Genomic DNA, 55,558 nt, shown 5'->3' on the forward strand with positions numbered 1-55,558 from the left:
TGCACGGGGCTGATCATCGTCGCAGTGGCCGATAGCATCTGGATATACGTTCTGGCCCAATCGAATTCGACCAGTCCGGTGGCTGTCGTCGGCTGGGCCGCGGGCTTGGTGTTGTTCAGTGCCGGCGGGCTGATCGATGCGCGCAAACCGCCGTCGGCGACGGGGCGGAAACGGCAGGCCCTGGCCGATCCATTGCTCTGGCTCCCCTATTCGCCGATGGTGGCCGCAGTGGTCGTCGGGCTCATCGACCTCTGGCCGGTGACCAACGACAAGCCGGTACTGATCGCCGCGTCGGTACTCGTGATGACGGCACTGGTCCGGCAGCTGATCGTGCTGATCCAGAATCGGCGGCTGTTGTTCGACCTCGCCGACCAGACCCGGCGCGATCCGTTGACGGGGCTGGGCAACCGGCTGATGTTCAACGACCACCTCGATGCGGCCATCCGGTCACGTGGAGACGACCGGGTTCCCATCGCCGTGCTCGCACTCGACCTCGACGACTTCAAGATGGTGAACGACAACCTCGGGCACCCGAGCGGCGACGAGCTGTTGATCGACGTCGCGAGTCGGCTCAAGAACACGGTGCCGGCCGAGCACACCGTGGCCCGGCTCGGCGGCGACGAATTCGCCGTTCTCATCCGGTCGGCACCGAATGCGGCAACCACCATCGCCGAGCGGATCATCGAGGCCTTCGACGCACCGTTCTCGCTCAACAGCGAGAAGGTCTTCATCCACCCGAGTGTCGGGTTGGCGATCACCCCCGCCGACGAACCAGACGTCACCGCTGACGATCTGATGCAGCAGGCCGACATCGCGCTGTACGCCGCCAAGCGGACCGGCATCGGCGGCGTACAGACCTTCTCCGCGGACATGCGCCAGGTCTCGCGGCTGGACCTGCCGCAGCGGTGGAGCGACAGCGGTCGGATCCAGCCGCCCGCCCAAGCCGGTGTGCAACTGCTCGGGCAACTGCGCCGTGCCATCGGCGACTCCGAGTTGAAGTTGGTGTATCAGCCCAAAGTGCTGCTGGCCACCGGCGAAATCGTCGGTGTGGAGGCGTTGCTCCGCTGGCCCCATCCCGAGCTCGGCCTGCTGACCCCGTCCGAGTTTCTGCCGTTGATCCGGCGTAACGGCCTGATCGGCTCGGTTACCGACACGGTGCTCAAGCAAGCGGTCCTGGACGCCTCGACCTGGTTCGGGACGGGATATCGCAATGTGCCGGTCGCCATCAACCTCTTCGCGCAGTCGCTGACCGACGTCGATCTGGCCGATCGCATAGGGACCATCCTCGCCGAGCACTCACTGCCACCGAGCGCCCTCACCGTGGAGATCACCGAGCAGATGCTGCTGTCGAACATGAGCCGGACGGAGGTGGTCATCGATCGGCTCCGGAAGTCGGGTCTGCGGGTGTCGATCGACGACTTCGGGTCCGGCTACTCGACCACGAGTTACCTGCGCGACCTGCCGGTCGATGAACTCAAACTCGACCGCGAGTTCGTGCTGCCGATGACGCACAATCCCCGCGCCGCCGCCATCGTTCGATCGGTGATCAACCTGACCCACGCCCTGAACATCGCGAGCGTCGCCGAAGGAGTCGAAGACGCCGCGACCGCCGAGCAGCTCTCGGCGTACGGGTGCGATATCGGCCAGGGCTACTACTTCGCCAAACCGATGTTCGCCGAATCGCTGCGGCCCCTGATCGAATCGCGGAATCCGCTGCGGCGCTGAGCCGGTCAGAAGTCGCCGGCGGTGCGGCGCAGGGTCTCGATCGCATCGACCAGCGCCGCGGACTGTTCGTCGGACATCCCGACGTCAGCGAACACCTCCTTGTTGAGGGTCACCGTGGCGTCCTCGACCGTCGAGCGGCCCACCTCGGTCAACCGCACCAGGGTGGTCCGCCCGTCGGTGGGGTGCGGCACCCGCTCGACGAGACCATCGGCCTCGAGCCGCCGGATGGCATGGGTGACGCTCGTGACGTGCACCTGCAGCCGGTCGGACGCCTTGGTGATCGGCAGCGCGCCACTACCGCTGAACGCCAGCAGCCGCAGCAATTCGTAGCGGGAAAAGCTCAGGTCATAGGGCCGCAGCGCAGTCTCCACGCGCGCCAGCAGAATCTGGTGGGCCCGCATCACCGACGTCACCGCGACCATGCCGTCGGCGACGTCGCCCCAGCCGGCCCGCTCCCAGTTGGCCCGGGCCCGGGCGATGGGGTCACTGCTCACCGCTCATTCATACCGCACCGGACCCCTCGGCCGATGCAGTCAGGCCCCGACGCCCGTCCCGTCCACCGCCTTACGGATGGCCGCCAGCACCGCGCGCGACGACCTGCGGTCCCCGACGGTGATCCGGACGCCGCCGTCGGCGTAGCTGCGCACCCGCGGGCCGTCGTCGCCGAACTCCCAGGCCCGCGCCCCGCTCGGCAGATAGACGAAGTTGGCGTGACTGTCGGTGCAGTACACGCCCATCGAGCGCAGCCGTGCCCGCAGAAACGCCCCTTCCGAGGCGATCATCCGGATACGTTGCCGCAGTTGATCTTCCGCATCGTAGGACGCGGCGACGGCCACCAGGCCGGTGATCCCGATCCCGAACGGCAGCTGCATACCCCACAGGTCGCGGGCGAGCGACGGCGCACACACGCCGTAGCCGATGCGCAGGCCGGCCAGTCCGTAGGCCTTCGAAAAGGTGCGCACCACAACCAGATTGGGATACCGCACCACGAGCGACGGGATGTCCAGGCACAGCTCGGGGGCCAGGAATTCGACGTACGCCTCGTCCAGCAGGACGACGGTGCCCGACGGCACCCGGTCCAGGAACCGGTACAGGTCGGCGGCCGACTCGACCGTCCCGGTCGGGTTGTGCGGACGGCAGATCACCACCACGCGGGCCCGCGCCGCGGCCGCCGCCATGGCGTCGAGGTCATGGTGACCGTGCCGGTCCAGCGGCACGGTCACCGACCGCAGTCGCGCCATCTGCGCGAAGATCGGGTAGCCGTCGAAGGTCGGTGACGCCGTCACCAGCACATCGCCGGGGTGCGTGACGGCCTGCAGCACCTGCAGGATGACGCCCGTGGCGCCCGCTCCGACGAGCACCTGGTCATCGGCGACGCCGACGTGTCCGGCGATCAGCGACCGCAGCCGCTGCGGCAGGAACTCCGGATACCGGTTCACCACACCGATCGACGCGGTGAGCGCGGCCCGCACCGCAGGCAGTGGCGGGAACGGATTCTCGTTGAGCGCCAACGCCAGCGGGTCGTCCGCGGCGGGTAGCGAACCGACCGCATCGGCCAACGCGCACGTGGGCGTCATCGCTGTCCGCCCCAGCGCACGGCGGCCGCACCGGCGAAGTCACCGGCGTGCGCGAAGGCCGCCATCATCACGACGTCACCCTCGCCGACCTGTCCGTCGGTGATCGCCCGGTCCAGGTTGACGGGCACGCCGGCGGCGAACAGGTTGCCGCACTCGTCGAACGTGTCGCGGTGCTTCGACTCGGGCAGTTCCAGGGCCTCGCGCCAGTTCCGCAGGAACACGCGGTTCGGCTGATTGGTGACCAGCAGGCCGATGTCCTTGGGCGCCAGCCCGATCCGGTCGCACACCGCGTACGCCACCTCGGGCACCTGACGGTTGCCCCGGGCCAGCACTTTGGTGATCTTGCTCTCGGTGAAGCCGATGCAGCCCTCGCCGGGCCCGGCCTGCCACCATTTGCGCGGCGGGTCGACCGACATCGTCATGTCACCGGCGTATTCGCCGTAGGTGCGGCATTCGACGTCGAGGATCGGCGAAACATCAGAGGCCGCAACGAGTCCCACCGCGGCACCGTCACCGGGTACCGACGCCTGCGCCTTGGGTCGAATGGTGACCTGGTCGAAGACCTGGCCCGCCGCGTTCTGCGCCACCGCCACCAACGCGGTACGCCCCTCCCCGGAGGCGATCAACTGCTTGGCCAGCTTGAGGCCCAGGATGAAGGCCGCGCACCCGCCGTTGTGCAGGTCGATCACCCAGTTCGGCTTCATGCCAAGCCGATTGGCCATACCGCCACCGCCGCCGTAGAACGGCATGTCGGGCAACTGGGTGTGGGTGATCAGGATGTCGACGTCGGCGAGGGCGTCGGAGCCGTGCCGGTCGACGAGGCCCGCCGCCGCCCGCTCGACCATGTCGATGGCCGTCTCGTCGGGTGCCACGTGGTGGCGGAACTTCGGCGCCCGGAACATCAGGTTGTCCCGCAGGTCGTCGGAATCGGCGAACTGCGCGTAGTAGTCGGCGCTGATCGGCTCGCCCGGAAGATAGGTCGAAACGTCGAGCAGGCTCACAACTGGTTGGCTCATGCGTGACTCACTTCATCCAGGCCGGGGTGATCGGCAGACCGTTGCGGTGCCGGTATTCGGCAATCGCCTTGAGGTTGTCCAGTTCCAGGCGGTGGCCCGCCCCGAACATGTCCCAGAAGTCCCCGACCCACACGGGTCGCTGTGCGGGCGCGGTCTCCGGGTAGGGGTTGTTGTCGTAGAACGGGTGGTGGCAGTTGGTCCACAGCACCACCGAACCCGGCTTGTTGAGCACGACCTGGGCGTCGACGACGCGCATCAGGTAGATCATCCAGAGGTGCCGGCCCTGGTCCCAGGCACAGTGGTAGTCGACGGTCATCGCCTCGCGGTTCGCCACTGTGCGCGTGTAGATTTCGGTCTCCGAGCCCAGCCGGTCGTAGGCCAGCCAGAGGCCCGGTTCCTCGGTCTCGGTGAATCCGCGCAGACTGTAGGTCCACTCCTCGAGGCTGCGGGTGTCCGCCAGGTACTCGAACAGTTCCTCCGGCGGGCAGTCGATGTAGTCGTTGACGGTGCAGTAGCCACCGAAGACGACGTCGTGCGGGTATACCGACCGCATCATCTCCATGATGATGGGCGTGGCCTTTTCCCGCGGCGCGTTCTCGATGCGGGTCACGCCGTCGATGGGTAGGGCGATGTCTTCAAGCGCGGGCAGCGACATGCTGGGAGCTCTCTTTCTGCGTCTGTTGTGTGGCGGTATCGAGAAATGGTGCGAACGTGGGGATTTCGTCGGCGGAGCATTCGACGCTGACGACCGATGGCCCGTGCCGGCTGAGCGCTTCGCTCAGCGCGCCGGCCAGCTGCGGCAGCTCGGTGACGTCCGTCGCGTGCAGGCCGGGGAACATCGCGGCCAGGCCGGCGCCCAGCCGGGCCGGGGTGAAGCGGTTGTAGCTGTAGCGGTCGCCGTAGAACAACTGTTCGCGGGTGACGCACATGGCGTGGGCGTTGTTGTTGAACAACACGAAGGTGATCGGGAGCCGGTACTCCAACGCCGTGTGCAGCTCCATGCCGTGCATGAAGAACGAGCCGTCGCCGGCCACCACCACGGTCCGGTATTGCGGCCCAGCGGTTTTCGCCCGCGCGAAGCACATGCCGATGCCGGCGCCGAAGCTGTATCCCATGCCGCCCATCCCGAGCGCCACCACGAAGCGGCCGGACCGGCGCACCGGCAGCCCGTGCACCGTCGAGGCACCGGTGTTGCCGGCGTCGACGACGATGTCGGCGCCGTCGGGCAGCAGTTCGTCGAGCAGGGCGACGGTGTCGCGGTACCGGATGCCGGGGCCGTCGTGCGGCGGCGGCTGAAGTTCGGTGTGCGGCAGCGGGTCGAGGACCCGTAGCCCGTGGGGCCGGCCGGCTCCGGTCAACGATCGGGTCAGCGCCGTCAGCGATGCCCGCAGGTTGGTCGAATTCACGTGTGTGCTCGGCACATACGGACGTTCCGCGCCGAGCGAGACCGTCTGCACCCCGGCCAGCGCGCTGTCGAGGCCGGCGCGCGCCGTCACCGCCAGGCGCGTCCCGATCACCAGACACACCGCGCTGCGGGAGATCGCGTCGACGACCCGCGGATGGCCCATCACGCCGGTGACGCCCAGCCATGACGACTGCCCCAGCCCGGGTGAGCCGCTGACGTCCTTGCCGTCAGGCACCGTGGCGACCCAGGCCCGCAGCACCGAGCGCAATTCCTCGAGCTCACGGCGGGCGTCGTCGCGGGCCACCTGCTCGCCGGCGATGATCGTGACCGGCCCCAGCGCCCGGCGCAGCACCTCGGCGATGGGACCCGGGTCTGCCAGCAACGAATCCTGCACAGCAGCAACCGGATTGACCACATCGATCATCGCCTGCTGGACGTCCTTCGGCAGCAGCAGTACCGCCGGGCCGCCACCGGCCGCCGCGGTCAGCGCCTCCGCCAGCGCCGGCACGATGTCCTCCGGCTCCGTCACGCGACGGCAGTACACCGACACCGCCGAGAACAACGCCACCGCGTCCAGCGATCCGGACCGGCCACTGGTGTCCTGGAAGCTGCCGCGGCCGTCCATGCCGGTCGGCGCCTGCCCCACCAGAGCCAGCACCGGCACTCGGCTGGCCAGTGATTCACCCAGTCCCGCAACAAGATTCAGCGATCCGCCGCCCGACGTCGCGGCCACCACCCCGATCCGGGACACCGCGCGGCTGTAGCCGTCGGCCATGGTGGCCGCGGAGAACTCATGCTTGGCCAGGATCGCGGTGACGTCGTCGGCGAGGAACGCCGCGTCGAACAGGTCCTCGATGTTGGCCCCGTCGACGCCGAAGAAATACTCGACACCCGACGCCGCAAGTTGCGTGATGATGTGGTCCGCCACCCGATGCCTGCTGACCATCTGCCACCTGCTTCCGCTCGTCTAACCACAGACACGAGGCGGATGGGCGAATGGTTCAACGCCAGTGGAAATTTTTAGAGATTGCGCTCCAGTAAAACCTTGCCGTTGTCGGCGGAAACCAGTTGTACCGCAGCAATTTCCGAAACCTGCATCGGCGTGTTACCACTCGGCAACGCGGTGGCACCGGACATGCCGAACCATGTGGCGATCTGGTTACGGCTGCCATCGCGGCCCACCACCACCATACCCAGGTTGGTCGGTGGCGCGGCCGGTCCGCTGGACCAGTCGCCGTAGCTGCAGGCCATGTCGATCCGCGTGCCCCAGCCGAAGCTGCTCAGCGCGATGGTGGCGTTGAACGGTGTGGGTGCCACGTGCTGCATGGGCAACTGCGCGACCTGCTCCTGGCTCTGGCCCCCACCGAAGAACTCGGGCCGGACGACGGCCACCGCACCGACTGCCAGTACCGCCGCGGCCAGGCCGGCCACCGCCGTCGTCACCCAGCGGGTCCGGCGCCGGCGCCAGCGCACCTTGGCCAGTACCGAGTCGAGCACCTCGGGCCGCAACGGCGGCTCGGGCTGCTCGGCGCCGATCTCCTGCACGTCGGCCAAATCCAGTAGACCCAATAGGGCCGGCATACCGCTGAGCTCACCGACCGCGTCGCGGCACCGGGAGCAGGTCTGTAGGTGCGCTTCGTACTCACGGCGTTCGGCGCTGGACAGCGAGCCCAGCACGTAGGCGGCGTCCCAGGTTGCGTACCGGTCGCCATCGAAGGGTCCGAGAGGTTCGACAATGTGAATGCTCACCGGGTCACCCCCATTTCCTGCAGATTCAGGCGCAGCGCCCGGACCGCATAATGCAGCCTCGATTTCACTGTGCCCTCGGCGATCTGAAGCTCCGCCGCGATCTGGGCGACGCTCAACTGCCGGTAGTACGCGCGCTCGATCACTGCGCGATGGTCGACGGAGAGCTGACTCAGGGCACCCCCGAGCAACATCCGATCCAGGGCGGTATCCACCTCGTCGGTGGCGGCCGGGTCCGTCCGGTCCTCGGCCTCCACCACCTCTGACGACGTCGTTTCGTGCCGGCGCCGGGCGCTGCGCTGCTCATCGATGATGAGGTTGCGGGCGACGGCGTAGAGCCAGGCCCGCGGGGACTGGTTGGCGTCGGATACGACATCGGGGTGGCGCCACGCCCGCAGCAACGTCTCCTGCACCACGTCCTCGGCACGCGCCGAGTCCTGTGTCAGACGCAGGGCATAGCGCCAAAGGGCGCCTGCGTGCTCGTCGTAAAGCACCCGCATCATGGCGGCCTCCGGATCGCTCATGCACCAACCTCCGTCATTGACACGAGATCAGGGGCGATCCGGTTCACCGGATCAGTCGCGAAGCAGCGTCAAGATTCGGGGTCCGTCCTCGGTGACAGCAACGGTGTGTTCCCAGTGTGCGGCACGCGAGCCGTCCTTGGTGACGACTGTCCATTCGTCTTCGAGAATGACCGTCTTCGAGGTGCCCAGCGTCAGCATCGGCTCGATGGCCAGCACCGAGCCGGGCTCGAGGAACGGGCCCCGGCCAGGTGATCCCTCGTTCGGCAGGAACGGGTCCATGTGCATCTCTTGACCGATGCCGTGCCCGCCGTAGCCTGCGACGATGCCGAACTTGCGGTCGTAGCGGGCGGACGCCGCGTGGGTCCCCCGCTCGATGGCATGCGAGACGTCGGTCAGCCGGTTACCGGGGACCATGGCGGCGATGCCGGCCTCCATGGACTCACGGGTGGCGTCGGACAGCTTCTGGTCGGCGTCGATCAGCGGGCCGACACCGAACGTCACGGCCGAGTCGCCGTGCCAGTTGTCCAGGATGGCGCCGCAATCGATCGAGACCAGGTCACCGCTGACGAGCACCTCGTCGGCGGTCGGAATGCCGTGCACCACGCGGTCGTTGACCGACGCGCAGATGGTCGCCGGGAAGCCGTGATAGCCCAGGAACGACGGGATGCCGCCGCCATCGCGGATGACGGATTCGGCGATCTGGTCGAGCTCGAGAGTGGACATCCCGGGTGCGGCGGCTTCACGAACCGCTTTCAGCGCGGCCGCCACCAGCGAACCGGCAGCGGCCATCGCGTCCAGTTCGCCGGGTGTCCGCTGCGGGACGACCTTGCGGCCGCGTCGGGGTAGACCAATCATCGATGACTACTTCAGCCGGATCGGCGGTTTCAGCTACCGAGCGCCTGCAGGGCGCGGGCGAAGACCTCGTCCAGGCTGCCGACGGCGTCGACCGAGACGAGCTCGTCCCGGTAGTAGTCCAGCAGCGGGGCGGTCTCGTCCCGGTACACCTTCATGCGGTTGAGGATGACCTCTTCGGTGTCGTCGGCGCGGCCGCGGCTCTTCAACCGCGTCAGCAGCTCGGACTCCGACACACGGAACTCCAGCACCGCGTCCAGCTTGAGGTTGCGCTTGGCCAGCATGTCCTTCAGCGCGACGGCCTGCTCGACCGAGCGGGGGAAGCCGTCGAGGATGAACCCGGCGGCGGTGTCGTCGGCGTCGAGACGGTCGTCGACCAGCGCGTTGGTCAGCTCGGCCGGGACCAGGTCACCGGCGTCGAGGTACTTCTTGGCATCGACACCGAGCGGGGTGCCCTTGCTGATGTTGCTACGAAACAGATCACCCGTGGAGATCTGCGGGATGCCGAACTTCTCGGCCAGCTTCTCGGCCTGAGTGCCCTTGCCTGCTCCCGGCGGTCCCAGCAGAACCATTCTCATTTGAGGAACCCTTCGTAGTTGCGCTGCATCAGCTGGCTCTCGATTTGCTTCACCGTGTCCAGACCCACGCCGATCATGATCAGCACGGCCGTACCGCCGAATGGCAGGTTCTGGGCGCTGCTGCCGCCGCTCTGCAGGAACAGATTAGGCAACACCGCGATCAAACCGAGGTAAATCGAGCCCGGCAGCGTGATGCGGCTCAGGACGTACCGCAGGTAGTCCGCCGTCGGCTTGCCCGGCCGGATGCCCGGGATGAAGCCACCGAACTTCTTCATCTCGTCCGCCCGCTCATCGGGGTTGAACGTGATGGACACGTAGAAGTAGGTGAAGAAGATGATCAGCCCGAAGTAGATCGCGATGTAGACCGGATCGGCCGGGTTGGTCAGGTACTTGGCGATCGCCTTGGACCACCAGCCGTTGGATGCGTTCGGATCACCGGCGGTGACCAGCTGGGTGATCAGGTGCGGGATGTAGATCAGCGACGACGCGAAGATGACGGGGATGACGCCGGCCTGGTTGACCTTGAGTGGCAGATAGGTCGAGGTACCGCCGTACATCCGGCGGCCCACCATGCGCTTGGCGTACTGCACCGGGATACGGCGCTGGCCCTGCTCGACGAAGACGACACCGACGATGATCACGAGCGTCGCGACCACGACGGAGGCGAAGACCACGCCGCCACGGCTCTCCAGGATGGACTGGCCTTCGGACGGGATGCGGGCGGCGATGCCGGCGAAGATCATCAGCGACATGCCGTTACCGATGCCACGCTCGGTGACGAGCTCGCCCATCCACATGACCAGGGCGGCGCCCGCGGTCATGACCAGCACGATCACGACCAGGGTGAAGATGCTCTGGTCCTGGATGATGTTCAGGGTGCAGCCCTGCAGCAGGTTGCCGCTCGCGGCCATCGCGACGATCGAGGTGCCCTGCAGAACTGCCAGCGCGATCGCGAGATAACGCGTGTACTGCGTCATCTTGGCCTGACCGGACTGGCCTTCCTTCTGCAGCTGTTCGAAGCGCGGGATGACCACGACCAGCAGCTGCACGATGATGCTGGCGGTGATGTAGGGCATCACGCCGACCGCCAGCACCGACAGGTGCAGCAGCGCACCGCCGGAGAACAGGTTGATCAGCGAGTAGACCTGTGCGGCGTCACCGCCACTGACCTGCTCGATGCACTTCTGCACGTTCGGGTAGTTCACCCCGGGGGACGGCAACGCGGCACCGGCCCGATACAGGACGACTACACCCAGCGTGAAGAGGATCTTGCGTCGCAGATCGGCCGTCCGCAGGGACGAGATAAAAGCCGAAAGCACTCTTCCTCCTGCGCAGCCGAGCTCGGGCCGCGGCGTGCTGATGGGGCTGGTCAGGTCCAGCGTTTGGTTAATTCCGTGCGCGAACACAGCAGGTACCCGACCTGCCTGGACGCGCCGTCAAATCAGTCTCCGAGAATAACAGTTGCCGTCCCCGCGACCTGCATCCGCTCGGCGCCGAACCCTTCCTACCCAGCCGGGACGCGGCGAAACGTGCCGCCACCCGGCATTTCTGCCGCGTTCAGGAACGGCGCGTACAGTCGCCGACAGGTTGTTACATGAGCTAACTACCAGCCCGCTCAACGGGTACTCGACGACAGGAACGACGCGATGGCACGCACTGACAACGACACGTGGGACCTGGCATCGAGCGTAGGAGCGACCGCGACCCTGGTCGCCGCCGCCCGCGCCCTCGCCACCAATTCCGAAGACCCGATCATCGACGACCCGTTCGCCGCTCCCCTGGTCCGCGCCGTCGGGGTCGAGTTCTTCACCAAGCTGGTCGACGGCGCCACCGATCCCGCCCAGTTCGGCGCCGGCTACGGCCCGACCATGTCGCAGCTGACCAACGGGATGGCGGCGCGCACCAGATTCTTCGACGACTTCTTCCGGGACGCCGGCAAGGCCGGTATCCGGCAGGCCGTCATCCTGGCCGCGGGCCTCGACTCGCGGGCCTACCGCCTGGTCTGGCCGGCGGGCACCGTCGTCTTCGAGATCGACCAGCCCGACGTCATCGAGTTCAAGTCCAAGACCCTGTCGGATCTCGGCGCGGCGCCGACCACCGAACGGCGCACGGTGGCGATCGACCTGCGCGACGACTGGCCTGCCGCACTGCGCGCCGCTGGCCTGGACCCCACCAAGCCCACCGCATGGATCGCCGAGGGCCTGTTCGGCTACCTGCCGCCCGAAGCACAGGACCGGCTGCTCGACCAGATCTCCGAACTGTCCGCACCGGGCAGCCGGATGGGCGCCGAAGGTGTGCCGGCCACACCGGACCTCGACGAGGACGCCGTGCGCGAGCGGATGAAGGCCGCGTCGGAACACTGGCGCGACCAGGGCTTCGAACTCGACTTCAGCGATCTGGTCTATCTCGGTGACCGCGCCGACGTGGACACCTATCTGCAGGGCCACGGCTGGCAGACCACCGCCGTCACCTCCAACGAACTGCTGGTCCGCAACGGCCTGCCGGCCGTCGCGGCCGACCCGAACGGCCAGCCCTCGATGGGCGAGGTCAACTACGTCACCGCACTGCGCTGAGCCCACGACAGGAGTGAACCGATGACCCGGACCGACAGCGACACCTGGGACCTGGCCTCGAGCGTGGGCGCGACCGCCACGATGGTGGCGACCGCCCGCGCCCTGGCGACGAAGGAAGCCGAACCGCTCATTCGCGATCCGTACGCCGATCCGCTGGTGCGGGCCGTCGGCGTCGAGTTCTTCATCAAGCTGCTCGACGGGCAGGTCGATCTCAGCGGCGAGGTCGGGACGGCCGCCGCCATGATGACCAACCTGATGGCGGTGCGGACGAAGTTCTTCGACGACTTCTTCACCACCGCGGGTGACGCCGGCATCCGGCAGGCCGTCATCCTCGCCGCCGGCCTGGACTCGCGCGCCTACCGGTTGGACTGGCCGGCCGGCACCGTCGTCTACGAGATCGACCAGCCCGAGGTGATCGCCGCCAAGACCGGGACCATGGCACAGATCGGGGCCACCCCGACGTGCGAACGCCGCACCGTGGCGATCGACCTGCGCGAGGACTGGCCGGCCGCACTGCGCGCCGCCGGATTCGACCCGTCGGCACCGACGGCCTGGATCGCCGAGGGGCTGCTGATCTATCTGCCACCCGAGGCGCAGGACAAGCTGTTCGACAACATCACCGCGCTGTCGGCGCCGGGCAGCCGCCTGGCCACGGAGTTCCACACCGACCACGGCGCCGGCATGCGTGAGCGCGGTGCCGCCATGAGCGAGCGGTGGCGCGGCGCCGGTCTCGACCTCAACCTGACCGACCTCTGGTACCAGGGCGAGCGCACCTCGGTGGTCGAGCACCTGGACGCCAGCGGCTGGAATACCACGGCCCGCCCGCGCCTTGAAGTTTTCGCGGAGTACGGCCGTCCCCTCGCCGAGACAGAAGACACTGCGGCACTGCGTAATTCCCTGTCCGTGACGGCCACCAAGAACTAGGAGCTGGCAACCAATGACACGAACCGACGGAGATTCCTGGGACCTGGCGTCCAGTGTGGGGGCCACCGCGACCATGGTCGCCGGGCAACGCGCCTTCGCCCACCGCGAGCAACTGATCAACGACCCGTACGCCGAGCCGCTGGTGCGCGCCGTCGGGCTGGACTTCTTCACCAAGGCGCTGGACGGCGACATCGACCTCAGTGCCGTCAACCCGGCGTTCACGCCGCGGCGCGCGGCGGAGGGCATGACGGTCCGCACCCGCTGGTTCGACCAGCTGTTCCTCGACGCGGCCGCGGCCGGCGTCCGACAGGCCGTGATCCTGGCCGCCGGTCTGGACGCGCGCGCCTACCGGCTGCCCTGGCCCGCGGGCACCGTCGTCTACGAGGTGGACCAGCCCGAGGTCATCGAGTTCAAGTCGACGACACTCGCCGATATCGGCGCCGCCCCCACCGCGACGCGGCGCACCGTCGCGGTCGACCTGCGCGACGACTGGATGCAGGCGCTGCGCGACAACGGTTTCGATCCCGCGGCGCCCACCGCGTGGATCGCCGAAGGACTGCTGATCTACCTGCCGCCGGAGGCCCAGGACAGGTTGTTCGACAACATCACCGCCCTGTCGGCGCCGGGCAGCTTCGTGGCCACCGAACAGGTCGGCGATCTGAGCTCCGCGTTCGACGACGAGCGGATGCAGCAGATGCGCGAACGGATGAAGGCACTCGGCTCGAACATCGAAATGGCCGACCTCATCTACCAGGGCGACCGCAACCACGTCACCGACTACCTGACCGGTCTCGGCTGGGACGTCACCGCGCGGTCGGTCGAAGAAGCGCACGCCGACAACGGTTTCCAGTACCCGGACGACGAGTTGTCCCGCGCCTGGACCCAGCTCAAGTACGTCCGCGCGGTTCTGGGCGAGAAGGCATAACGGCGATGGCACGGACACACGGGGACAGCTGGGACCTGGCGTCGAGCGTCGGCGCGACGGCCACGCTCGTCGCGACCGGGCGGGCGATCGCCAGCACCCACGAACACGGTCTGATCGACGATCCGTTCGCCGCGCCGCTGGTGCGCGCCGTCGGGATCGAGGCGTTCACCAAGATGGTCGACGGCGAACTGGACCTGGCCGTTCTCGATGCCGTCGCCCCCGATGCGGCGGCGCGGGCCCGGGCCAACATCGACGAAATGGCGGTGCGTACGCGGTTTTTCGACGACTACTTCATCGCCGCCGTCGGCGGCGATTCGGCCGGGGTCGCCGCGTCCTCGGAAATCCGGCAGGCGGTGATCCTGGCCTCCGGGCTGGACGCGCGCGCCTACCGGCTGGCGTGGCCCGAGGGCACGGTGGTCTACGAGATCGACCAGCCCGAGGTCATCGAGTTCAAGACCCGGACCCTGGCCGGCCTCGGCGCGGAGCCGACTGCGCAGCGCCGGACCGTTTCGATCGATCTGCGGGAGGACTGGCCTGCGGCGTTGCGGGCAGCCGGTTTTGATCCCAGCCTCGCGACGGCATGGTTGGCCGAAGGGCTGCTGATCTATCTGCCGCCGGAAGCCCAGGACAAGCTCTTCGACACCATCCACGAGCTCAGCGCTCCCGGCAGCGCCGTGGCCACCGAATTCGTGCCGGGGCTCAAGGATTTCGACGCCGACAAGGCTCGCGAGGCTGCCGCCGGCTTCCAGCAGCTCGGCGTGAACATGGACATGCCGTCACTGGTCTACCACGGCGAAAGGCATTCCGCCGCAGAGTATCTGGCCGCAAAGGGCTGGCAGACGACCGGCATCGGCCGGGTGGATCTGCATGCCCGGCACGGCCTGACGGCAACGGTCCTCGGCGACGACGACCCGATGCGCGAGATCATCTACATCAGCGGCACTCTCGGCTGAGCGGCTAAAAGCGGTAGTCCCCCAGCCAGAGAGCGCTGACCCCGGTCATCGACCGCTCGGCCTGGCCGAGGGCACCGACCAGCGACCGGCCGAGCAGCGCCGCGACCGCTTCCGGCAACGACGCCGCGGCCGGCTGCGACGAGGCCTTGGGTCGCACGTGATCCAGCAGGGACGAGCCCGGGTAGTTGACGACCTTGGCGGTCGCATCGGGATCGAGCCCGGCCAGCACCTTGGCCCGGCGGACGGCGGTCCGCAGCCCACCGAGTTCGTCGACCAGGCCGCGTTCCAGCGCGTCGGCACCGGTCCAGATGCGGCCGCGGGCCACCTGCTCGACGGCCTCGACCGGCAGGTTGCGGCCGTCGGCGACGCGCTCCACGAAGTCGGTGTAGAAGAGGTCCGCCTCGGCCACCACGTGCGCGTGCTGCGCTTCGGTGAACGGCTGGTTCGCCGACCAGGCATCGGCATTCTCGTTGGTACGCACGGCATCCGAGCCGACACCGAGCCGTTCCTTGAGGCCCCTGGTGACGAGCTTGCCCGTCACCACGCCGATGGATCCGGTGATGGTGCCGGCGTTGGCGACGATGTGGTCGGCCGCCATCGACACGTAGTAGCCGCCCGACGCGGCGACCGCGCCCATCGACGCGACGACCGGCTTGCCCGCTTCGCGCAGTCGCGCCACCTCGCGCCAGATGGTCTCCGAACCCGTGACCGCACCTCCCGGACTGTCCACGCGGAGCACAACGGCTGCGACGTCGTCGTCCGCGGCGGCTTCCCGTAGGGCCGCAGCGATGGTGTCGCCGCCGACGCTCGACGGTCCGGGCGGGAAGGCGCTCGGACCGCCGCGGCCGCTGACGATGGGCCCGGCCATGGTGACGACGGCGATGGTCGGCTTGTGCTTGATGCCCGGCAGCGGCGGCACCTCGGGCAGCGTGTGTCCCGCGGTGGCCTTGGCGTACCGGGACAGGAACAGCCGCGGCGGCGCTTCCTTGCCGTCGGATTCCGCTGCGCCACCGGTCAATTCGCCGACCCGGGCATAGGCCTCGTCGCGGAAACCGATGCGGTCCACCAGGTTGGCGGCGCGCGCGTCGTCACGCAGCAGCGGCGCCCGGTCGACCAGGGCGTCGAGCTCGCCGGCGTCGACGCCGCGGGATTCCGCGATGGCGGTCAGCACCTGGGCATGCAGGCTCTCGATGAGGCGGCCGTCGGCCTCGCGGTGTGGCTCGGTGTAGCGGTCCTGCGTGAACATGTTGGCCGCCGACTTGTACTCGCCGCGCGCGACGAACTGTGCCTCGATGCCGGCCTTGTCGAACGCGTCGCGCAGGAACAGCGCGTTGGTGGCGAAACCGACCAGCCCGACGGTGCCCGACGGCTGCATCCACACTTCCCGGAACGCCGAGGCCAGGTAGTACGACATGGTCCCCGGGTAGGTCTCGGCCCAGGCGATGGACGGCTTGATGGCGCTGAACGCGGCGATGGCGTCGCGCAGCTCCTGCACCGGACCCGCTGCGGCAGCGGGCAATTGGACCCGGGCGATCAGGCCGGCTACGCGCTTGTCGTCGGCTGCGCGGTGGATGGCGGCGACGGCGTCGCGCAGCACGAGGGGCCGCGAGTTGCCCATGACGAAGGCGATCGGGTCGAAGCCGGCGGTCTCCGGCGGCACGGCCTGCAGGTCGAGTTCCAGTACGCAGCCGTTGGGCACGCCGTGGTGACGTGCGGTGTCGACTTTGCGGACCAGGGCTCGCAACTCGTCGGGGCCGGGGAGACCGGGCAGGCTTGGCCGGAAAGCAAACATGTTCCGAGCCTACCGATTCGCCGTCGCATGCCGAGCCGACGCAAAACTGTCCATTTCGTGCCCGGTTTCGACAGTTTTGCGTCTCCTCGCGGGTGATGATCGACGCCATGGTGCTCAAGGTCTCCGTCTCCCCTGATCTGGTCCACGGCGATGCCGACGACGGCTACGGCAAGGTCGCCGACGCGTTCCGGGCCAACTTCGCGGCCGGGGGCGAGGTCGGCGCGGCGCTGTGCGTCTACCGTGACGGCCGCAAGGTCGTCGACATGTGGGGCGGCTACCGCGACGGCATCAGCCGGGCGCCGTGGCAGGCCGACACCATGGTCAACATGTTCTCGTCAACGAAAGGTGTTGCCGCCCTAGCCGTTGCGCACGCGGTGTCGAAGGGGCTCTTCGATTACGACGAGCGGGTCAGCACGTACTGGCCCGAGTTCGCCGCGCAGGACAAGGGCGACGTCACCGTGCGTCAGCTGCTGGCGCACCAGGCGGGCCTGTGCGTCCTGACGCCCAACCCGCTGCTGTCCGACATCGCCGACCCGGTGCGACTCTCCGCCATCCTCGCCGCGCAGAAACCCGCATGGACGCCCGGCACCCGGCACGGGTATCACGCCATCACCATCGGCTGGTACGAGTCCGAGCTGATCCGTCGCACCGATGGCCGTACACTCGGCCGCTATCTCGCCGAGGAGATCACCGGGCCGTCGGGCCTCGACCTGTACATCGGTCTGCCGGACTCGGTCGATCGGAACCGGCTCGCCACGTTGCACCATTGGCAGCGTTACGAGTCCTTGCGGCACCTCGACGTCATGCCGGCCGGGTTCCTGATCGGCAGCCTCAACCCGCGCGGGTTGCTGGCCAGGACCGCCGCCATCCCCGCCGACATCGACCCCTACGCCGGCGACTACAACACCGACAAGGTGCGCCGCGTCGAGATCCCGTCCGCCAACGGCACCGGCACGGCGCGCGCACTGGCCGGCCTCTACGGCGCCGCGGCGACCGGCGGGAGCGAAATAGGTTTCACCCCAGAGATTTTCGATGCATTGATCGCCCCGCCGCGCAATCCGTCGGGCGGCACGCGGGACATGGTGCTGCGGCTGGACGGCGCATACTCCCTCGGCTTCTGCAAGGAGTTCCCGCGGATGGTGTTCGGATCGTCGGGAGAGGCGTTCGGCACGCCCGGCTTCGGTGGCTCGTTCGGCTTCGCCGACCCGGACACCGGCGTGGGCTTCGGCTACGTGATGAACCGACTGGGCTTCCATCTGGTCAGCGATCCCCGCGAGCTGGCCATCCGGCAGGCACTCTTCCACGACGTCCTCGGCGCCCGGTTGCAGAGCTAGCTGCAGGACCAGGCCACCGAAACTGAGCTTGTGTGCCAATTCCCCGACGAACTTGGCACACAAGCTCATTCTCGGCGGACACAAAAGGGAGCCCCGGCCGAAGGCCGAGACTCCCTTTTTGCGAAACAGTTACAGCTCGGTCGCGCTACCACCGGCAGCGGTGATCGCCTCACGGGCGCTACCGCTGAACTTGTTGGCGGTGACGTCGACCTTGACGGCCAGCTTGCCGTCGCCGAGCACCTTGACCAGGGTGTTCTTGCGAACCAGGCCCGCGGCCACCAGCTCGTCCACACCGACGGTGCCGCCCTGCGGGAACGCCTTGGCGAGGTCGCCGACGTTCACCACCGCGTACTCCGTGCGGAAGCGGTTGCGGAAGCCCTTGAGCTTCGGCAGACGCATGTGGATCGGCATCTGGCCACCCTCGAACGTCACGGGGACGTTCTTGCGGGCCTTGGTGCCCTTGGTACCACGACCAGCGGTCTTACCCTTGGAGCCCTCACCACGACCGACGCGGGTCTTGGCCTTCTTGGACCCCGCGGCCGGCTTGAGGTCGTGCAGCTTGATGACGCTCATTTACGCCTCCTCAACCGTGACGAGGTGGTTGACCACCGCGAGCAGACCACGGGTCTGCGCGTTGTCCTCGCGAACGACGGACTGGCGGATCTTGCGCAGTCCCAGCGTCCGCAGGCTCTCGCGCTGCTTCCACCGGGCACCCACGGTGCCACGCACCTGGGTGATCTTCAGTTCAGCCATGATTATGCCGATCCTTCACGCGCTGCCGAGGCGGCGAGCGCTTCTGCCTCACGCCGGGCCCGCAGCATGCCGGCCGGCGCAACATCTTCGATGGGCAGGCCACGACGGGCCGCCACTTCCTCCGGACGCTGCAGCTGCTTCAGCGCGGCAACGGTGGCGTGCACCACGTTGATCGCGTTGTCGCTGCCCAGCGACTTGGCCAGGATGTCGTGCACGCCGGCGCATTCCAGCACCGCGCGAGCCGCACCACCGGCAATGACACCGGTACCCGGGCTGGCCGGACGCAGCATCACGACACCGGCAGCAGCCTCACCCTGAACCGGGTGCACGATCGTGCCACCGATCAGCGGGACGCGGAAGAAGCCCTTGCGAGCCTCCTCGACACCCTTGGCGATGGCGGCCGGAACTTCCTTGGCCTTGCCGTAGCCGACGCCCACCATGCCGTGGCCGTCACCGACGATCACCAGCGCGGTGAAGCTGAAGCGCCGACCACCCTTGACCACCTTCGAAACGCGGTTGATGGTGACAACGCGCTCGATGTAGTTGCTCTTCTCACCGCGGTCGTCGCCGCGACCACGGCCACCGCGGTCATCGCGGCGACCACGGCCGTCGCGGTCACCACGACCGCCACGGTTGTCCTGCGCCGAAGCGGCGCCAGCCTGCTCGGCCATTATGCAGTCCTTCCGGTCATCTTCAAGTAAGTCATTAGAACGTCAACCCGCCTTCACGAGCGGCGTCCGCGAGAGCGGCGATCCGGCCGCCGTAGCTGTAGCCACCGCGGTCGAAAACGACCTCGGAGATGCCGGCAGCCTTGGCGCGCTCGGCGATCAGCTGACCCACCCGGGTGCTGACGGCCTTCTTGTCACCGTCGACGGCACGCACGTCGGCCTCGATGGACGACGCGGCGGCCAGCGTGGTGCCGGTCAGATCGTCGATCACCTGGACGTGGATGTGCCGCGAGGAGCGGTTGACCATCAGGCGCGGACGCTCGGCGGTGCCGGCGACCTTCTTGCGCAGACGGGCGTGACGACGCAGACGCGCCACCCGACGGGTCTCAGAGATGTTCTGGCCCAACGGCTTACGCTTGTCAGTCTCAGTGTTGGCCATTGCTACTTACCTGTCTTTCCGACCTTGCGGCGGATCTGCTCACCCTCGTAGCGAATGCCCTTGCCCTTGTACGGGTCGGGGCGACGCAGGCGGCGGATGACTGCCGAGATCTGGCCGACTTTCTGCTTGTCGATGCCGGACACCGAGAACTTCGTCGGGGTCTCGACTGCGAACGTGATGCCCTCGGGGGCTTCGATCAGCACCGGGTGGCTGTAGCCGAGCGCGAACTCCAGGTTCGAGCCCTTGGCCTGCACGCGGTAACCGACGCCGAAGATTTCCATCTTGGTGGTGTAGCCCTGCGTCACACCGGTCACCAGGTTGGCGATCAGGGTGCGGGACAGTCCGTGCAGCGAGCGGTTACGACGCTCGTCGTTCGGACGAGTGACCACGACGGCACCTTCGTCGTTGCGCGACACCTCGATGGGCTCGGCGACATCGAGAGTCAGGGTGCCCTTGGGGCCCTTGACCGCGACGTTCTGGCCGTCGATGGTCACATCGACACCGGCCGGAATGACAACCGGCTGCTTTCCAATACGCGACATGTTTTCTGCCCCCTACCAGACGTAAGCGAGGACTTCGCCGCCCACGCCCTGTCGAGCTGCCTGGCGGTCGGTGAGCAGGCCGGAGGACGTGGAGATGATCGCCACGCCCAGGCCACCCAGAACCCGCGGCAGGTTGGTGGATTTCGCGTACACCCGCAGACCGGGCTTCGACACCCGGCGGAGGCCAGCGATGCTGCGCTCGCGGCTCGGGCCGTACTTGAGGGAAACAACGAGGCTCTTGCCCACACGGGCGTCCTCGGTGCGGTAGTCGGTGATGTAACCCTCCTTCTTGAGGATCTCGGCGATGTTCGCCTTGATCTTCGAGTGGGGCAGGGTCACCTCGTCGTGGTACGCCGAGTTGGCGTTGCGCAGACGTGTCAAGAAGTCTGCGATCGGATCCGTCATTGTCATGACAGCGTTGATCAACCTTTCTCGCTGCGGTTCCCATGCATCACGCCCGTGTCGGTCCCACCTTGCGGTGGCTCGGCACGTCACATCGTGGGCCTGCTACGAAGTGTTTTCCCTTATCTGACCGAGGTCGGTCAGGGGTCGTGCATCAGTAGTGCAATCCGGCTTCGGAAGGCACATGCCGATCGGCCATTGGACGAAAACGCCCATGGCAACCTGCCAAGTGTAGACAATGCGCAGCTCAGGGCCAAATCCGTGCGAGGGAGGGGCTTCCAGTGGCGAATATGCGACCCGACCGGTGGATTGCCGCGCAGATTCTGGCGAATTCGCCGCTCATTGCGGCATTTTCGGCGGCGCCTCGCCCGCATGCACATCGCAGATCCGCGTGGCGAGTACCTGAGTTCAATCGTGCGGCAATGTGCCGGCGATTATTGCACTCAGGGACGTCCGACGGCTCGGAACCATCCCTGGCTTCAATCACCATGGCTGCCAGTGCCTCGTGATTGAAGCTACGCATCTTCCCGGGCCGGGCCGCTGCCTGCCCGGGCGCGCCATGCCCGTCGCAGATCCGACGCACGACGCTAGGTGGGTGCCCATGCGACGGACAGACGCAAAAGCCGCCCCGGTCACGAGGACCGGGGCGGCTTTCTACAGCGTCATGAGACGGGCAGAGTCACCAGCTGGACTTCTGCACGCCGGGCAGCTCGCCGGCGTGGGCCATCTCCCGCAGGCAGATTCGGCACAGGCCGAACTTGCGGAACACCGAGTGCGGGCGACCGCACTTGTTGCAGCGGGTGTAGCCACGCACCGCGAACTTCGGCTTCTTGTTGGCCTTGTTGACCAGAGCCTTCTTTGCCATTGTCAGTTCTCCTTGAACGGGAAGCCCAGGGCCCGCAGCAACGCACGGCCTTCGTCGTCAGTGGTGGCCGAGGTGACGACCGTGATGTCCATGCCGCGGGGGCGGTCGATCGAGTCGACGTCGATCTCGTGGAACATCGACTGCTCGTTGAGGCCAAAGGTGTAGTTGCCGCTGCCGTCGAACTGCTTGGCCGACAGACCGCGGAAGTCGCGGATACGGGGCAGTGCGATGGAGATCAGGCGGTCCAGGAACTCCCACATGCGGTCGCCACGGAGGGTGACGCGGCAGCCGATCGGCATGCCCTCACGCAGCTTGAACTGCGCGATGGACTTGCGGGCCTTGCGGATTTCCGGCTTCTGGCCGGTGATCAGCGTCAGGTCGTTGACCGCGCCGTTGATCAGCTTGGCGTCGCGGGCGGCGTCACCGACACCCATGTTGACGACAACCTTGACCACGCCGGGGATCTGCATGACGTTGGCGTAGTTGAATTCATTGTTGAGCGCGTCGCGGATCTCTTCGCGGTAACGCGTCTTCAGCCGGGGCTGAGTGTTTTCCACAGTGGTCATCTCAGATGTCCTTGCCATTGCGCTTAGAGATACGGACCTTCTTGCCGCTCTCCTCATCGACGCGGTAGCCGATGCGGGTCGCGTTGCCGTCGGAGTCGACCACCATCACGTTGGAAACGTGGATCGGCGCCTCCTGGGTGACGATGCCACCCGACGATGCACCGCGCTCGTTCTGCGACTGCGCAGTGTGCTTCTTGATCCGGTTGACGCCCTCAACGAGCACCTTGTTGCGGGTCGGGTAGGCCTCGATGACCTTGCCCTTGGCACCCTTGTCCTTGCCGGCGATGACCAGCACGGTGTCGCCCTTGTGCACCTTCATCACAAAACCTCCGGGGCCAGCGAGACGATCTTCATGAACTTCTTCTCGCGCAGTTCGCGACCGACCGGCCCGAAGATGCGGGTACCGCGGGGGTCATTGTCGTTCTTGATGATGACGGCGGCGTTCTCGTCGAACTTGATGTAGCTGCCGTCCGGCCGGCGGCGCTCCTTGACGGTGCGCACGACGACGGCCTTGACCACGTCACCACGCTTGACGTTGCCGCCCGGGATGGCGTCCTTGACGGTCGCCACGATGATGTCGCCGATGCCGGCGTAGCGCCGCGACGAGCCACCGAGCACGCGGATGCAAAGGATTTCCTTTGCGCCCGTGTTGTCGGCGACCTTGAGTCGCGATTCCTGCTGAATCACTCGATCTCCTGACCTGGGTTTTGTATGCACGCCAGATACCGACCTGGACGTGCGCGGTCTTGTTGTCCAAAGGCACGCGAGGTCACGTGATGACCGGGGTCTGCCCTGGGCAACCCTTACATAGTAGGCGAGCAGCCATAACGCTCCAAATCGCTGCTCAACCAGCCTTGAAAACAACGAAATGGTCGCTGCCGTTCGTCGGCAGCGACCATTCGTCGGTCTCGAACAGGTGGCGGTCAGCCCCCGATGCCCCAGCCCAGGACCCGCGAGGTCAGCAGCACCAGCGCCAGTGACACCGTCGCCACCACGACCAGGCCGATCACCGCGACGACGAGCGGGCGCCAGCCGGTCCGCGCGATCTGCCGGAAGTCGGTGGACAGCCCGACGCCCGCGAAGGTCAGCAGGAACGCCCACTTGGACACCGCGGCCAGGTTCGCGATCTGACCCTTGCTCAAGAGCCCGGCGGTGACGACGGCCGAGACCGCGAGGAAGCCGAGCACGAACTTCGGGAACTTCTGCCAGACGAACGCGGCCTTGGCACGCACGCCGGAGGCGACGGCGTCGGCCTCTCCCCTGGCGGCCCAGTAGATGGCGAAACCGAGGACGACGAAACCGATCAGCGCGTTGCGCACCGACTTCACGAGGACGGCAGTCTTGCCGGCCTCGTCGGAGAACAGGTAGCCGGTGGCCGTGGTCTCGGCGGTGTTGTCGACCGCGAGGCCGGCCCACAATCCGAACTCGTGGTCGGTCAGCCCGATGGCGTGCCCCAGCGGCGGCAGCACGAACAGTGCGACGGCGCCGAGGGCCAGGATCGACGCGATCGCGTAGCTGACGTCGGAGTTGCGGGCCCGGATGGCGCCCTTGGCCGCGATGATCGCCGACACGCCGCAGATCGATGTCCCGATGGCCAGCAGTGAGCCGAGCTTGCCGGACAGTCCGAACCACCGAGCCGCGGCGAGAATGATCGCGCCCGCGACGGTCATGTCGATCAGGATCTGCACCAGGCTGGTGGCGCCGAGCTTGAGGACGTCGCCGAGGACGAACCGCGCGCCCAACAGGACGATGCCGACCTTGAGCCAGAATTCGTACGTGGCCACGCCTGGACGGAAAATCCGGTGCAGCCCAACAGTATTGGTGATGATCAACCCGAAAACGATGGCCCACAGCACGTATTCGATGTCGGGCACGTGCCAGTGCTGCTGCTTGGCCAGCGCCAGCCAGCCGATCTGGGCATATTTTCCGGCCAGGCCCACCGCGATCAGCAGCAGCAGACCGGGCACGTAGTCGAGGAACCTGCGGGCGCCCGTGGATTCGGTGTGATCGCCCGATTCGACGTGGTCGGCGGTGTCAGCCGCATCGACGGTCATCGCGTCACCAGCCGATCTTCGGCAGGACGCCGGCCACGGCCAGTGCCGTCACGGCCAGCCCCAAAATCGTTGCCCACCAATCAGTCCCGACGCGGCTTATCCAGCCTTGCGTCGCGTCACTCTCTGTCATCACGCCTCTCCCGTCACCGATGTTGGGCTCATGGTGGCGGGTGCCGCGCCGCGTGCACAGGGATCTGCTCGCGCTGAATCTGAACGGACCCGCGGGTCAGCCGAGGACCGCGTGCGCCAGCCGCGTCAGCGCACCGCTGATCTGCGCGACGGACAGGCCACGGTCGCGTTGATGCAGGAAGTTCTCGGCAGCCAGCGGCGCCAGCAGGATGTCGACGAGCGCATCCGGGTCGGCGACGTCGGCCTGCACCAGCAGGGCGCGCACGTGGGCGGCCCAGAAACCGTAGGCCCCGGTGCCGAAGCGGGCGCCGCCGACCTCGGCGCCGAGCGCGAGATCCGCGTGCCGGTCGAGCAGGTCGACCATGGCGGCATAGAAGGCCGAAAGTCGTTCGGCGGGAGCAGCTCCCGGCCCGAGCGGGGGTTCTCCGGAGATCAGTTGGCGCTGCAGGGCGCGTTCATGTTCGTCGAGCAGCGCGACGGCGATGGCCGCGGTGTTGGGGTAACGCCGGTACAGCGTGCCGCGCCCGACGCCGGCCGCGGTGGCGATGTGTTCCATCGTGACGGTGCGCGGGTCACGAGCGGCGAAGACGTCCGCGGCCGCGGCCAGGATCCGGGCGCGGTTGCGCGCGGCATCGGCGCGCTCGGCGCCGGCGTCGTCACCGCCGAGCAGGTCCGCGCCGATATCCACCACTGCACGATAACTCACGTCCGGAATAAGTGGACACATTGTCCGGTTGTCTGCATCATTAACCGGACACTGTGTCCACTTTGAGAGGATCGCCATGACCACGCTGCTTCACCTGGATGCCAGCGCCCGCAACCCATCGATCAGTCGGCAGGTCAGCGCCGCGTTCGCGCGGGCCTGGCGCGCGGCGGCACCCGGCGGGACCTACCGCTACCGCGACGTCGCGGCCGACCCCGTGCCGTTCATCGACGCCGGCTGGACCGAGATCTGCGATGCGGCACTTGCCGCCGGCGTCACCGACCTCGACGAGCTGGCCGACCTGGCACGCACCCCCGCCCAATCCGCGGCCTGGGCCGTCGTCGAACCGCTACTGGCCGAATTGCGCTCGGCCGACGTCGTGCTGATCGGCACGCCGATGTACAACTATTCGATTCCGGCCGCCCTGAAGGCCTGGCTGGACCAGGTGACGTTTCCGCGAATGTCGTTGGCACCCAGGCGGTTCGTGGTCGCCACCGCACGGGGTGGCGCCTACTCGCCGGGCTCGCCCAAGGCGGCCTTCGACTATCAGGAGCGGTTCCTGCGCGACTTCTTCGCCGGGCATTTCGCCGTCACCGACACCGTTTTCATCAACGCCGAACTGGCCAACTCCCGGGTGGATCCGACGCTCGCCCAGTTCCGGAACGGGCACGACGCATCCCTGGCGGCCGCGCTGAGCACCGCCCGCGCGTTGGCTGCGGAGTATGCGAAATGAACTGGCTCATCCTCGCTTTGGCCGGCGGCGTGGAGATCGCCTGGTCGCAGAGCATCAAACCGACCGACGGATTCACCCGCCTGCTACCGACGGTCATCTGCGTTGTCGTCGGCGCGTTGTCGGTGTACCTGTTGTCGCTGGCGATGCGGACGCTGCCGGTGGGCACCGCCTACGCGGTGTTCACCGGCATCGGCGCGGTGGGTGCCATCGCCATCGGAGTGCTGGTCCACAAGGATCCGCTGAACATCGGCCGGGCGGTGGCCTTGTCGATGATCGTCGGCGGAATCATGTTGGCGCGCTTGACCAATCCCGAGTAGTGAGCGCCGGCCCCGCTCAGCCCATCCGGATACCGAAATCCCCCAGCAGCACCGGCTTTGCCGCATCGAGCCCCTTCGAACCAGCGGGTCCCTGCAACTGCAGCGCGATGAGGTAGTCCCCGTTGTTGGTCCACACATGCACGATGCGGTCGACGTAATCGCTGCCGGAGCCGGGCTTGTCGGCAAGCACACCCATCAGCTTCTGCCCGCTGTAACCGCACAATTCGTCGGGCAGGATGCTGACGCTGTTGAATTCGTGGCCCGCGGTGCGCGCGTCGGCGTATCCCTGGAACGCCGCGGCGGCATCCTGCGGCGTGGGAGTGATCTTCACGGTTCCGGTCAGGCCGTCGGGGCCCGTCAGGTTCAGCCCGACATCACCGGACGGCGGCGCGCCCGGACTGAATCCGTCGGGCACCGCGACGACGACGGTCGGCGACCCGGGTGCTCCGGTGGACGCGGTCATCGTCTGCGCGGGCGGGCTCGGCGGGTCGCAGACCTGCTCCCCGGCCGCGACAGGGCGTTTGGTGGTCTCGACCACTCCGTACGTCGGCAGGTCGGGCATCTTCGACCCGGATGCCGCCGTCGACGTCGACGTCGACGACGGAGCAGACGTACTGGTCGTGGTGGTGGTGCCGTCGGGTTTGGTTGTAGTGGTGGGCTTCTCGTCGGTCTTACCGCCGCAGGCTCCCAACAGCACCGCCGCCGACATCGCGGCGGTGCACCGGATGATCGGTCCGCTCATCTCAGTCCCCTAGTCCTTGCAGAACGCCTTGGCCAGTTCCTGTTCGACGTCAAGATACGGCGTACCGGAGATGTCGACGACGACTTTGGCGATGGTGCCGCCGACGAAGGGAAACGGGGCCCGGTAGCGGTTCGACACCGGCTGGCCCGCGTTGCGCCCGACCGCGACGCCGCCGCCGGCGAGGCCGAAGGTGCCCGGGTGGGCGCGGATATCCGGGCGGGTTGCCACCACCGCGTCGTCGATGCGCAGCTCGACGGTGCCGAGCGGAGTGTGACTGCCCGCCACGGTGCCGGTGCGGTCGTAGTGGACGCCGAACACGTGCCGCCCCAAGGGCAACGGATCGAGCGCGGACACCACCTGCTCGTCTTCGCCCATGAAGTTGTAGACGTACTGCAGCCGGCCGTCCTGGACGAACAGCACATGTCCGCCGTGGCCGGCGCCCTGCTTGAAGAGCACCCCTTCGGCGGCCGCCGATTCGACGTCGACCTCGGCCAGTACCGAGAACGACTGTCCCCGCAGTTCGACGCCGGCGCCGATGCCCACCTCGGCGGTGCCCGGGTAGTAGGTGAAGGTCTGGCGGTCGCGCATCAGGTAGGGGCGGTCCCGCAGCAGCGTCTCGAACACGTTGAGGTCCGCCAGCGGCAGGCCGTTGTACTTGGCCGCCTCGGCGAACCAGAGTTCCTGCATTTCAGCGAGTTTCGTCGGATTCTCCGCGGCGAGGTCGTGGCACTGGCTGCGGTCGGACGCGATGTGGAACAACTCCCAGCGGTCCTTGTCGAAGTGCGACCACCCCGACGGCGTGGCGGCGTGCACCGTGCCCGCGAACCAGCCGTCGTGCCAGATGCCCCGCGTGCCCAGCATCGCGTAGAACTGCGTCGCCTTGCCGGTGCCGGCCGCCGAATCTTCCAGGGCTGCTTTGAAACTCACTCCTTCGAGCGGCCGCTGCGGCACGCCGCGCACCTCGGTCGGTGGTTCGATGTCCAGCAGGTCGTAGACGGTCGGGGTGATGTCGGCGACGTTGACGTAGTTGTCGCGCACTTCGCCGTGTGCGGCGATTCCGTTGGGCCAGCTGATGATTGCGGTGTCGGCAATACCGCCCTCGTGCGAGGCGTAGCGCTTGAACAGCTTGTAGGGCGTGTTGAAGGCCATCGCCCAGCCGATCGGGTAGTGGTTGTAGGTGTCCGGTGAGCCCAGGGTGTCGAAGTACCGCATGCTCTCTTCGACGGTGTCGATGTAGCCGTTGAAGAACTTGTTCTCGTTGACCGAACCGTTCGGGCCGCCCTCGCCGCTGGCCCCGTTGTCGGAGATGACGACGATGAGGGTGTTGTCCAGCTGGCCCGACTCTTCCAGGTAGTCGAGAATCCGGCCGATCTGGGCGTCGGTGTACGACAGGAAGCCGGCGAACACCTCGGCCATGCGGGCGAACAGCCGCTTCTCCTCGTCGCTCAGCCCGTCCCAGGGCCGCACGGTGTCCTGCAGCGGCCATGGCTCATCGTTCGGCCCTTTGACGTCCAGATACGGATTCATCGGCGAGAGCTCGGTGTCCGGCGGCACGATGCCGAGCCGCTTCTGGTTCTCCAGCACCAGATCGCGGTAGGCCTCATAGCCCATGTCGAACTTGCCGGCGTACTTGTCGGCCCATTCTTTGAACACGTGGTGCGGCGCGTGCCCGGCGCCCGGGCAGACGTAGGAGAACCAGGGCTTGTCCGGCGCGATGACCTTGGCGTCGCGGATGAACTCGATGGTCTTGTCCGCCAGGTCTTTTGACAGATGGTAACCCTCTTCCGGAGTGGCCGGCGGGGCGACGGGGTGATTGTCGTAGACGAGTTCCGGGTACCACTGGTCGGTCTCGCCGCCCATGAAGCCGTAGAAGCGTTCGAAGCCCCGTGACAACGGCCAGTGCCGTTTGGTGGACGCGAGGTTCGACTCCTCCAACGGCGTCAGATGCCACTTGCCGACGCAGTAGGTGTTCCAGCCCTTCTCGGCCAGCACCTCGGACAGCAGAGCGGTCTCAAAAGGTATGCGGCCGTGGCAGTTCGGGAAGCCGTCGGTGAACTCCTCGATGGTGGCCATTCCCACTGAGGTGGCATTGCGACCGGTGAGCAGCGACGCCCGCGTCGGCGAGCACAACGCGGTGGTGTGGAACTGCGACAGCCGCACGCCGCGATCGGCGATGCGGCGCATGGCCGGCATGTCGACGAGGCCGCCGAAACAGTCCCAGGTAGCGATGCCGGTGTCGTCCCAAACGAGGTAGAGCACGTTGGGAGCGCCCGTCGGTGCGACCGGTGCCGCGTAGGGAGTCCAGTCGGCCTCGGAGTCGCGGATGTCGAGTTTGATCTTGCCCTGAAATTCAGTTGCCATGACGCCTCGTCCCGGTCAGTATTCGCCGATCCCGGCGATCCGCCCGGAGATTACACCCGGGAGCTGGGCTGCGCCCCGGATATTGACGTTCGCGCACCCGGTCGTGAGGTCAGGGACGGACTGCCCTGATCGCCTCGCGTCGATTCGCCACGGCAAGCTTGCGGTAGATCGACCGTTGGTGGGTTTTCAGCGTGTTCAGCGAGACCCCCATCCAGTCGGCGATTTCCTGAGACGTCATCGCGGTCCGGAGGTGCGCCAGCACCTCGAGCTCGCGTGGAGTCAGCGCAGATGCCGATGACACCGCCTTGGGCTGCTCGACCAGCACCAGCGCTTCGGCCAGGAACTCTTGATGAGCGGTGGTCGGCAGGTGCGCCGCAAGCAATTCCCGGCAAACCGAATCGGCGTTGTCGACGAACTGGTACCGCACCCGCTCCTCGCGCGCCAGACCGAGCACGGTCTCCAGCCCCCGATGTGCGGCGGCGGCGCGGCCCTGCTCCCAGTCGAGCAAGGCCAGTGTCAGGAGTGCGTAGACCTCGACGTTGACAGGCGCCTCGACCGCCAGCGCCTGGCGCGCCAACCGATCCGCCAGGTCCGGGTCGGCAAGCCGACGGCACATGCCGGACAGCACCGCGGAGATCATCGGAACATGTTCGCGGCCAACGATGCTGGCGGCGGCGTCGAGCGCCTCCTGGCGGCGGCCACGGGCCTCCGCCAAGCGGGCCCGGCTGGCGGTCTTGTAACTGTTCCACGGCACCCCGTGGGTGTCGAGGTCCGGCATCCGGCGGACGGTGGCCTCCGCGACTCCCAGGACGTCTTCCACGCCGAGCGTCGCGGCGGCGAACGCGAGCATCATCCGTCCGGTGTCCGGATAACCCACACCCACGGACGCACTCACCGAAACGAGGTAGTCGACGGCAACGTCCATCTGGCCACGCCAGAGACTGATCCAGCCGGCGGTGAAGCGCTCGATGCCGTCGCCGTCGTGCGACAACCACAGCTCGGGCGACGGGTCAGCGACGGCCTGGGCGGACTGGAGCGCGGCGAGAGCCCTATCGAACTCTCCGGCGTGCGCCGCGGCGAATGCCAGGTTCTGTCTGGCCCGGTGGGCTACCTCTGTCAGCCCCTGTGCCGTGCATTCGTGAACGGAGGATTCCAGATACGCCGATCCACGCGACGGCCCTCGGCGCAATCTCGAATCGGCCCAACCGATGACGAACAGGGCGCACGCGTATGCCCGCGGTGCTACGACGTCGCGGTCCCCCAGTACCGCCTCCGCACGGGCCGCGGCGGCGGCCATCGCGCCACGATCATCAGCTACCAGGATCGTGCACAGGTCCGCGATGAACTCCATTCGACGCGGATCGGCGCCGGCGGTTGCCGCAGACCTGGCGCGGTCGAAAAGCAAAGCAGCCGCGACACTGTCGCCTGCCATCGCCCGGCATGAGGCGCGGACCATGAGGACTTCGGGATTCTCGCCGAAAGCTTGGTTCAGGCGCGCACAGGCGTCATCGAGCGCGTCCGATCGAGACTGCAGCAGCAATTCCAGCCAGTGGTCGGCGATGATCTCGAACCCGGCGCGTGGATCGCTACCGCGGATCGCGCACTCGACCGCCTCCAACGGGTACGTGGCAGCCAGCTCGACGGCGGCGATCCGGTTCAGGCGCTGCCACTCACCGGGCCGGGTGCGGCGAAGTATTTCGCGACAGTGCCGGACGAAGATCGCATGCCATTGATAGAAAGTGCTCTCGCCTGCGCCGAACTGTTCTACGAACAGACCGGATCCGACACACTCTCGCAACAGCGAAACCGCGTCTGCCCGTCCGGACAACGCGACAGCGAGTCGTTCGTCGAGTCGGGCACAGACCGTCGCGCTGAGCACGAAGTCGGCGAGCTCGCGTCGCAATCGAGACAGCACGGCGGTTTCGAGGTACTCGGTGAGGTCGGCGGAGGAGACCGACGACGGCGCACTACCAGACACCAGCATCAACCTGACGGCCGCCGGCCATCCACCCGTGGCAACCGAAATCTCTTCGATACCAACATCTTCCACAGGAATGCCCGATTGCAGCGCCAGTGCCGCGATGTCATCGTGAGTGAACGCCAGGTCATTGGCCCCGATCACCGCGACCTGGCCATGCACCCGAAGACGCGACCATTCGGGTCCTACCGAATCCGTGGTCGCCAGCACGAAACTGAGCCATGGCGGCCCCAGCTCGATCAGCTCGAACACGTCGGCTTCGCGCCAGGCCGCGCGCGCCTGCTGAAAGTCGTCGATGACCACCGTCAGCGGTCCGAGTGGGTCTATCTCCATCAATGCTGCCACCGCCGACGGATACGACGACGTCTGCAGTACTTCGGCGACCTCGGCAATCTGCCGCCCCAGCCCGTCATCGCCGGCCGCACGCGCGCTGTTGCCCATCGCGGTCAGCAGACCGCGCAGTACGTCGTCACGGTTGGCGACCCGCACCGTCAGCGTCAGCCAGGCAACCGAGCCCGGCTTGTTCGCAGTCCGTTCCGCGGCCCATTGCGACAACGCCACGGTCTTGCCGTAACCCGACGGCGCTGCGACAACGATCGCCCGTTTGCGGTCGCATTCGGCATCCAGCAGCCGACTGATCGTCCGGCGCGGCAGCATGTCCGGCCGGGCGACCGGGATCGTGGCGAGAAACCAGGGCACCGGCCGCATCGCAGAAGTTCCGTCCGCCGCCACCGCCCAAAAATACCGGATCCAAGAATGCCGATCCATGTCACCCGAAAAGGGTGATATCGATTGCTTGACCATTTCTTTGTCGCTCTACCGTATTCGCTGAAATTGCCCATCGCGACGAAAAACCGTTGGCACAGGAGGTAATCCGACGCACCGACTTACGAGCGCCGATCGTCAGAATGGCTGCGAATGATGCCGATCTTCTCGATAATGGCGCCATGGCATCCGATATCTCACCGTCCGAGCCCGCTCCCGAATCCATCGGCCCGAAGCTGTCCCGACGATCGATGATCGGCGGGTTGGCCGCCGCGGCCGGCGTCGCCGCGGGGTCGTCGATCATCGCGGGGTGCGAAAACGACAAGGCCAGTACCGCAAGCGAGGGCGACGGCAGCGCGGCCGCCAACGAAGTCATGAAGGACTTCAAGGGCGAGGTGAAGCTCGACGTCCGTGACTCGAAGCCGGACTGGGGCCCGTGGGAGCTCAAGCACGCACCCGAGGGCGCACCGAATGTCCTGGTGGTGCTCTACGACGACACCGGGATGGCGTCGTGGTCGCCCTACGGCGGCCGGATCAACATGCCGACGATGCAGAAGTTGGCCGACAACGGCCTGATCTATTCGCAGTGGCACACCACCGCGCTGTGCTCGCCGACCCGGTCCTGCCTGTTGACCGGACGCAACCACCATGTGAACAACTTCGCGAACATCGCCGAAGGTGCCCAGGGATTCCCGGGAGCATCGGGCCGACTGCCGGAAGAGTGCGCCACCATTGGACAGGTGCTGCAGCAGAACGGTTACAGCACGTTCTGGGTCGGCAAGGATCACAATGTCCCGGAACAGGATTTGGCCAGCGGCGGCAGCCGGTCGCAGTGGCCGGTACAACAAGGCTTCGATCGCTTCTACGGCTTCCTCGGTGGCGAGACCAACAACTGGTACCCCGATCTGGTCGAGGACAACCGCTACATCGAGCAGCCGTATTCGCCGGAGCAGGGCTACCACCTGTCGAAAGACCTTGCGGACCAAGCTCTTCGGATGTTGCGCGACCAGCGCGCCACCAACCCGTCGAAGCCGTGGTATCTGTGGTTCTGCCCCGGCGCCAATCATGCGCCGCACCACAGCCCGGCGGAATACGCCGCAAAATACAAGGGCCAGTTCGACGATGGCTATGAGGCCTACCGTGAGTGGGTGCTCAAGCGCATGAAGGACAAGGGCATCCTGCCGCAGGACACCAAGCTCACCCCGATCAATCCGCTGCCGAAGGATGTCGCGATCGACGCGGACATGGTGCGGCCGTGGAACACCTTGAGCCCGGACGAGAAGAAATTGTTCTCCCGGATGGCCGAGGTATTCGCCGGGTTCTCCGAGTACACCGACGCCCAGGTCGGCCGTATCGTCGATTACCTCGAGCAGACCGGCCAGATGGACAACACGCTGATCTTCTACTGCGCGGACAACGGCGCATCGGGCGAGGGATCACCCAACGGTTCGGTGAACGAGAACAAGTTCTTCAACGGCTACCCCGATGATCTGACCGAGAACATGGCGATGATCGACAAACTCGGCACCCCGGCGACGTACAACCACTACCCGACCGGGTGGGCCGTGGCATTTTCGACTCCGTTCCAGATGTTCAAGCGGTATTCGCAGTTCTCGGGCGGCACCTGCGACCCCATGGTCATCCACTGGCCCAAGGGCATCAAGGCCAAGGGCGAAGTCCGGCACCAGTACCACCACGTCACCGACATCGTGCCGACCATCCTCGACGTCATCGGCCTGAAGATGCCCGACACCTTCAACGGCGTCCCGCAGTTCCCGGTCAACGGGGTCTCGATGAAGTACACCTTCGACGCCAAACCGGACGAGCCGACCAAGAAGAAGAACCAGTATTACGCGATGCTCGGCACCCGCGGCATCTGGCAGGACGGCTGGAAGGCCGCCGCCCTGCACGCACCGTTGAGCAGCAAGGGTCATTTCGACCAGGACAAGTGGGAACTGTTCCACGTCGACGAGGACCGTTCGGAATCGACGAATGTCGCCGACCAACACCCGGAGAAGCTCAAAGAGTTGCAGGACCTTTGGTTCGAGGAAGCCAAGAAGAACTTCGTGCTGCCGCTGGACGACCGTACGGCCACCGAGCAGCTGACCATCGAACGGCCACAGTTCGAACCACCGCGCGAGCAGTACCTCTACTACCCCGACGCCTCGCCCGTGCCCGAAGCCGTGGCGGTCAACATCCGTGGCAAGTCGTACAAGATCATCGCCAACATGGACGTGACCCCGCAGGCCCAAGGCGTCATCTTCGCGCACGGCTCCCGGTTCGGTGGACACGCCCTGTTCATCAAGGACAACAAGCTGTTCTACGTGTACAACTTCCTCGGCATCCCGCCGGAGCAGGTGTTCACCTCGCCCCCACTGCCCCCGGGCAAGCACGACCTGGGCGTGGAGTTCATCCGGGAACGCGCCGGCAAGTACGGTGAATCCGTCGGCACCGCAAAGCTTTACGTCGACGGCAACACCGTCGCGCAAGGACCCATGCGGGCACAGATCGGCAAGTTCACCCTCGCCGGCGACGGCTTGTGCGTCGGCTACGACAGCGGCGACAACGTGTCGAACCTCTACCAGACACCGGGCCGCTTCACCGGCGGCACCATCAACGTGGTCGCGGTGGACGTCAGCGGCAAGGCGTACATCGACCTCGAGAAAGAAGCAGCGGGCGCCTTCGCGCGAGACTGACTCACGGCGACAGGATGGGGTACCGGCCCGCAGCCGGTACCCATTCTGGCGTCTAGATCGCTTCGACGGCAGGCGGTTTCCAACTTCCGTCGAGAATCCCCTGCTTACCCCAGTACGCCCGGATGTACAGCGAAAAATGTCCGTCCGGCGCCGGCAGCCAGTTCGACTCCCTATCCGGCCCCGGCGATTTCGCACCGGCGTAGATCGTCAACGAGCCGTCCGGGTTGGTCACCAGGTTCTTGTTCTTCGTGCCCAATGAGTACCGGTTCAACGGGTTCGGATTGAACAGATGCTTGTCGTTATAGAGCGTCAGCGACCAGAATCCGTTCACCGGCGGTGTCTGGCCCGCGGCGAATGTCACCCTGTAGCTCCGACTTCCGGCGAGCGGCGCGCCGGTGACGTCCCCGTCTGTGTAGAAATACTGCGTCTCGGCCGGCCGGTTGTCGAACATGTTCGATCTCGCGGTACCGGTGCGGTTGAAGTAGTCGACGCCCCACTGCGCGTTGTTGGTGGACCGGTTCCAGCCGTTGCCCGCCGGGCGGCCGTTGTGTGCCCACTCGAAGAACGGTCCGATGACATCGTGTTCGGTCGCCACCGCCGTATCGACGAGAACCTGATGCAGCGGAGGGTCCTGCTTGGCGGCGCCGAGCAGTGCCCGGAATTGCGCATAGATGGCTTCCTCGCCCGGCAGTGGTGGCACGGTGTCGAGCACCTGACCGAACTGGTCGAAGAATCGGTCCGGCACAACCCATTTCGTCTCACCTGCGCCGACATCCGATGGGGGTGCGGGGATCACTGGCAATTTGGCCCATTCGACGGTCTTGAGCTTCCCGTCGAATTCGGCGAGCGGATAGATATTGACCTGGTTGATCACCGCCTGGATGGCTGCTCGGTCCTCCGGGGTGTCATCCATGAAAATCCGTGGAATCGCCGCCGCCAGCGCCGTCGACGAACGGATGACCGCCTCGACCCCATTCGGCTTGTCACCCTTCCAATTCGGACCGGCCAGCAGATAGAAACCAGGCTTGGTGCGGTAGGGCTTGCCCACCTCCCCGAATTGGTCTGTGCGCTGGTCATACAGCGCGTACACCCAGAACCGGTCACCGAAATCGGGCACCTGGACGATCACCGGCTGTTCGTCGAGCGACAGGTACGACAACCCGTAAACCACGTCCTGGTTGGGGCAGGCTACGAAGGTCTCACTCGGCTGGATGTAATCCGAGAGCATTGCCAGCCGCCCCTGCGGCGCCGCCGGCAACACCCCACTGAGCAGCCCCGGGTGCGGCGCCTTGGTGATGGTGTCGTGCCGGTTGATCATGTTGACCATCGGCCAGCCCCACACGCAGGCGAACTGACCGACGGTCTTGGCGTACCCGGGCGTCATCGAGATACCGGCTGCCGGTTGAGCCAACTGAGGCACCGAGCGGCCCGGGGAACTGGGGGCCGCCGAGGTCGACGTGCCCGGCGCTGATTCGGCTGAGTCCTTGCCCTTGGCACATGCCGCCGCCACCGCGACTGCGCCGGTCGACGCCGCAGCCAACCCTGCGGCCCGCAACGCATTTCGGCGTGAGAATTCGGTCATGTGAAAGTTGCCCTCTCGTTGGACGATTCACGGCACGGGGCGTCACGCCCGCATCAGCAGCCAACTCCGACAAGTGAAACCTACTGCACCAGAATTCAAAAGACTTCCAAAAGAACGTCACTCATCCGTTGTGGGTGAGCGACGACTGGACCGCAACCACGGTGGAATTTGCCGCAGAGAGCACGTCGGACAACTCCGCGTCCCGCACAGCACACGTGGCCCGAAACTGTTCCCGCAATTGCCCCGAATCGGCGGCCGGGGCGGCTCTACTATCGGTGCACGGACCGGGGAGGGACCTGTTGATGCTGCGGGCTTTGGCGCTGTTGTCGGCGATGCTCGTCGCGCTCACCGGCTGCGGCGGGACGTCCCCGAAAGCGAGCCAGACAACCCCATCGGCCACGTCGACCGATGACCCGTCGTCGGCTCCTTTGACGAATGTGGTCCCGACGGTGCGCGATGCGGCCGCGTCGATGCACGTCGTCACCCACGTCTCCCGTTCGGGCGTCAACGATGGCGGCACTCACGTCTCGACGTCGGTGTTCGTGCCCAAGAGCAATCCGCCTGCCGGTGGCTACCCCATCGTGGCGCTGGCGCATCAGACGACCGGGTTGTCCGCAGAGTGCGCCCCGTCGCAGTCGGACACGCTGCTCGGTCTGGCGCCCACCGTGGAAGGGCTGCTGCGGGCCGGTTACGTGGTGACGGTGCCCGACTATCAGGGCCTTGGTAAGCCGGCCGTCACCGACGACGAATACAACCACTACTACCCGTATCTCGACTCGGCGACAGCCGGCTACAACGTCATCGACGCGGTCCGCGCCACGCACGCCACGGTGCCGCAGACATCGACGTCATGGGTGGCGCTCGGCTTCCGCGAGGGCGGACAGGCCGCATGGGCCGCCAACGAATTGACCGACGGCTATGGCAGTGACCTCAAGTTCTTTGGTTCTGCGAGCATTTCACCCGTCGCCGAGGTCAGCGGGCTGGCCGACGCGGCCCAGAACGGCACGCTGAACGATGCGCAGAAGGTCGTCTACATCCGCTATCTGGCGGCCATCGGCCGCGAATACCAATACGACATCGAACTCGACGACTACCGACGCGGTGCCGCCGGTGAGCAGTGGGACGCGATGCTCAGCTGCCGGCCCGATGCACCCACCGCGCCGGCGCAGATCACCGCCGCGGATCTCCGCCCTACGGACGAGAAGGCCCTGGCCGCGCTGCGCGCCTATCTGAAGAAGACCAACCTGCCGCAGGGTCCAGCGCTGGCTCCGATGCTCGTCATCCACGGCGATACCGATCCGGTGAGCCCGGGGGCATGGACCGACCGCGCGCTCGATGCGGCCTGCAAGATGGGCGACTCCATCGCCATCCAGAAGCGCCCCGGTCCGCAGACCGATCCGCTTGCGGCACTGGCCTGGATCGGTGATCGGTTCGCCGGCGCGCCCGCCCCCAACGATTGTGGGGGCCGCAGGTGACGAACCTGTCGCTGACCCATGGTCTGATCCCCATCACCCTGCAGCTGCTGGCACTCGTCGCCATCGCCGTCGCGGTCGGCCGGCACCGGTCGACGAAGTGGCTGAAACGTGCAGTGCCGGGCGCGGTCCTGACGGGGCTCGGCCTCGCCGCCGGCATGCGGCTGTTCGTCAAAGATCGGGGCTGGTCGGTCGACGCGGTGTCCTATCAATCCGTCTTCTGGGTCTTCATGACCGGCTTCGCCCTGGCGATCGTTGTCGCCGGTTGGCGGGGCAGCAACTGGTCTCGGCGGGTGGTGTCGGTTCTTTCGGTGCTGTTGGCCGTGGTGTGCGGCTTCGCTGCGCTCAACACCGCAACGGGCTACTTCCCCACCGTCAAGGTGGCAATGAGTCGTCTGAGCGACGCCAAACCCAAGCAGTGGATCGATGAAGCCCAGCTGGCCGATCTGATCAAGAGCGGTGAACAACCCGTCCGCGGCACGGTAGTCCAGGTCGACATTCCCGGTGACGCATCGGGTTTCGATCACCGCACCGAGCTGGTGTACCTGCCCCCGGCGTGGTTCGCCAGCAACCCGCCACCGCACCTACCCACCGTGATGATGGTCGGCGCCGAGTTCAGCCACCCAAACGACTGGCTGGAATCAGGTGGCGCCCTGAAAACTCTCGACGACTACGCAGCGCTGCACTACGGCACCACGCCGGTCGTCGTGTTTCCGGACACCAGTGGCAAGTTCGACAACGACACAGAGTGCGTGAACGGGCCGCGCGGGAACGCCGCCGATCATTTGACCAAAGATGTGATGCCGTATGTGATCTCGCGCTTCAACGTCAGTCCCAAGGCGTCCAACTGGGGGCTGGTGGGTTGGTCGTCCGGCGGTACCTGCGCCCTGGTCACCGCGGTCCGCAACCCGGACATGTTCACCGCGTTCGTCGCATTGGACGGCCAGTTGGGTCCCAACACCGGCACCAAACCACAGACCATCGGCCGGCTGTACGGCGGCGACGCAGACGCCTGGGCGGCATTCGATCCGCGGACCGTGATAACCAAACACGGCCGATACGAACACATGTCGGCCTGGCTGGGCGTTTCGGGTGACGTCGCGACGGTGCATCGCGCGGCCGGTGACAATCCGCCGGACCCGAGTTCGATCGAGCCATGGGATCTGTACAACGACGACCGCGGTCCCAACGCCAACAAGCTGTGCACCCTGCTCAGCGGTTACGGCATCGAATGCTCCGTGGTCGGTTATCCGGGTGAGCACGACTTCGATTCTGCCGGAGTCGCTTTCGCGAAGGCACTCCCCTGGCTGGCCTACGAGGTCGGTACGCCGCAGTCACGTAAGAAGTCGTTGCCGGGCTCCCGAGGAAACTGACCATGCCACATCTGAGCCTCGTCATCGCCCTCGCGCTGGCAGCGGCCTACCTGTTCGCGCTCGCCGCGCATTTGCAGCGCAGGGGATCTCAACAAGTCATGGCAGGTACCACCGCGTCGGCACAGGAGTCGGGCGGCGCCAAACGCCTGCTGCAAGGGCTGCCGGCCAATCGGACCTGGCAGTGGGGCGTACTGGCCAATTTCGGCGCGTTCGCGTTGCAGGCCGCGGCCCTGGCCGTCGGGACGGTTGCGACGGTTCAGCCGCTGATCGCGACGCAGTTGCTGTTCGTCCTCGTGCTCGCCTCATTTCAGCAGCACCGGTGGCCGGCGGTCCGCGACGGACTGTCTGCCGCGGCGGTGTGTGGCGGCATCGCACTGCTGCTGTCGACCGAGGGCAGGATGGGTTTGGCCGGCCATCCGGACCGTCCACGCATCATTCTAACGGTGGTCGCCGTGGTGGCCGTCATCGCGGTTCTCGTAGCTGCCGGCCGCAGAGCTCCGAGCTGGTTGGCGAGCATGCTTCTCGGCACCGGAGCCGGGCTGTTTCAAGCCATGAGCGCCGGATTCATGAAGCTCGCGCTGCGCGACTACGCCCATCGCGGACTCGCCGACATGCTCGCCGATTGGCCGGTCTATGCGGTACCGGTCTCAGTTCTCGGTGGTGTGGTGTTGGGCCAGTTGGCTTTCGCCACCGGCACCCTGCCGCCCGCGGTGGCGGCGATGAGCGTCACCAACCCCGTGGCGAGCCTGGCTTTCGCGCTGTTCGCCTTCGAAGTGCTCCCGCGGGAACCCGCAGTCCTGGCGGGAATTGCCGTGTCCGGCGTGGTCATCGCCGTCGGCCTCGTCGGCCTCGCCGCCTCACCGAGCACCCGTGAGTATCTGACCGAGTGACTTCCGGACTCGGCTCACGACGCGGTGTGAGCCGGGTCGTGAACCCGATAGAGCCGCCAGATCGGCTGATCCTTACCGTCGTTGGGGACCTCGAGCTCCAACGTGGCGACATTGCCGCCGGTCTCGTACAGCGTCGGATAGCGCAGGTTCAGCGCATCCGAGGTCCCGCGGCCCTTGTTGGGCACCGCCAGCATGTACCTGATCGTGTGGGCCGTGGGATCGTTCAAGATGGCGACAAAGTCCGGATCGGACGGCACCACGAACATCTGCGGTCGGCGCGACGCCACGATTATCGAGAATGCATAGACGGGGTCCGCAAGGATCGAGCCGTCGGGCAGCTGCATCCGGTCCAGGTACGCGGCGATCTGCCGCTCCGTCGAGAAGGTCGCGGCCAGCCTGCGCTGGTCCAGGTTGCGTTGCCCGGTCGCGTTCGGCGACGCGAACAGCGCCCCCAGCCCGTACTCCTGCGGGGCGTATCTCGCCGACGTCATCGCCAGCCCGGCGACCGGAACGCAGCACGCCAGCACCACTGCGGGCAGGACATACGCCCAGCGCCGCGACCGCGGAGGCGGATCCGATTCGGGCACTGCGTAATTCCCGCGCCGGGTCGGTGTCCGCAGCGTCCCGTTCGGGACGCAGAAGTAGGTGATGGCGGCCGCGAACGGGATCGCGATGATGTAGTACCGCAGGAACGGGAAGGTCGCCCCTTTGGAGAACGTGTAGACCTGGAAGCTCAGGACCGCGCCGAAGATCACCAGCGGTGCGACCAGCATGGGCCACCCGGACCGTCGCCAACGGGCCACCACCGCCCACCCGATCAGCGGCGCCAGCGTCACTGCCAGCAGCGAGAACGACGCCAACGAGTAGACGATGCCGTCCCACATCGACGATTTCGCGGCTCCGCCCTCCTGCGCCAGGATCGCGGTGTTGCCGTACTGCGAACTGAACTGCGCGAATGCCAGTCCGGTGATCAGCCAGCTGGCCACCGCCCAACCGATGAACGCCAGGAAGCCCGGCCCACTGACCAACACCATGTCCAGCAACGCGCGTTTGAACCGCGGCGTTTTCGCCGCCCGAGCGAATGTGGTTATGGCAACCAGGAATCCGGCCGCGGCGATCACCGCGGCCGCGTCATAACGGGTCAGATATGCCAGGCCCATCGCGATGCCGCCGGCCGCGACGAGGTGATGGACATCGTCATCGACCATCCACATGATGAGCCGCCGTGCAGACCACACGATGAAGAAGATGAACGGTGCTTCGCTCATGCCGTTGGAGCCGTAGAAGACGATCATCGGGTTGAGCGCGAACAGTGCGACGACGGTCAGGATGAAGCTGCGCGGGACCCCGCGATCGAGCCCGATACCGAGCATCTGGAACACCGCACCGGCCATGAAAGCGGCCGACATCAGCGAGCCGGTGAACGCGCGCGCCACCACGTCGGGAAACAGCGGGCCGAGGGCAACGAACGGGATCTGCACCGCCGCGGTCAGCGGCGTGAAGATGAACCCGATGGCGGCCACGTGTGGGGAACGACTGAACAACACGCTCTGTGCGGCCGCCACCCGGGCGAGTGCGTCGCCGATGATGAAACCGTGCCGCACCTGCAGCCAGTACCCCACCGCGGCATATCCGACGAATACAACGACGAAAGCGGCCCACTGCAACCGGCGTCCGGTCATCTGCGAGACCCTCATGTCGGCTGCTCCTGAGGTTCCGCCAGCCCGTGGAAGGTCTTCTCCCAGTAGGACGGTTTGCGGATCAGCTGATAGGTGCCCTTCGCCGCGGCGACGCTCATCATGAGCCAGAAGAGCGGCACCGTCAGCGCGGGTATCAGCAGGTCCGCCCGGTCATCTTCGCGCAGCGCGATGAGGCTCATGTAGATGGTGGCGATGTTGCCGATCGACAGCGCGGCGAGCGAGGGAAAGTAGATGTACCACGGGAACACCGCCTCGATGGCGGACGGCTGGCCGAGGAACCAGAGCACCGTGATGAGCCAGAACAAGAGGTTCATCACCGCGATGATCGGCGTGCCGAACAGCACCACGTTGAACCTGACAAAATTGCGGAAACCCAAGGTACGCAACAACTGCCGCGGACGGCGCATCTGGACCAGCCAGGTCTGCAGATAACCCTTCAGCCAGCGGGAGCGCTGCCGCACCCAGTTGATCGGATCGCTGTTCGCCTCTTCCAGCGTCACCGAGTCGACGATCGCGGTCTGATACCCGGACGCGGCGATGCGCAGGCCCAGGTCTGCGTCCTCGGTGACATTGTGCGGGTCCCACGCGCCGATCTTGTCCAATACCGGGTGCAGCAGATGATTCGACGTGCCGCCCAGGGGAATCGGTGAATTGCTCCGCATCAGCCCCGGCAACAGATACCCGAACCACAGCCCGTATTCGGCGGTGAACCAGCCGGTCAGCATGTTCTGGTGACCGTTGTAGTACGCCAGTTTCGCCTGCACGCAGGCGGTGTTGTCTGGGAGCTGCCGGAAGGCGGCCACCACCCTGCGCAGCTGCAGCGGTTCGGGCACATCCTCGGCGTCGTAGATCGTCACGATCTCACCCGTGGAGAACTGCAGGCCGTAGTTGCAGGCCTTGGGTTTGGTGCGAGGTTCGGCCGGCGGCACCATCAGGATGCTGACGTAATCGATGTCGGCACAACCCTTTGCGGCCGCGATGGTGACATCGTCGTCCGCTTCCAGTAGCAAGAGCACTTGCAGCTTTTTCCGCGGATACTCGAGCGCCGCCATCGAGCCGACCAGATTGGCGACGACCTCCGGCTCGTTGTAAGCCGGGACCAGAATCGTGTAGTCCGGCAGATCTTCGTCGGGAATGGCTCGCGCCTCGTCATCGGAGATGACGATGGCCCGGGCCGCCAGTCCCGTTCTGAAGGTCAGGATGCGGTCGACCATCGACACCACATACGCCAGAGTGCACAGCCCGACGAACGTCACCGCGGTGGCCTGGGGCCACAGCACGGCGCACACCACGGTCACCGCGAGCAGTCCCCACAGTGCCGCGCGCTGCCAGCCGAGCACCGGGACCGACGCCGAACGCAGCGGGTCGTCTTCGCGAAGGCCGTCCACAGCGCGGTGCAGGGCACGCTGCTTCTCGGCGTCGGTGGCCTCATCCACCGACAGCAGGCGGTCGCGGTGCTCGTACTGGACCCTCATCCGCGCGCCTCGAGTTGCGCGGCAACGACTTTGCGACCGACTTCGGTCAGCATGTCCGCGTCCTTGAACTGCGCGGCCCGGTTGGAGACGGCGGAGTTGCCCCGAAACAGCACCACCAGAAGCGAATTCAGCACACTCGGCACCGAATGCCCCGGCTCCGGGATGGGTGCGCCGTCTTCGTGATAGTCGACCGAGAACATCAGGATGCGCTGCGCGGTGGATCCGTGATGCCAGGTCCACAACATCACATTCCACGTCACCAACAACTGGTCATCGGTTGCCGAGAACAACTGGGCGACCACGCCCGAGCCGAGGTCGATCGCGCGAGGCGGGCTCACCCGCGACCGCGGCAGCGGGTACAGGGTGATGCTCGGATACACCTCGAACGCGAACGGATTGCGTGTGGAGATCGAGTCGATCACGACGAGCCGAGGCTGGGACAGCTTGTCCCACTTGGGGTTGCCTGTGTCCGCGCGAATCTCCTGGCGGATGAACATCGCATCCGAACCGTAGAGCCGTGCGACTTTCGGGTATTCGGTCTGCTGGACCTGATGCCAGCCCGCGGACACCCGCAACGGTTTCCAGAAACCAGTGCCGTCCACGACGATGTCGTCCGGGTTCCAGATTCTCGGCAGCGGTACCAACGCGAGCAGGACCGCCACCACCGCAACCATCGGCACAGCCGTCCACACCTGTTTGGTCGCCAGTGGCGCCAATTCCCGCACAGCCGGCTTCTTGATCGAACCGCGCCGATACATGACGGCCACCGTGACAACGACCGCCGTCAGCGAGGGCACCACCTGATAGGCGAGCAGCGGGCCGTCCGGCGCGACGACGGACAGTACGGTGAGCGCTGCCAAGCCCACCCCTAATGCCACTGCCGCACCGGTTATCCCACGCCTGCGCGCGGTACCCACACAGATCCCGGCCGCCCAGACCGGAACCACCATGGTCGCCAAACCCGCGGCCGTCCGGTCACTGCCGAGGAGCACCACCAGCACGTGGTACGGCAGCGGAAACTACAGCAGAAGGATCAACCACACTGCCGCATAACGGATCACGGGGCGTAGGCCGAACAACACGATGGTGCAGCCGAGCACGAACCACCCCATCGCCACCAAATCGAGTCGCAACAGACTGAAATACAGGGTGTAACGCCCCAGCAGCACCCCGTGCAGCAGGAGCGCGACTCCCAGCACCATCGCACCGACAATGATGTCGGTCTCCCGGTCATGGATGGGCAGTTCGCGGCGCTCGCGACGGGCGATGCCGACGGTCGCCAACAGCCCGGCCACCAGCACCATCCAGATGTAGCCGTTGAGGGTGTTGCCGACCGTTGCCTCGACCAGGATCAGCAGGCTGCGGTGGAACGCGACGACGGTAAGGAGCGCTATGTAACTCCACCGCAGCACCAACCGCCCGGTAGTGCTGCGGAACCACGGCGGCACGGCCGGCGTGGGACCCGGCGGATCGATGAGCGACGGCGTCCTGGCCGTCACGTCAGCGGGCCGCCTTACGCCCGCGCAGGACCGTCATGCCCGCCGCGCCGAGCAATACGACGACCACGCCACCGCCCAACCACGGCACCCAGGCCGGCAGCCCGCCGGATTCCGGCGGGGGTTGCCCAGTGTCGGTCTTCACCACGACCGGGGGATGACCGGGCATGGCGACCAGTGCGGTGCCATCCAGATCACGCCAGTGCCGAACGTCATTCGCAAGCCAGCCGAGCAACGAATCCAATTGCGCAGCACTGCCGTTCGAGGTCGCGACGAGAAGCGTGCGGCTACCGCTGTACAGCGTCTGCAGCGATCCGAACGGCTGCGCCGGATCCAGCGTCAATGTGGCGGCACCGCCCTTACCGTCACTGCCGGCGACGGTGATCGGACCGGTGGCCCCGGCCGACACCGGCAATGTGATGTCCTTGCGATCCCAGCCGTCGGCCGCGATCAGCACTGCCGGCAGCTCCGCCCCCGCGGCACGGTCGAACGGCACCACCTCGGAGTCCAGTGGGCGTTGGCTCAGGTGCTGCAGTCCCGTCAGGATCGTCACGGCGCGCACCGTATCGGCAAATGCGTCGGGCCCCTTCATCCCGATCAGCACCTTCGGCATCAGCGCCTGTGGCAATGACTGGAACCCGAGTGGAGACGGCGGATCGGCCAACTGGCTCTGCACCTCGGTGGCACCGTCGATGGTCAGCGTGATCGGCTGGAATTCGCCGCAGCGTCCAGTGTTTCCGGCTGCCTCGACGGCGACATCCAGATTGGTGAACCGGGTCACCAACCGGTCCGGGATGTCGACCCACCGATCGATCGCACCGGACGAATCGGCCGGCCACCGTGTCAACACATCATCGCCCACCCGCACGGTGACCTGCCCGCCGATCGTCGACGGCAGCGGCGTGTACGAACCTTCCAGGTGCACCCGCAGCCCTCGTGCCACGCGCCCCAGCCGGGTCTGGTCCAACGGAATGGTCACTCGCGGATTCGTCAGCGCCGTGGAGTTCACGCCGGGCTGCCCCAGCTCCCGAATGGTGGTCAGGTTCGTCGGCAATTGCGCGACGGTGGCCAGCGGTCCGGCCACGGCTTTCGAACTCAGCGCCAGCCGCGAGAGGTCACTGCTGAGCAGTCGGACCTGATTGGCGATCGCGCCGGGCGGCCCGGAGATCAGCAGGGACGGCATGCCGACTCCGGGCTGCAGTGCCACCGAAGCATTCTGGCTCTCGCGGATGAACACCTGCCGCTCGAACGCTGCCGGCGGCCCTGGCGGCACCGTAGCACCGTCGAAGGGCTGGACCGATACTGCTGTGCCCTGCGAACCGTAATGCGCCACAACGGAAGTTGCCAGCTTCACGGCTGCATCCGACTCCGTCGGCGACGGTGCGCCCGGCAGGAAGATCGTCAGGCGGTGCAACACCGGCGGCAGAAACTCCCCCACCGTGGCGGGGGGCGTTTCAGCTCCTCCGAACGACACCGCAACGCCATTAAGCCGCAACGGATTCGACGGATCGTAGACACAGTTGTCGAGCACCGGAATCAAGTTGACCCGCAATCGAACCGTCAGCGCGTTGTCGATCACCTGCGCCCCCGCCAGCGCGATGATGATGGGACTGCGGTCCGGCGGCAGGTCGGTACGCGACACCGTCCGGTCGTCCTGGATGACGGTGATGGCCCCGCGCTGGATGTACGGCGGGAGGTCCACCGTGGCGGTCAGCGCAGTAGGAGTCAGCCCAGCGGGCACCGGAATGGAGATCGTCGTCTCGGCCTGCAATCCGTAAAAGGCCAGGGATCGGCCGAATCCCAGTGAATCCAACGACAGTGACACAGCACTCGATGTCCCGACCGGAGCGTCCCCCGGGGCCGCGTGCACGACGGCCGCCCCGCCCGAACCCAGCGCCAATACCGATAAACCGCTTATCAGAATCCTCGACAAACGAATCAGCACCGAATTCATAGTTGGAGAGTATTCGGAAAGCGGGGCGGAATTTGAACAATCCGGCGTAATCACCGCGGTCCCATGGATTTCGAAGCGCCCCTCATCCGATTCGGATGAGGGGCGTGGGCAATTAGCGAGCAGACACAAAACTGTCCATTTTCAGCAGGGAGTCGACAGTTTTGCGTCTGCTCGGGAAATAACCGGGCGACCCATTTCGCATCACGGCAGCACCACCCGCGCCACCATGTCGCCGGGCGGCGCATCAGCCGCGCGCACCGCCGGCTCGACAGTCAGACCCAGCGCCGTGGCCCGCCCGATGTCCGAAACCATGACCGCGCGCGTGTCCCGGATCGGCGGCCCCGACTGCACCGGAACACCGTCCTTCATCAACCACACCTGGTACGCCATGCCCGGCGGCGGCGGAGCGGCACCGTCGAACATCACCATGCCGTCCCCGCGGGCCCGCGAGTACACGACGGTCGCCGTGCCACCGGACCGCAACGGGGTGGAGACGCTGCGGACGTCGGGCGCGGTCATCACCTGTTCGGCGACCGGGGATGCCGGCGGCGGCCGCAACATCCAGCCCGCCGCGAACGCGCTGCCACCGACGGCCAGCACCGCCGCCGCGACGAGAATTGCACTGCGCCAGCGACGTTCGTGAGCCTGACGACGGTTGCCGTGCAGCACAGCTTCTCTCAGCGCCGCCGGTGGCGGCACGGCCGTCGCGTCCGACAGGGTCACGAGCGTCTCGCGGGCCTCGGCCACCTGACTGCGGAACGCCTCCGCCACGGCGCCGGGCGCCGTGGCCAGCCGCCGCTCGATCTCGGCACGTTCAGAGTCGGAGACGGCGTCCAGGGCATACGGCACCGCCAGCTCCAGCAGATCGAATTCGGACGGATCGGTCATGGTGTCCCCAGACAATCACGAAGCTTGCGCAGCCCTTCGCGCATCCGCGATTTCACGGTGCCGAGACTTGTGGCCAGTCGCTCGGAGACCTGCACGTAGGTCAGGCCGTCGTAATAGGCCAACTCGATCGCCGCACGCTGCGAATCAGTGAGAGCGCCGAGGCAGCCCACCACGCGCAGACGATCGTCACCCCGCACCGCAGCCTCCGCCACCACATCCGAGGGCCGATCGAGATGCCTTGTGCCGTAGTCCCGTTCACGCCGGGCGCGCGCGGCCTCTGCACGCACCCGGTCAACCGCCCGGCCGTGCGCCAGCGTCAGCACCCAGGCCACCGCCGAACCCTCGGCGGGGTCATAACCGGCAGCCGCACGCCACACCTGTGCGTACACCTCCTGCGTCGTCTCCTCGCTGTAACCGGGGTCCCGCAGCACCCGCAGGATCAGGCCGAAGACCCGGGCACACGTCGCGTCGTAGAACGACGCGAACGCGTCGGCATCCCCTTCCGCGACACGCTGCAGCACGGCACCGAGATCGGGGGCGTGCTCAGACGATGCGGCCATCGTCGAGCAGCCTAGCCTCACCCGTCAGTGCTTCGCCTGAGCCAGCAGCTCACGGATCATGCCCTCGGTGACGTCGTAGTCACCCTCGCCGAACTTGAGGTGGCGGACGACGCCGGCGGCGTCGATCAGGTAGCTCGCCGGCCAGTACTGATTCTGGTAGTTGTTCCAGGTGTCGTACGAGTTGTCCAGGGCGACCGGATACGTGATGTGCAGATCCGCCGCACCCTTGATGACGCCGGCACGGTCGTGTTCGAACTGGTATTCCGGCGTGTGCACGCCGATCACGGTGAAGCCCTGGTCCTTGTAGCGGTCATACCAACCGGTGACGTGCTCGATGGCTCGCTGGCAGTTGATGCAGGTGTAGGTCCAGAAGTCGACGAGAACCACCTTGCCGCGCAAGGCTTTCAGATCGAGCGGGGCGTCGCCAGGTGTGTTGAACCAGCTGTCGATGCCGACGATGTCCGGGGCGGTGCCGCAGTCCTGCAGGACACTCGCGGCCTCTGCACAACTGGACAAGCCGACTCCGGCGGGTGCGATGCGCGCCTGCAACGTCGCGGTGTAGTCGGGGATCTCCCGTTGCACCGTGGCGGGCAGATTCAGCGCCAGCGCCACCGCGGCGACCAGCATGACCACCCCGGCGGCAACCCGGATTTGCCGCTGTCGCTCCTGAAAGGCCTTGACCCGCCGGGCAACTCGCTGCCCGCCCACGGCGAACAGCAGCAGCGGCAGCGCGGTGCCGACCGCGAACGACGCGGTCAGCGCCACGGTGTCGAGCCCGATCCGGCCTGTTGCCCCGGCCACCACGATCGCCGCCAGCACGGGTCCCGCGCACGGGGCGTAGAGCACGCCCGAGGCCAGCCCGAGGCCGAAACCCTTGCGGTTGCCGGCGATGTCACGTTGCGGCAGGCGCGCGAACGGCGCTTCCAGCAGGCGTTCGACGCGCGGGAAGATCAGGCCGACACCGATGGCCGTGAGGGCAGCCAGGCCGACCCAGCGGATGATGTCGGCCGGCAGATGCAACTGCTGCAGCACGACGGTCCCGACGAGGGTCACCACGCTGAAACTCAGGACCAGTCCGGCGATCACCAGGTAGGGGCGGCGATTGGTGCCGGAGAACAGGACCACGGGCAGGACCGGCAGGATGCACGGCGAGATGCCGGTGATCAGTCCGCCGAGAAATCCGATGAGGACGAGTGTGTGCATGCCCCGTATTCGGAGCCGACGCCGAACCGGATTGGATTGCGACGCAGAAATTTCCCGCCGGGCAGGCTCCGAATGCAAAACTGCCCCTCTTCCGAAGAAGAGGGGCAGTTTCGATGTCTGTCGAAGGCCTTACTTGGCCTTCTCGAGCACCTCGACCAGACGCCAGCGCTTGGTGGCCGACAGCGGACGGGTCTCCATCAGCGAGACGCGGTCGCCGATACCGGCATCGCCGTTCTCGTCGTGCGCCTTGACCTTGGTGGTGGTCCGGATGATCTTGCCGTAGAGCGGGTGGCTCTTACGGGATTCCAGCTCGACCACGATGGTCTTTTCCATCTTGTCCGACACCACGTAACCGATGGCGGTCTTGCGGCTGCCACGCTCGGTCTCGGTGGCCGGCGTGTGCTTGGGGCCTTTAGTTTCTGCCATGACTAATCCTTACCAACCGGCCCGGACGCCAGGCCCAACTCGCGTTCGCGCAGAACGGTGTAGACCCGCGCGATCTCCTGCCGCACGGTACGCAGCCGGCGGTTGTTCGACAGCTGACCGGTGGCCATCTGGAAGCGAAGGTTGAACAGCTCTTCCTTCGACTCGCGCAGACGCGTGGTCAGCTCTTCCTCGGTGAGCTCACGCAGTTCACCAGGCGTAACTCCAACTGCCATCAGAACTGCTCCTCTCGAGTCACGATGCGTGCCTTGATCGGCAGCTTGTGGATGGCGCGGGTCAGCGCCTCCCGGGCGATCTTCTCGTCGGGGTAGCTGAGCTCGAAGAGCACGCGACCCGGCTTGACGTTGGCGACCCACCACTCCGGCGAACCCTTACCGGAACCCATGCGGGTTTCGGCAGGCTTCTTGGTCAGCGGGCGGTCCGGGAAGATGTTGATCCAGACCTTGCCGCCACGCTTGATGTGCCGGTTGATGGCGATACGAGCGGACTCGATCTGCCGGTTGGTGATGTAGGCGTGGCCCAGGGCCTGGATGCCGTAGTCACCGAAGCTGACCGAGGTGCCGCCGCTGGCGATACCGCGCTGCTCCGGGTGGTGCTGCTTGCGGTGCTTGACCTTGCGGGGAATCAGCATGCTTAGCTCTCCGTTGCTTCCGACGGCGCATCGCCGGCGGGGGCCTCAACAGCGACGTCCACAGCGCGGCCGGCCTCGGTGCTGGTCGCCGTGGTGCCCGACGAACCGCTGCGACGCGGACGGGTACCGGACGGACGATCCCGACGGGGACGGTCGGCGGCGGGAGCGGCGGCGGCGAGCTCACGCTTGCCACCGACGATGTCGCCCTTGTAGATCCACACCTTCACGCCGATACGGCCGAATGTGGTCTTGGCCTCGTACAGGCCGTAATCGATGTCGGCGCGCAGCGTGTGAAGCGGCACGCGACCTTCGCGGTAGAACTCCGAGCGGCTCATCTCAGCACCGCCGAGGCGGCCCGAGCACTGCACCCGGATGCCCTTGACGTTGGGCTGACGCATGGCCGACTGGATGGCCTTGCGCATGGCACGACGGAACGCGACACGGTTGCTCAGCTGCTCGGCGACGCCCTGCGCCACCAGCTGCGCGACGCCCTCGGGGCTCTTGACCTCGAGGATGTTCAGCTGAACCTGCTTGCCGGTCAGCTTCTCCAGGTCGGCGCGGATGCGGTCGGCCTCGGTGCCACGGCGACCGATGACGATGCCCGGACGTGCGGTGTGGATGTCCACCCGGACGCGGTCACGCGTGCGCTCGATCTGCACGTCGGCGATGCCGGCGCGCTCCAGGCCGGTGGCCAGCAGCTTGCGGATGGCGACGTCTTCCTTGACGTAGTCCGCGTACTGCTTGTCGGCGTACCAACGGGACTTCCATTCGGTGGTGATACCGAGGCGGAAGCCGTGCGGGTTGATTTTCTGGCCCACTACTCCGAGCCTCCCTTCGTCTCGGTCTTGGCAGCCGCGGCCTTACTACCCTGCGCACGACGAGCGCGGGCGGCACCGGCCGTTGCGCCCTTCGAGGCCTTGTCCTTCGCGGGACGGCTCTCGACGACCACGGTGATGTGGCTGGTGCGCTTGCGGATCCGGTACGCACGCCCCTGGGCGCGCGGCCGGATGCGCTTGGCGGTCGGGCCCTCGTCGGCGAAGACCGTGGCGACCACGAGGGTCGTCGGGTCCAGGCCCTCGTTGTTCTGCGCGTTGGCGGCAGCGCTGGCGATCACCTTGGCGACCGGCTCGCTGGCAGCCTGCGGTGCCCACCGCAGGATGTCGAGCGCCTCTTCGACGCTCTTGCCACGGACCAGGTCGATGACCCGGCGGGCCTTGCTCGCCGACACACGCACGAAGCGCGCCTTGGCGCTCGCGGACGGGTATTCAGTAACGGTAGTCATTAGCGGCGCTTGCTCTTCCGGTCGTCCTTGATGTGACCCTTGAAGGTCCGCGTCGGGGCGAACTCGCCGAGCTTGTGCCCGACCATCGCCTCACTGACGAACACCGGCACGTGCTTGCGACCGTCGTGGACGGCGAAGGTGTGACCGATGAAGTCGGGGATGATGGTCGACCGACGGGACCAGGTCTTGATGACCTGCTTGGTGTTCTTCTCGTTCTGCGCGTCGACCTTCTTCAACAGATGGTCGTCGACGAACGGACCCTTCTTGAGGCTACGAGGCATCGTCTATTCCTTTCCGGCCTAGCGCTTCTTGCCGGTGCGCCGGCGGCGGACGATGAGCTTGTCGCTCGGCTTGTTGGGCTTGCGGGTGCGGCCCTCGGGCTTGCCCCACGGGCTCACCGGGTGACGACCACCGGAGGTCTTACCCTCACCACCACCGTGCGGGTGGTCAACCGGGTTCATCACGACACCACGGACGGTCGGGCGCTTGCCCTTCCACCGCATACGGCCGGCCTTACCCCAGTTGATGTTCGCCTGCTCGGCGTTGCCGACCTCGCCGACGGTGGCGCGGCAGCGCACGTCGACGCGTCGGATTTCACCCGACGGCATACGCAGCGTGGCGTACGCGCCTTCCTTACCGAGCAGCTGGATGCTGACACCGGCCGAGCGGGCCAGCTTGGCACCGCCGCCCGGACGCAGCTCCACGGCGTGGATGACGGTACCGGCCGGGATGTTGCGCATCGGCAGGTTGTTGCCCGGCTTGATGTCGGCGTTGGGGCCCGACTCGACAACGTCGCCCTGCTTGAGGTCCTTGGGGGCGATGATGTAGCGCTTCTCGCCGTCCACGAAGTGGAGCAGCGCGATGTTGGCGGTGCGGTTCGGGTCGTACTCGATGTGCGCGACCTTGGCGTTGACGCCGTCCTTGTCATGGCGACGGAAGTCGATGACGCGGTAGGCACGCTTGTGACCGCCACCCTTGTGACGAGTCGTGATGCGGCCGTGCGCGTTACGACCACCAGTGCCGTGCAGCGGACGGATCAGCGACTTCTCCGGAGTCGAACGAGTGATCTCGGCGAAGTCGGAGACGCTCGAACCGCGACGACCCGGGGTCGTCGGCTTGTACTTGCGAATTCCCATTATCAGTTAATCCCTTAACTCCCGGCCGATCAGGCCGGAGCTCCGAACAGTTCGATCGGCTTGCTGCCGGCGGACAGGGTCACGATCGCGCGCTTGGTGCTCTTGCGCTGGCCGTAACCGGTGCGGGTGCGCTTGCGCTTGCCCTTCCGGTTCGCGGTGTTCACCGAGTCGACCTTCACGTCGAAGATCTTCTCGATAGCGATCTTGATCTGCGTCTTGTTGGACTCCGGCGCCACGATGAACGTGTACGTGTTGTCCTCGATGAGTCCGTAGGACTTCTCCGAGATGACCGGGGCCAGGATGATGTCGCGAGGATCAGTCACGGTAGCCATCAGGCCGACACCTCCTCTTTCGTGTTGGCGGTGATGTAGGCGTTGAGCGCCTCCACCGAGAACACCAGGTCGTCGGCGTTGAGCACGTCGTAGGTGTTCAGCTGATCCGGCGAGATCACGTGCACGCCAGGCAGGTTGCGGACGCTCTTGGCGCCGACCACATCGCTGCGGCCGATCACGACGAGCACCTTCTTGTTGTCGGTCAGCGACGACAGGAACGACTTGGCGCTCTTGGTCGACGGGTTCTGACCGGCCACCAGTTCGGTGATCGCGTGGATGCGCTCGTTGCGAGCCCGGTCCGACAGCGCGCTGCGCAGGGCGGCAGCGATCATCTTCTTCGGGGTCCGCTGGCTGTAGTCACGCGGCTGCGGGCCGTGGACGACGCCACCACCGGTGAACTGCGGGGCGCGGGTCGAACCCTGACGGGCGCGGCCGGTGCCCTTCTGGCGGTACGGCTTCTTACCACCACCGGACACCATGGCCCGGGTCTTGGTGGCGTGCGTGCCCTGGCGGGCGGCGGCCAGCTGGGCCGTCACCACCTGGTGCATCAGCGCGATGTTGGGCTCGACGTCGAACAGCGCGGCGGGCAGCTCGACAGAGCCGTCCTTCTTGCCGTCCGGGGTCTTGACGTCAATCTTGAGAGTCATTACTTCTCGCCTCGCTTAACTGCGGTGCGGACAACCACCAGTCCACCGTTGCGGCCCGGGATGGCGCCCTTGATGAGCAGCACACCGTTCTCGGCGTCGACCTTGTGAACCTTCAGGTTCTGGGTGGTGACGCGGTCGCTACCCATCCGGCCGGACATGCGGGTGCCCTTGAAGACACGGCCCGGGGTGGCGCAGCCACCGATCGAACCGGGACGACGGTGCACAGCCTGGGCACCGTGCGCGGCGCCCTGGCCCTTGAAGCCGTGGCGCTTCATGGTGCCGGCGAAGCCCTTGCCCTTGCTGGTGCCGGTCACGTCGACGTACGCGCCGTCGGCGAAGATCTCGGCGGTCAGCTCCTGGCCGACCTCGTACTCAGCAGCGGCGGCCTCGTCGTCGAGACGAAGCTCGGCCAGGTGCCGGCGCGGGTTGACGCCTGCGGCGGCGAACTGACCGGTGACCGGCTTGTTCACCTTGCGAGGGCTGATCTCGCCGTAGGCGAGCTGCACGGCGCTGTAGCCGTCGCGCTCGGTGGTGCGGATACGGGTCACCACGTTGGGGCCGGCCTTCACGACCGTGACCGGGACGACTTTGTTGTTCTCGTCGAACACCTGCGTCATGCCCAGCTTGGTGCCCAAAATGCCTTTGCGTGCCATTTTTCTGGGTCTCCTACTGGATGTTGACGTCGACGCTCGCCGGCAGATCGATGCGCATCAAGGCGTCAACGGTCTTCGGCGTGGGGTCGAGGATGTCGATAAGGCGCTTGTGGGTACGCATTTCGAAATGCTCCCGCGAGTCCTTGTACTTATGGGGAGACCGGATGACGCAGTACACGTTCTTCTCGGTCGGCAGCGGCACCGGGCCGACCACGCTTGCCCCCGTACGGGTGACCGTCTCAACGATCTTGCGCGCCGAGGCGTCAATCGCCTCGTGGTCGTAGGCCTTGAGCCTGATGCGGATCTTCTGTCCCGCCACGCTTCTCCTACCTAACTTTCACGGGCCCGTGCTCGGGCCTGGTCTTCAATACGCACGCATCGGGACACCCGATCGCGCGCGCTGGCTATGCCGCCGCTCTTTACGTTTCTGTGGTTCACCGACCCCCGCGCTCGGGCGTGTCGCCTTTGCGCACAGTCGTCCGCGTTGGAAATTCCATCGTGGGCGATGCTGGGACCGGATGCGCCCGAGATGGGCGCCGGTCGTATGCCCGCAGCGGGCGAACCCGGCGCAAGGCAACCCGAACAGTATGCCCCAGATCCGGGCTCGCTCCAAATCCGCTGCGGAGCCGTCCGGCGCGCCCGGGTTCTGCCGCCGGTCCTGCGGTGATTCTGCGGTGCGGGCCTGGTTGTCCGAGTGGACGCCGCTCTGGTTTCGCGGTTGATGGAGGCTGTTCTGTTGACCCGGTATCCAAGGCGCATAAGTGCGAGTGGAGTGCGCCCTGGGTACAGAGTCAACGCATGCGCAGCCACGCCAGTTGTTGACTCTGTACTGGTGGCGCAACGGTGCGAGTCGGGCGCACCCAGGCCGGCGAAATCCGCGTCGGCACTGAACTTACTTTTGAGTAAGATAGAGCCATGTCGACACTGAGCCCCACCTACCGCGCCTGGAAGCAGCTCTCCGGACGACCCGGCGGCAGCCTGATGTTCTCCGCGGCCGCGATGGTGCGGGTGCCGTACTTCGCTTCGGTCCTACCCCGGGTGGTGACGATGGAGCCGGGCTACGCCGAGGTGGCGGTGCCGAAGTGGTTCTTCGTCTACAACCATCTGCACACCGTGCATGCGATCGCGTCCTGCAACGCCGCCGAGGCCGCAATGGGGATGGCGATGGAAGCGACGGTCCCGACGAGCCACCGCTGGATCCCG

The 55,558-nt window shown here is 66.5% G+C and carries 58 protein-coding genes and 2 pseudogenes (2 of these 60 cut by a window edge); 13 read left to right on the plus strand and 47 right to left on the minus strand.

The window, feature by feature from the left end:
- On the plus strand, nt 1-1,725 hold the 3' portion of the coding sequence (locus ACJEIK_RS22590; RefSeq protein WP_064858369.1) for a putative bifunctional diguanylate cyclase/phosphodiesterase. The gene continues 600 nt to the left of window position 1, outside the view; the window shows 1,725 of its 2,325 coding nt (coding positions 601-2,325); the start codon falls outside the window, past its left edge; it ends in the stop codon at nt 1,723-1,725.
- 5 nt (nt 1,726-1,730) lie between these two features.
- On the opposite strand, the gene ACJEIK_RS22595 is transcribed toward ACJEIK_RS22590, so the two are convergent.
- From ACJEIK_RS22595 to secY, 10 genes are all read right to left on the minus strand, one after another.
- Entirely contained in the window at nt 1,731-2,219 is a 489-nt protein-coding gene (locus tag ACJEIK_RS22595) for a MarR family winged helix-turn-helix transcriptional regulator (RefSeq protein WP_020101445.1), read from the minus strand.
- A gap of 39 nt (nt 2,220-2,258) precedes the next feature.
- Entirely contained in the window at nt 2,259-3,302 is a 1,044-nt protein-coding gene (locus tag ACJEIK_RS22600; RefSeq protein ID WP_064858370.1) for a pyridoxal phosphate-dependent aminotransferase, read from the minus strand.
- A complete protein-coding gene (locus ACJEIK_RS22605) occupies nt 3,299-4,318 on the minus strand; it encodes a 3-oxoacyl-ACP synthase III family protein (RefSeq protein ID WP_036427217.1) in 1,020 nt (339 codons plus the stop codon). The genes ACJEIK_RS22600 and ACJEIK_RS22605 overlap by 4 nt, the downstream gene beginning before the upstream one ends.
- A 7-nt stretch (nt 4,319-4,325) precedes the next feature.
- Nucleotides 4,326-4,973 carry a hypothetical protein gene (locus ACJEIK_RS22610; RefSeq protein ID WP_061001782.1) on the minus strand — a complete coding sequence of 216 codons (648 nt, stop codon included), beginning with the start codon at nt 4,971-4,973 and terminating at the stop codon, nt 4,326-4,328.
- On the minus strand, nt 4,954-6,669 hold the full coding sequence (locus ACJEIK_RS22615; RefSeq protein WP_064858371.1) for a thiamine pyrophosphate-binding protein: 1,716 nt from the start codon (nt 6,667-6,669) through the stop codon (nt 4,954-4,956). Before ACJEIK_RS22615 ends, ACJEIK_RS22610 begins: the two co-directional genes overlap by 20 nt.
- A 74-nt stretch (nt 6,670-6,743) precedes the next feature.
- Nucleotides 6,744-7,472 carry a zf-HC2 domain-containing protein gene (locus tag ACJEIK_RS22620; RefSeq protein ID WP_110767128.1) on the minus strand — a complete coding sequence of 243 codons (729 nt, stop codon included), beginning with the start codon at nt 7,470-7,472 and terminating at the stop codon, nt 6,744-6,746.
- A complete protein-coding gene (locus ACJEIK_RS22625; protein ID WP_061001784.1) occupies nt 7,469-7,993 on the minus strand; it encodes a sigma-70 family RNA polymerase sigma factor in 525 nt (174 codons plus the stop codon). Before ACJEIK_RS22625 ends, ACJEIK_RS22620 begins: the two co-directional genes overlap by 4 nt.
- A gap of 51 nt (nt 7,994-8,044) precedes the next feature.
- The gene (map, locus tag ACJEIK_RS22630) at nt 8,045-8,848 is read right to left on the minus strand and encodes a type I methionyl aminopeptidase (RefSeq protein WP_064858372.1); all 804 of its coding nucleotides are present in this window, start codon (nt 8,846-8,848) and stop codon (nt 8,045-8,047) included.
- 29 nt (nt 8,849-8,877) lie between these two features.
- Nucleotides 8,878-9,423 (minus strand): adenylate kinase, encoded by a 546-nt coding sequence (locus ACJEIK_RS22635; protein WP_064858373.1) that lies wholly within the window; start codon nt 9,421-9,423, stop codon nt 8,878-8,880.
- The gene (gene secY / locus ACJEIK_RS22640; protein WP_064858374.1) at nt 9,420-10,742 is read right to left on the minus strand and encodes a preprotein translocase subunit SecY; all 1,323 of its coding nucleotides are present in this window, start codon (nt 10,740-10,742) and stop codon (nt 9,420-9,422) included. The genes ACJEIK_RS22635 and secY overlap by 4 nt, the downstream gene beginning before the upstream one ends.
- A gap of 327 nt (nt 10,743-11,069) precedes the next feature.
- Here secY and ACJEIK_RS22645 point away from each other — a divergent pair, with 327 nt between their 5' ends.
- From ACJEIK_RS22645 to ACJEIK_RS22660, 4 genes are read left to right on the plus strand one after another with little or no spacing between them, the layout of a single operon-like run.
- Nucleotides 11,070-11,996: a class I SAM-dependent methyltransferase gene (locus tag ACJEIK_RS22645; RefSeq protein WP_064858375.1), complete on the plus strand. Its 927-nt coding sequence runs from the start codon at nt 11,070-11,072 to the stop codon at nt 11,994-11,996.
- Between the two features lie 21 nt (nt 11,997-12,017).
- Nucleotides 12,018-12,920, plus strand: a complete 903-nt coding sequence (locus tag ACJEIK_RS22650; protein ID WP_064858376.1) for a class I SAM-dependent methyltransferase — start codon at nt 12,018-12,020, stop codon at nt 12,918-12,920.
- A gap of 13 nt (nt 12,921-12,933) precedes the next feature.
- Nucleotides 12,934-13,845 carry a class I SAM-dependent methyltransferase gene (locus tag ACJEIK_RS22655; RefSeq protein WP_409430326.1) on the plus strand — a complete coding sequence of 304 codons (912 nt, stop codon included), beginning with the start codon at nt 12,934-12,936 and terminating at the stop codon, nt 13,843-13,845.
- A gap of 5 nt (nt 13,846-13,850) precedes the next feature.
- Nucleotides 13,851-14,798 carry a class I SAM-dependent methyltransferase gene (locus tag ACJEIK_RS22660; RefSeq protein ID WP_409430327.1) on the plus strand — a complete coding sequence of 316 codons (948 nt, stop codon included), beginning with the start codon at nt 13,851-13,853 and terminating at the stop codon, nt 14,796-14,798.
- 4 nt (nt 14,799-14,802) lie between these two features.
- On the opposite strand, the gene sppA is transcribed toward ACJEIK_RS22660, so the two are convergent.
- On the minus strand, nt 14,803-16,590 hold the full coding sequence (gene sppA / locus ACJEIK_RS22665; RefSeq protein ID WP_409430328.1) for a signal peptide peptidase SppA: 1,788 nt from the start codon (nt 16,588-16,590) through the stop codon (nt 14,803-14,805).
- Between the two features lie 107 nt (nt 16,591-16,697).
- On the opposite strand from sppA, the gene ACJEIK_RS22670 reads away from it, so the two are divergent.
- Complete coding sequence (locus ACJEIK_RS22670) at nt 16,698-17,924, plus strand: serine hydrolase domain-containing protein (RefSeq protein WP_064858398.1); 1,227 nt, start codon at nt 16,698-16,700, stop codon at nt 17,922-17,924.
- A gap of 129 nt (nt 17,925-18,053) precedes the next feature.
- Here ACJEIK_RS22670 and rplO read toward each other — a convergent pair whose 3' ends face one another.
- The 13 genes from rplO to ACJEIK_RS22735 all read right to left on the minus strand — a co-directional run bounded on the left by rplO (nt 18,054) and on the right by ACJEIK_RS22735 (nt 25,030).
- Nucleotides 18,054-18,497, minus strand: coding sequence for a 50S ribosomal protein L15 (rplO, locus tag ACJEIK_RS22675; RefSeq protein WP_020101429.1), 444 nt, complete (start codon nt 18,495-18,497; stop codon nt 18,054-18,056).
- On the minus strand, nt 18,498-18,677 hold the full coding sequence (rpmD, locus tag ACJEIK_RS22680; protein ID WP_020101428.1) for a 50S ribosomal protein L30: 180 nt from the start codon (nt 18,675-18,677) through the stop codon (nt 18,498-18,500).
- A 2-nt stretch (nt 18,678-18,679) separates the two neighbouring features.
- On the minus strand, nt 18,680-19,348 hold the full coding sequence (rpsE, locus tag ACJEIK_RS22685) for a 30S ribosomal protein S5 (protein ID WP_064858380.1): 669 nt from the start codon (nt 19,346-19,348) through the stop codon (nt 18,680-18,682).
- Between the two features lie 34 nt (nt 19,349-19,382).
- Nucleotides 19,383-19,784, minus strand: coding sequence for a 50S ribosomal protein L18 (rplR, locus tag ACJEIK_RS22690; protein ID WP_061001795.1), 402 nt, complete (start codon nt 19,782-19,784; stop codon nt 19,383-19,385).
- Between the two features lie 2 nt (nt 19,785-19,786).
- The gene (rplF, locus tag ACJEIK_RS22695) at nt 19,787-20,326 is read right to left on the minus strand and encodes a 50S ribosomal protein L6 (RefSeq protein WP_061001796.1); all 540 of its coding nucleotides are present in this window, start codon (nt 20,324-20,326) and stop codon (nt 19,787-19,789) included.
- A 12-nt stretch (nt 20,327-20,338) separates the two neighbouring features.
- The gene (gene rpsH, locus ACJEIK_RS22700) at nt 20,339-20,737 is read right to left on the minus strand and encodes a 30S ribosomal protein S8 (RefSeq protein WP_020101424.1); all 399 of its coding nucleotides are present in this window, start codon (nt 20,735-20,737) and stop codon (nt 20,339-20,341) included.
- 670 nt (nt 20,738-21,407) lie between these two features.
- The gene (locus ACJEIK_RS22705) at nt 21,408-21,593 is read right to left on the minus strand and encodes a type Z 30S ribosomal protein S14 (protein ID WP_005197641.1); all 186 of its coding nucleotides are present in this window, start codon (nt 21,591-21,593) and stop codon (nt 21,408-21,410) included.
- Nucleotides 21,594-21,595: 2 nt separating this feature from the next.
- Nucleotides 21,596-22,159 (minus strand): 50S ribosomal protein L5, encoded by a 564-nt coding sequence (gene rplE, locus ACJEIK_RS22710; protein WP_020101422.1) that lies wholly within the window; start codon nt 22,157-22,159, stop codon nt 21,596-21,598.
- A 1-nt stretch (nt 22,160) separates the two neighbouring features.
- A complete protein-coding gene (rplX, locus tag ACJEIK_RS22715) occupies nt 22,161-22,478 on the minus strand; it encodes a 50S ribosomal protein L24 (protein ID WP_020101421.1) in 318 nt (105 codons plus the stop codon).
- Complete coding sequence (gene rplN / locus ACJEIK_RS22720) at nt 22,478-22,846, minus strand: 50S ribosomal protein L14 (RefSeq protein ID WP_020101420.1); 369 nt, start codon at nt 22,844-22,846, stop codon at nt 22,478-22,480. The genes rplX and rplN overlap by 1 nt, the downstream gene beginning before the upstream one ends.
- A gap of 236 nt (nt 22,847-23,082) precedes the next feature.
- Complete coding sequence (locus tag ACJEIK_RS22725) at nt 23,083-24,213, minus strand: YeiH family protein (RefSeq protein ID WP_138250447.1); 1,131 nt, start codon at nt 24,211-24,213, stop codon at nt 23,083-23,085.
- A gap of 4 nt (nt 24,214-24,217) precedes the next feature.
- On the minus strand, nt 24,218-24,343 hold the full coding sequence (locus tag ACJEIK_RS22730; RefSeq protein ID WP_256370143.1) for a hypothetical protein: 126 nt from the start codon (nt 24,341-24,343) through the stop codon (nt 24,218-24,220).
- A 96-nt stretch (nt 24,344-24,439) separates the two neighbouring features.
- Entirely contained in the window at nt 24,440-25,030 is a 591-nt protein-coding gene (locus ACJEIK_RS22735; protein WP_234880765.1) for a TetR/AcrR family transcriptional regulator, read from the minus strand.
- 94 nt (nt 25,031-25,124) lie between these two features.
- Between ACJEIK_RS22735 and ACJEIK_RS22740 the strand changes: the two genes are divergently transcribed.
- On the plus strand, nt 25,125-25,778 hold the full coding sequence (locus ACJEIK_RS22740; RefSeq protein WP_138250449.1) for an FMN-dependent NADH-azoreductase: 654 nt from the start codon (nt 25,125-25,127) through the stop codon (nt 25,776-25,778).
- Complete coding sequence (locus ACJEIK_RS22745; RefSeq protein ID WP_138250450.1) at nt 25,775-26,095, plus strand: multidrug efflux SMR transporter; 321 nt, start codon at nt 25,775-25,777, stop codon at nt 26,093-26,095. Before ACJEIK_RS22740 ends, ACJEIK_RS22745 begins: the two co-directional genes overlap by 4 nt.
- Nucleotides 26,096-26,111: 16 nt before the next feature.
- On the opposite strand, the gene ACJEIK_RS22750 is transcribed toward ACJEIK_RS22745, so the two are convergent.
- The 3 genes from ACJEIK_RS22750 to ACJEIK_RS22760 all read right to left on the minus strand — a co-directional run bounded on the left by ACJEIK_RS22750 (nt 26,112) and on the right by ACJEIK_RS22760 (nt 31,908).
- On the minus strand, nt 26,112-26,837 hold the full coding sequence (locus ACJEIK_RS22750; protein ID WP_234880766.1) for a hypothetical protein: 726 nt from the start codon (nt 26,835-26,837) through the stop codon (nt 26,112-26,114).
- A 9-nt stretch (nt 26,838-26,846) separates the two neighbouring features.
- Complete coding sequence (locus tag ACJEIK_RS22755; protein WP_409430329.1) at nt 26,847-29,198, minus strand: arylsulfatase; 2,352 nt, start codon at nt 29,196-29,198, stop codon at nt 26,847-26,849.
- Between the two features lie 109 nt (nt 29,199-29,307).
- Nucleotides 29,308-31,908 (minus strand): LuxR C-terminal-related transcriptional regulator, encoded by a 2,601-nt coding sequence (locus ACJEIK_RS22760; protein WP_267323924.1) that lies wholly within the window; start codon nt 31,906-31,908, stop codon nt 29,308-29,310.
- 215 nt (nt 31,909-32,123) lie between these two features.
- On the opposite strand from ACJEIK_RS22760, the gene ACJEIK_RS22765 reads away from it, so the two are divergent.
- Nucleotides 32,124-34,637: an arylsulfatase gene (locus tag ACJEIK_RS22765; protein WP_061007433.1), complete on the plus strand. Its 2,514-nt coding sequence runs from the start codon at nt 32,124-32,126 to the stop codon at nt 34,635-34,637.
- A gap of 52 nt (nt 34,638-34,689) precedes the next feature.
- Here the strand turns inward: ACJEIK_RS22765 and ACJEIK_RS22770 are convergent, their stop codons facing one another.
- Nucleotides 34,690-36,219: a DUF1254 domain-containing protein gene (locus ACJEIK_RS22770; protein ID WP_110784260.1), complete on the minus strand. Its 1,530-nt coding sequence runs from the start codon at nt 36,217-36,219 to the stop codon at nt 34,690-34,692.
- Nucleotides 36,220-36,521: 302 nt separating this feature from the next.
- Here ACJEIK_RS22770 and ACJEIK_RS22775 point away from each other — a divergent pair, with 302 nt between their 5' ends.
- The 3 genes from ACJEIK_RS22775 to ACJEIK_RS22785 are packed head-to-tail and all read left to right on the plus strand — an operon-like array spanning nt 36,522 to nt 39,954.
- Entirely contained in the window at nt 36,522-37,694 is a 1,173-nt protein-coding gene (locus ACJEIK_RS22775) for a lipase family protein (RefSeq protein WP_082761702.1), read from the plus strand.
- The gene (locus ACJEIK_RS22780) at nt 37,691-39,064 is read left to right on the plus strand and encodes an alpha/beta hydrolase family protein (protein WP_061007429.1); all 1,374 of its coding nucleotides are present in this window, start codon (nt 37,691-37,693) and stop codon (nt 39,062-39,064) included. Before ACJEIK_RS22775 ends, ACJEIK_RS22780 begins: the two co-directional genes overlap by 4 nt.
- Before the next feature lie 2 nt (nt 39,065-39,066).
- Nucleotides 39,067-39,954 (plus strand): DMT family transporter, encoded by an 888-nt coding sequence (locus ACJEIK_RS22785; RefSeq protein ID WP_061007430.1) that lies wholly within the window; start codon nt 39,067-39,069, stop codon nt 39,952-39,954.
- A 14-nt stretch (nt 39,955-39,968) separates the two neighbouring features.
- Here the strand turns inward: ACJEIK_RS22785 and ACJEIK_RS22790 are convergent, their stop codons facing one another.
- The 19 genes and pseudogenes from ACJEIK_RS22790 to rpsJ form a co-directional block, all read right to left on the minus strand.
- Nucleotides 39,969-41,651: a glycosyltransferase family 39 protein gene (locus tag ACJEIK_RS22790; RefSeq protein WP_234785274.1), complete on the minus strand. Its 1,683-nt coding sequence runs from the start codon at nt 41,649-41,651 to the stop codon at nt 39,969-39,971.
- Nucleotides 41,648-43,129: a glycosyltransferase gene (locus ACJEIK_RS22795; protein WP_267323925.1), complete on the minus strand. Its 1,482-nt coding sequence runs from the start codon at nt 43,127-43,129 to the stop codon at nt 41,648-41,650. The genes ACJEIK_RS22790 and ACJEIK_RS22795 overlap by 4 nt, the downstream gene beginning before the upstream one ends.
- Nucleotides 43,126-43,989: a hypothetical protein gene (locus ACJEIK_RS22800; protein ID WP_162563713.1), complete on the minus strand. Its 864-nt coding sequence runs from the start codon at nt 43,987-43,989 to the stop codon at nt 43,126-43,128. Before ACJEIK_RS22800 ends, ACJEIK_RS22795 begins: the two co-directional genes overlap by 4 nt.
- A gap of 159 nt (nt 43,990-44,148) precedes the next feature.
- Nucleotides 44,149-44,628 carry a hypothetical protein gene (locus tag ACJEIK_RS22805; protein ID WP_061002767.1) on the minus strand — a complete coding sequence of 160 codons (480 nt, stop codon included), beginning with the start codon at nt 44,626-44,628 and terminating at the stop codon, nt 44,149-44,151.
- Nucleotide 44,629: 1 nt separating this feature from the next.
- Nucleotides 44,630-46,579: a hypothetical protein gene (locus ACJEIK_RS22810; protein WP_234785561.1), complete on the minus strand. Its 1,950-nt coding sequence runs from the start codon at nt 46,577-46,579 to the stop codon at nt 44,630-44,632.
- Between the two features lie 201 nt (nt 46,580-46,780).
- On the minus strand, nt 46,781-47,467 hold the full coding sequence (locus ACJEIK_RS22815; protein ID WP_061010582.1) for an RskA family anti-sigma factor: 687 nt from the start codon (nt 47,465-47,467) through the stop codon (nt 46,781-46,783).
- Nucleotides 47,464-48,027, minus strand: a complete 564-nt coding sequence (sigK, locus tag ACJEIK_RS22820; RefSeq protein WP_061002773.1) for an ECF RNA polymerase sigma factor SigK — start codon at nt 48,025-48,027, stop codon at nt 47,464-47,466. Before sigK ends, ACJEIK_RS22815 begins: the two co-directional genes overlap by 4 nt.
- Before the next feature lie 30 nt (nt 48,028-48,057).
- Nucleotides 48,058-49,230, minus strand: a pseudogene (locus ACJEIK_RS22825) (cytochrome c biogenesis protein/redoxin); the annotation flags it as partial.
- 129 nt (nt 49,231-49,359) lie between these two features.
- Nucleotides 49,360-49,656, minus strand: a complete 297-nt coding sequence (rpsQ, locus tag ACJEIK_RS22830; RefSeq protein WP_020101408.1) for a 30S ribosomal protein S17 — start codon at nt 49,654-49,656, stop codon at nt 49,360-49,362.
- A gap of 2 nt (nt 49,657-49,658) precedes the next feature.
- Complete coding sequence (gene rpmC, locus ACJEIK_RS22835; protein WP_020101407.1) at nt 49,659-49,889, minus strand: 50S ribosomal protein L29; 231 nt, start codon at nt 49,887-49,889, stop codon at nt 49,659-49,661.
- Complete coding sequence (rplP, locus tag ACJEIK_RS22840) at nt 49,889-50,305, minus strand: 50S ribosomal protein L16 (protein ID WP_020101406.1); 417 nt, start codon at nt 50,303-50,305, stop codon at nt 49,889-49,891. The genes rpmC and rplP overlap by 1 nt, the downstream gene beginning before the upstream one ends.
- A 2-nt stretch (nt 50,306-50,307) precedes the next feature.
- Complete coding sequence (rpsC, locus tag ACJEIK_RS22845; RefSeq protein ID WP_061002779.1) at nt 50,308-51,123, minus strand: 30S ribosomal protein S3; 816 nt, start codon at nt 51,121-51,123, stop codon at nt 50,308-50,310.
- Nucleotides 51,124-51,224: 101 nt separating this feature from the next.
- Nucleotides 51,225-51,587, minus strand: a pseudogene (gene rplV, locus ACJEIK_RS22850) (50S ribosomal protein L22); the annotation flags it as partial.
- Nucleotides 51,587-51,868, minus strand: a complete 282-nt coding sequence (gene rpsS, locus ACJEIK_RS22855; protein ID WP_020101403.1) for a 30S ribosomal protein S19 — start codon at nt 51,866-51,868, stop codon at nt 51,587-51,589. The pseudogene rplV and the gene rpsS, both read right to left, overlap by 1 nt.
- An 18-nt stretch (nt 51,869-51,886) precedes the next feature.
- Nucleotides 51,887-52,723, minus strand: a complete 837-nt coding sequence (gene rplB / locus ACJEIK_RS22860; protein WP_061002785.1) for a 50S ribosomal protein L2 — start codon at nt 52,721-52,723, stop codon at nt 51,887-51,889.
- A gap of 29 nt (nt 52,724-52,752) precedes the next feature.
- Nucleotides 52,753-53,055 carry a 50S ribosomal protein L23 gene (gene rplW, locus ACJEIK_RS22865; RefSeq protein ID WP_029119743.1) on the minus strand — a complete coding sequence of 101 codons (303 nt, stop codon included), beginning with the start codon at nt 53,053-53,055 and terminating at the stop codon, nt 52,753-52,755.
- A complete protein-coding gene (gene rplD, locus ACJEIK_RS22870; RefSeq protein WP_061002787.1) occupies nt 53,055-53,702 on the minus strand; it encodes a 50S ribosomal protein L4 in 648 nt (215 codons plus the stop codon). Before rplD ends, rplW begins: the two co-directional genes overlap by 1 nt.
- Nucleotides 53,702-54,355: a 50S ribosomal protein L3 gene (gene rplC / locus ACJEIK_RS22875; RefSeq protein WP_138250456.1), complete on the minus strand. Its 654-nt coding sequence runs from the start codon at nt 54,353-54,355 to the stop codon at nt 53,702-53,704. The genes rplD and rplC overlap by 1 nt, the downstream gene beginning before the upstream one ends.
- Nucleotides 54,356-54,368: 13 nt before the next feature.
- Entirely contained in the window at nt 54,369-54,674 is a 306-nt protein-coding gene (gene rpsJ, locus ACJEIK_RS22880; RefSeq protein ID WP_003883485.1) for a 30S ribosomal protein S10, read from the minus strand.
- 596 nt (nt 54,675-55,270) lie between these two features.
- Between rpsJ and ACJEIK_RS22885 the strand changes: the two genes are divergently transcribed.
- Nucleotides 55,271-55,558, plus strand: the 5' portion of a protein-coding gene (locus ACJEIK_RS22885; RefSeq protein ID WP_061002791.1) for a hotdog fold domain-containing protein. 186 nt of this gene lie beyond the right edge of the window; the window shows 288 of its 474 coding nt (coding positions 1-288); it begins with the start codon at nt 55,271-55,273; the stop codon falls past the right edge of the window.

Source organism: Mycobacterium sp. SMC-16, from assembly GCF_046250085.1.
GTDB lineage: Bacteria > Actinomycetota > Actinomycetes > Mycobacteriales > Mycobacteriaceae > Mycobacterium > Mycobacterium phocaicum.

Coding starts and splice junctions, on each gene's coding strand:
- ACJEIK_RS22600 (WP_064858370.1), bottom strand. CDS start 3,302: ATGACGCCCACGTGCGCGTTGGCCGATGCGGTCGGTTCGCTACCCGCC.
- ACJEIK_RS22605 (WP_036427217.1), bottom strand. CDS start 4,318: ATGAGCCAACCAGTTGTGAGCCTGCTCGACGTTTCGACCTATCTTCCG.
- ACJEIK_RS22610 (WP_061001782.1), bottom strand. CDS start 4,973: ATGTCGCTGCCCGCGCTTGAAGACATCGCCCTACCCATCGACGGCGTG.
- ACJEIK_RS22615 (WP_064858371.1), bottom strand. CDS start 6,669: ATGGTCAGCAGGCATCGGGTGGCGGACCACATCATCACGCAACTTGCG.
- ACJEIK_RS22625 (WP_061001784.1), bottom strand. CDS start 7,993: ATGAGCGATCCGGAGGCCGCCATGATGCGGGTGCTTTACGACGAGCAC.
- map (WP_064858372.1), bottom strand. CDS start 8,848: ATGATTGGTCTACCCCGACGCGGCCGCAAGGTCGTCCCGCAGCGGACA.
- ACJEIK_RS22635 (WP_064858373.1), bottom strand. CDS start 9,423: ATGAGAATGGTTCTGCTGGGACCGCCGGGAGCAGGCAAGGGCACTCAG.
- ACJEIK_RS22645 (WP_064858375.1), top strand. CDS start 11,070: ATGGCACGCACTGACAACGACACGTGGGACCTGGCATCGAGCGTAGGA.
- ACJEIK_RS22650 (WP_064858376.1), top strand. CDS start 12,018: ATGACCCGGACCGACAGCGACACCTGGGACCTGGCCTCGAGCGTGGGC.
- ACJEIK_RS22655 (WP_409430326.1), top strand. CDS start 12,934: ATGACACGAACCGACGGAGATTCCTGGGACCTGGCGTCCAGTGTGGGG.
- ACJEIK_RS22660 (WP_409430327.1), top strand. CDS start 13,851: ATGGCACGGACACACGGGGACAGCTGGGACCTGGCGTCGAGCGTCGGC.
- sppA (WP_409430328.1), bottom strand. CDS start 16,590: ATGTTTGCTTTCCGGCCAAGCCTGCCCGGTCTCCCCGGCCCCGACGAG.
- ACJEIK_RS22670 (WP_064858398.1), top strand. CDS start 16,698: ATGGTGCTCAAGGTCTCCGTCTCCCCTGATCTGGTCCACGGCGATGCC.
- rplO (WP_020101429.1), bottom strand. CDS start 18,497: ATGAGCGTCATCAAGCTGCACGACCTCAAGCCGGCCGCGGGGTCCAAG.
- rpmD (WP_020101428.1), bottom strand. CDS start 18,677: ATGGCTGAACTGAAGATCACCCAGGTGCGTGGCACCGTGGGTGCCCGG.
- rpsE (WP_064858380.1), bottom strand. CDS start 19,348: ATGGCCGAGCAGGCTGGCGCCGCTTCGGCGCAGGACAACCGTGGCGGT.
- rplR (WP_061001795.1), bottom strand. CDS start 19,784: ATGGCCAACACTGAGACTGACAAGCGTAAGCCGTTGGGCCAGAACATC.
- rplF (WP_061001796.1), bottom strand. CDS start 20,326: ATGTCGCGTATTGGAAAGCAGCCGGTTGTCATTCCGGCCGGTGTCGAT.
- rpsH (WP_020101424.1), bottom strand. CDS start 20,737: ATGACAATGACGGATCCGATCGCAGACTTCTTGACACGTCTGCGCAAC.
- ACJEIK_RS22705 (WP_005197641.1), bottom strand. CDS start 21,593: ATGGCAAAGAAGGCTCTGGTCAACAAGGCCAACAAGAAGCCGAAGTTC.
- rplE (WP_020101422.1), bottom strand. CDS start 22,159: ATGACCACTGTGGAAAACACTCAGCCCCGGCTGAAGACGCGTTACCGC.
- rplX (WP_020101421.1), bottom strand. CDS start 22,478: ATGAAGGTGCACAAGGGCGACACCGTGCTGGTCATCGCCGGCAAGGAC.
- ACJEIK_RS22725 (WP_138250447.1), bottom strand. CDS start 24,213: ATGACCGTCGATGCGGCTGACACCGCCGACCACGTCGAATCGGGCGAT.
- ACJEIK_RS22730 (WP_256370143.1), bottom strand. CDS start 24,343: ATGACAGAGAGTGACGCGACGCAAGGCTGGATAAGCCGCGTCGGGACT.
- ACJEIK_RS22740 (WP_138250449.1), top strand. CDS start 25,125: ATGACCACGCTGCTTCACCTGGATGCCAGCGCCCGCAACCCATCGATC.
- ACJEIK_RS22745 (WP_138250450.1), top strand. CDS start 25,775: ATGAACTGGCTCATCCTCGCTTTGGCCGGCGGCGTGGAGATCGCCTGG.
- ACJEIK_RS22750 (WP_234880766.1), bottom strand. CDS start 26,837: ATGAGCGGACCGATCATCCGGTGCACCGCCGCGATGTCGGCGGCGGTG.
- ACJEIK_RS22755 (WP_409430329.1), bottom strand. CDS start 29,198: ATGGCAACTGAATTTCAGGGCAAGATCAAACTCGACATCCGCGACTCC.
- ACJEIK_RS22765 (WP_061007433.1), top strand. CDS start 32,124: ATGGCATCCGATATCTCACCGTCCGAGCCCGCTCCCGAATCCATCGGC.
- ACJEIK_RS22770 (WP_110784260.1), bottom strand. CDS start 36,219: ATGACCGAATTCTCACGCCGAAATGCGTTGCGGGCCGCAGGGTTGGCT.
- ACJEIK_RS22775 (WP_082761702.1), top strand. CDS start 36,522: ATGCTGCGGGCTTTGGCGCTGTTGTCGGCGATGCTCGTCGCGCTCACC.
- ACJEIK_RS22785 (WP_061007430.1), top strand. CDS start 39,067: ATGCCACATCTGAGCCTCGTCATCGCCCTCGCGCTGGCAGCGGCCTAC.
- ACJEIK_RS22790 (WP_234785274.1), bottom strand. CDS start 41,651: ATGAGGGTCTCGCAGATGACCGGACGCCGGTTGCAGTGGGCCGCTTTC.
- ACJEIK_RS22795 (WP_267323925.1), bottom strand. CDS start 43,129: ATGAGGGTCCAGTACGAGCACCGCGACCGCCTGCTGTCGGTGGATGAG.
- ACJEIK_RS22810 (WP_234785561.1), bottom strand. CDS start 46,579: ATGAATTCGGTGCTGATTCGTTTGTCGAGGATTCTGATAAGCGGTTTA.
- ACJEIK_RS22815 (WP_061010582.1), bottom strand. CDS start 47,467: ATGACCGATCCGTCCGAATTCGATCTGCTGGAGCTGGCGGTGCCGTAT.
- sigK (WP_061002773.1), bottom strand. CDS start 48,027: ATGGCCGCATCGTCTGAGCACGCCCCCGATCTCGGTGCCGTGCTGCAG.
- rpsQ (WP_020101408.1), bottom strand. CDS start 49,656: ATGGCAGAAACTAAAGGCCCCAAGCACACGCCGGCCACCGAGACCGAG.
- rpmC (WP_020101407.1), bottom strand. CDS start 49,889: ATGGCAGTTGGAGTTACGCCTGGTGAACTGCGTGAGCTCACCGAGGAA.
- rplP (WP_020101406.1), bottom strand. CDS start 50,305: ATGCTGATTCCCCGCAAGGTCAAGCACCGCAAGCAGCACCACCCGGAG.
- rpsS (WP_020101403.1), bottom strand. CDS start 51,868: ATGCCTCGTAGCCTCAAGAAGGGTCCGTTCGTCGACGACCATCTGTTG.
- rplB (WP_061002785.1), bottom strand. CDS start 52,723: ATGGGAATTCGCAAGTACAAGCCGACGACCCCGGGTCGTCGCGGTTCG.
- rplW (WP_029119743.1), bottom strand. CDS start 53,055: ATGGCTACCGTGACTGATCCTCGCGACATCATCCTGGCCCCGGTCATC.
- rplD (WP_061002787.1), bottom strand. CDS start 53,702: ATGACTCTCAAGATTGACGTCAAGACCCCGGACGGCAAGAAGGACGGC.
- rplC (WP_138250456.1), bottom strand. CDS start 54,355: ATGGCACGCAAAGGCATTTTGGGCACCAAGCTGGGCATGACGCAGGTG.